A 57,671-nucleotide genomic window follows, 5' to 3' on the forward strand; every position below is an offset into this window, starting at 1 on the left:
ATGTTTGATAATGAAGTAGACTTTTTCATGAGGCCGCCTCGTTTCGGATGGTTTGTAGGGGTACAAACACTTTACCGAATGTGGGGCCTTTTTGCTACCCTTTTTTTGGTAAATCAACAGACGTACATTTTATACAGTTACTTATAGCCACCTTGAAGGTTAGGAAAAAGTAAATGCAAAAAGTGCATTTAAATGGGTTAGATAAGCCGATAGATACGAGATTGGCTGATATTAAATGTATTTTTTACAACTATTACGGAAAATTCGGGCAAAATGTGGAAAATAAATGCACTTTATGCATCTACATGTCGCTTCAGATAAAAACATACTGTTCTGATGAGAAAATACTTCAAAACAAACGACCGACTAGAAGGAATACACGATTATAGCCCCTCCAACTCCGCTGCAGCAAGCCCCTGCTTTCGGTACGCTTGCGGGCTGACCCCATATTTTTTCTTAAACGCTTTGCTAAAGTAATAGATATCGGCAAAACCGGATTGCTCCGCTACCTCCTTTATGAGCAGTGAAGGCTTTCGCAGCAATTCGCAAGCTTTAGTGAGCCGGATCCGGTTCATTTCCTCGACGATGGTGCGCCCCGTCTTTTGCTTGTACACGCGGGATAGATGGCCGTAGCTCATATGCATAGAGGCGGCGAGCTCCTCCACGTTAAGCTGTTCTCCCTGAAAATCCTCCAGGTAAATCTCAACCTTACGGACCAGAGCGTCCGTAGCCCCTGCGGATTTGGCAGCGGAAGGATGGTGGGAGGCGCGAACAGATGCCAATATTTCTAAAAATTGCACCAGCAGAAGCTGCAAATACAGTGTGGAACATCCGGCGCCGGCCTCTTCAAACAAACGCAGCAATAGGGGCTGAATCCCGTAATGATCGTGGTGCGCTCCGGGCGGCCAATCTTTGAGAAGACTTAGTCTATGAAATAGCGAGCTCGCTGCTTGCTCACCATCGGCATCAGACGAAGGCCGAAGCTCTCCATCATCCATACTCGCTCCGTCCGTTTGTTCCACGCTAGGACTGAACCTCCATCGCAAACAAACCCCTTCGAGCGGATTTTCCTTGAAGTACACGTGCGAATGGGTCATTCCCGGCGGAATGAGGAAGAACTCTCCTTTACGGATCATGATATCCTTATCCATAAATCTTGTCTGAATCTGACCAGATAGGACGTAATTAAACTCATACCAGGTATGAGCGTGCGGAGGGCATTTTCCCGAGCTTCCGGTTTGTTCAATTACGATGTCAACCCAATCAATGACGGCGTCGTTGATTCGAATTTCGCTGCATAACCCGTTTAGCACGGTAGATAGCTCATTTTTCCACTTCTTTAAGTCCATCGGTTCGCTCTCCTTTTTAGGCTCTTGCACCATCATATCATAATAGGACAAAAAGAGATGAGGATAAGTAATTTACTTCAAACGGCTAAAAACGCAAAATGAGGGTGAATGAATTAACGCAACCGGGGAGGAACTAAAGGATGTTTTGGACGAAAGAAAAATTAGAAGCCCGAATTCGGGACCTTGAAGCTTATCGCTACCGTGAGGCAATGCCGATTCCGGCATTTCGCTCGCAGGTGGATGAAGAAGGACGGATCGGCACCAAACCGCCAAAGGAAGGAAAATGGTCATGCACACAGTTGAATGATCGCTGGGAAGGCCGCGACTTGTATTTGTGGCTTGAAGCAGGCGTCAATATTCCGGAGGCTTGGAAAGATCGCCGAATTGTGGGCTTGTTCGATTTTGGAAAAACCGGGGGAGGCAACAACTCGGGTTTTGAATCGCTGCTTTATGTAAATGGTAAGCCCTTTCAAGGCGTCGACCAGAACCATCAGGAAGTATTTTTGCCCCAGGAAACCGCCGGAACGGAAGTACTGCTGCAATTTCGGCTCTGGTCCGGTTTAGAAGGCGGGGGCAGACCGCAAATTCAGGAGCACCGGGTTTATCGTGCGGAAATCGCCTGGTTGGATGAAGCTGTTGACAGTTTGTACTATACAGCGCGCGCGGCAATGCAAACCGTACATGTTTTGCCGGAAGAGTCGCCGGAACGTGTGGAACTGCTTAAAGGACTTGATCGTGCATTTATGCAGATCGATTGGTCCATGCCGGGCTCGGAGTCGTTTTACTCCTCGGTGTACGAGGCCGAAGCAAGTCTGACCGATGCCGTAGCTGCGATGAAAAAAACTTCCCCGGTGACGGTTCACTGCATCGGCCACACTCATATCGATGTAGCCTGGCTGTGGCGGCTGAAGCATACGCGGGAAAAGGCGGCACGCTCCTTCAGTACGGTCCTCCGCTTAATGGAGCTGTTTCCGGAGTACGTATTTTTGCAAACCCAACCTCAGCTTTATGAATATATCAAGAAGGATTATCCTGAAATTTATGCCCAAATCAAAGAGCGCGTGAAGGAAGGACGCTGGGAAGCGGCCGGGGGCATGTGGCTGGAGGCGGACTGCAATTTGACCAGCGGGGAATCGTTGGTGCGGCAGCTCCTTTATGGCACCCGCTTGTTCCGTGAGGAGTTCGGCAGAGAATGCACCTATTTGTGGCTGCCTGACGTATTCGGCTACAGTTGGGCGCTGCCGCAAATTTTGCGCAAATCGGGCATCGACACGTTTATGACGACCAAAATCAGCTGGAACCAATACAACCGGATGCCGCACGATACGTTCTGGTGGCGGGGCATTGACGGCAGCGAGGTGCTGACGCATTTCATCACGACGCCGCAGGACAGCAATTCCTGGTTGTATACCTACAACGGGCAGGTGGAAGCGTTCAGCGTAAAGGGAATCTGGGATACCTACATGGATAAGGAGATCAACAAGGATTTGCTTCTGTCCTACGGTTATGGAGACGGTGGCGGCGGCGTCAACCGGGAGCAACTGGAGCTGCGGCGGAGACTGGACGAAATGCCAGGTCTTCCTCAGGTCGTCACCGGACGGGCGGACGATTATTTTGCCAAGCTGCAGGAAACGGTGAAGAGCACGGATCGCTATGTCCACACTTGGGACGGTGAGCTATACCTGGAGTATCATCGCGGAACATATACAAGCCAGGCGCACAATAAAAAAATGAATCGCAAACTGGAGCTTCTGTCACGGGATGCTGAGTGGCTGCTGAGCTTACAGGGTCTGCTGAACGGAAGCTGGGCCGGTTATCCGAAGGCCAAGCTCGACGAAAGCTGGAAAACGATCCTGCGCAATCAGTTCCATGATATTATTCCGGGCTCGTCGATTTCAGAGGTTTATCAGGATTCCCGGGTGGAATACGAGGAAGCCGAAGGACTGCTGCAGGAGTGCCGGTCTGATGCGTTAAATGCCCTGACCACCGATGCGGAAGGCGCCTATACGGTTTGGAATCCTTCGCCATGGAGCTATAGCGGCCTCGTTGCCGTGGCGGACAAACATAAGGATGTATGCTGGAGCGATGCGGACGGCAATCTGCTCGTATCCGAATTTGACGGAAATCAGCACTTTGTGCGGGTTGAAAATGTTCCGCCGTTCGGGTTTAAGGCACTGCGCCGTGTTCACGAAGCTCATGCTAATGAGCAGCGGACAGCTCTCAAATCGGAATCTGTGAACGAGAGTACAGCCTTTACCGTGCAAACAAACGGAATCCAAACACCGTACTATAAGCTGGAATGGAATGAGAACGGTCAGCTTACCTCCATCTTCGATATTGCCGCCGGGCGCGAGGTGCTTGCTGCCGGGGCACGCGGGAACGTGCTTCAAGTATTTGAGGATAAGCCAAAAATGTTCGACGCGTGGGATATCGATATTTACTACCAGGAAAAAATGCGTGAAATTGCTGAGCTTACAGATTGCAAGGTCCAAACCGGTGAACTGCGCTCCGTCGTTTCCTTCACCTGGAAATATTTGAACTCGGTCGTTCGCCAGCAGATGATCGTTTATGCGGACAGCCGTCGGATCGATTTCCAAACGGAAGTGGACTGGCAGGAACGCCAGCAGCTGCTGAAAGTCGCTTTTCCGGTCAGCATCCGGGCCACGGAAGCCACCTACGACATTCAGTTTGGCAATGTGAAGCGTCCGACGCATTGGAATACCTCATGGGATCTGGCACGCTTCGAAACGGTAGGGCATGAGTGGGTCGATCTATCGGAGCATGGCTATGGCGTCAGTCTGTTGAACGATTGCAAATATGGGCATGACATTAAAGATAACGTCATCCGTCTATCTTTGCTCAAGTCGGCAACGTACCCTGACCCTGAAGCGGATCGCGGAACGCACTCCTTCACTTACTCCCTGTTCCCGCATGAGGGATCATGGGCCGAGGGAGGAACCGTACAGGCAGCTTCGCTGCTCAATTTGCCGGTTTACGCCACTAGCGGCATGGCGACCGCCCCATCCTTCTCCTTGCTAAGAGCTGTCGGTAGTAGCGATGTCGTTATCGACACCATCAAAAAAGCGGAGGATGATGACAGCATCATCGTTCGCTTCCACGAGTACAAAGGGGGACGGGGCACCGTTTCCTTGGAAAGCGACCTAAACTTTGCAGCTTGGCAGGAAACCGATTTGCTAGAGCGTCCGGTTGGAGAACTGAACCAAGGTCAGGCCACGCTTGACGTCTCGCCATATGAGATTAAAACGATTCGTTTACTCCTGCAAAAAAAAGCTGTCAATTGACATCTTCGGCAAGGATAGGTACAGTTATAGTGAAATAAATTGAATAGGAAATCCACTAGGGGCGCCGTGAACGGCTGAGACAAGAGATATCTTGGACCCTTTGAACCTGATCTAGTTCATACTAGCGTAGGAAAGTGGAGTCGGCCCCGATGATGGTTTACAAGTTCGCACGTTTATTCGTGATAACCTAAGTCGTATTAAACCTAAGCCGCTCCCCTACGGAGCGGCTTTTTTGCGCTGCTCTGCAGGTTCCCCTAGGTGTCATTTCCGGATGAATAATTTTGGAGGTGGAGAAGGGTGAGCTTTTCAAAAGAGCTTCGCCGGCAGGCGGACGATATTTTTCAGGCGATTTATGGACACCCGTTTGTCAGAGGGATCGCTGCAGGTGACCTGCAAAAGGAACAGCTAATTCATTACGTGAAACAGGATTTTGAGTACTTAAATGCGTTCGCGAGAATTTACGGGATTGCCGTATCCAAATGCGTAAGCCGCGAGGAGATGGCGATTTTTAGCGAGCAGATTTCTTTTATTCTTCATAGCGAAATTCATCCGCATCAAAATTTTTGCACGGTCGCGGGAGTGACTTACGAGGAATTACAGGGTTATCCCCTCTCACCAACGGCCCACCATTATACCCGGCACATGCTGACGGTTGCCTATGAAGGCAGTCTCGGAGAAATCCTGGCTGTGCTGCTGCCTTGTCCTTGGACATATATGGAGATCGGCCAAAAACTAGCGGAGGAGGTCAACCCGGCGCCGGAGCATCCTTTCTATGACTGGATCCAGTTCTACAAATTCCAGATGACAGACTTGACCGAAAAGTTCTGCAATATGCTGGATGAATGGGCTGAGCAAGCGCCTGAGGCGGATAAGCGGAAGGCGGCGGAGCATTTTCTAGTAAGCTGCCAGATGGAATATTTGTTCTGGGATATGGCTTATAAGCTGGAGAACTGGCCGGTGCCGGCTCAGGTGAAATAAAGGATGTTATTGTGGCTGATATGAATGAATTGATACCTTACCAATCCTTTTATTGAAAGAGGCTGAGAACGATGAGTTTGCAGGAAAAAGAACTTTCCGATCTTCTAACCAGAGTACAGCAAAAGAAACCGCTCGTTCACAATATGACGAACGTCGTGGTTACGAATTTCACGGCCAACGGCCTGTATGCGCTTGGCGCTTCTCCAGTCATGGCTTATGCCCCCGAGGAAGTGGCGGATATGGCGAAAATCGCCGGTGCGCTCGTCTTGAACATTGGGACGCTCACAAAAGAGTTGATCGACGCGATGATTCTTGCCGCTTCTTCAGCAAATGCTCATGGCGTTCCGGTGCTGCTCGACCCGGTGGGGACGGGAGCGACGAGCTTCCGCACAGAATCCGCGCTGCGGATTTTACGCGAGGTGAAGGTGTCGCTGGTGCGGGGCAACGCGGCGGAAATCGCCCATCTCGTAGGCGAAAGCCGTGAGATCAAGGGCGTGGACGCCGGCGACAGCACCGGCGACGGGAACGCCGACCTCGCGGTGCGGGCGGCGCGCAAGCTGAACACGGTCGTGGCCATCACCGGCCGTGAGGATGTGATCACCGACGGGCAGCTGTGCCGGGTCGTCAGCGGCGGGGACGCCTTGCTGACGCAGGTGACCGGTACGGGCTGCCTACTCACGTCGGTGCTTGGTGCATTTGCCGCGGTGGAGTCGGATTTGCTGCTGGCCGGCACCGCCGGGCTGGCCTTTTATGCCTCCGCCGCCTCCCGCGCCGCGGAGCGAGCTGGAGCTGCCGGTCCGGGCAGCTTCCAGATCGCTTTTCTGGATGAGCTGGCGAAGCTTCATCCGCATTCGCTGAAGGGACAGGCCGCAGTACGGGAGATTCAGGCAACCGGCGCTGGAGGGTGGTGGCTCGGATGAGCACGATTCCAAGGGCGCTGACAATCGCCGGTTCGGATAGCGGTGGCGGAGCCGGTATTCAGGCCGATCTCAAAACGTTTCAAGAGCTGAACGTGTATGGCATGTCTGCGATTACCGCGATTACAGTTCAGAATACGCTTGGCGTCGAAAATGTTTACCCGCTGCCGCCGAAGGCTGCGGCGGAGCAGATCGATGCGGTCGGCTCTGATCTTGGTGTCGACGCCTTGAAAACCGGGATGCTGTTCAGTGCAGAGATCATTCAGGCGGTAGCGGATCGCATCCGTGCCTTCGGCTGGACGAAGGTCGTCGTCGATCCGGTGATGATCGCCAAGGGCGGCGCCTCATTGCTTCTGCCGGAGGCGGTGCATGCCTTAAAGAAAAGCTTGCTGCCGCTGGCATATATCATAACGCCGAATATTCCGGAGGCTGAGACGCTCTCCGGGATGCATATCGGCAATATGGAGGATCGACGCAATGCGGCCAAGCGGATTTGCAGCCTCGGGGCGAAGCAAGTCGTAATCAAGGGCGGGCACGACGATAGCGGAGGGGATCGGGTCGTCGATTTACTTTATGACGGCAGCGATTTTACTGAGCTGCATGGCCAGCGAATCTTTACGAAGCATACGCATGGTACCGGCTGCACCTTCTCAGCAGCGATCACGGCCGAGCTGGCCAAGGGAGCCTCCTCTGCACAGGCGGTTCAAACCGCCAGAGACTTTATCCAGGCAGCCATTGAAAGCCATTTAGGACTGGGTCAAGGGCATGGCCCAACTAATCACTTTGCCTACCGGCGCCTGCAAGGGGGAGTTCTCTGATGAGTGGCCGGATTTCATCCTCTCGGATGCGCGGACTGCTTGAAACGTATTTGGTGATTGGAAGCCCCAATTGCAAAGCGGAGCCGATCCTGGTCTTAGAGGAAGCTATTGCTGGTGGTGTCACACTCGTCCAGTTCCGCGAGAAAGGAGAGGGTGCCTTACACGGCGAGCTAATGTTTCGGCTGGCAATGCAGCTTCACGAGGTTTGCCGAAAAGCTAATATACCTTTCATCATCAATGACGATGTAGAGCTTGCCCTACAAATTGGGGCTGACGGTGTGCATGTAGGTCAAACCGATGAAGTGGCCGACCTTGTCCGATCCCGAATCGGCAATATGATCCTGGGTGTATCTGCTTATACGGTTGTGGAGGCGGAGGCAGCGATTCATAGAGGGGCGGATTACCTAGGTGTCGGTCCGATTTTTCCAACCGCATCCAAATCCGACGCAAAAGCACCACAAGGCACCAATATCATTTGCGAAATGCGAAGAAAGGGCATCGATTTACCCCTGGTTGGCATCGGTGGAATCACCACAGATTCGGCCTGCGAAGTTATTCGCGCCGAGGCGGACGGCATCGCGGTCATTTCGGCGATTACGCAAGCAGATAATGTACGAGGTGCAGTAAAGAAACTCAAGCAAGCCGTTCGCGAAAATCGCTGACGTTCAGCAATACATTTATGGGAGAAACTGCTCTAATTGGAGGCAGGCTTTCTCCCTCTTTTTTTGACAAAATGAAGAAGCGGCTTATATTTACGGGCTTTACAGCTTGTCACTGGAGAGATTGTAGGTTTTTTTAATTCCTACTTCTATGGTATAATATGTTGGAACTTTGGCGTGAAACTTTTCCGTAGTCGATGAAATTTTTTATTTTTATTACATAATTAACCGCAACTTTTTGAATCCTGTTCGGTATTAAATGATGTAAGATTCGAACGGGAAGAAGCACATGGAAGCGCGAGGAGGATCGCACTCAAATGACGGATTCCCAAATGATTCGTGAAATTAAAGAAGGTAATACGGAGCTGTACTCGGAGTTGATGCGCAGATATCAGCGGAAAATATTGGCCTTCGTTTACCACATGTTGAAGAGCGCTCACCTGGAGCTGCTGGCTGAAGATTTATGCTCGGAAACGTTCTATAAAGCATTTCGGAGTTTGCATTCCTTTCGGGAATTGGATGCGTCTTTCTCTACCTGGTTATACACGATCGCGCGTAATACGGTGCTTAGTGAGCTTAGAAAACAGCGCAGCGGAAATGTTCCGCTCGATGAAAGCGGGTACGTTCCTTTGGCTCCTAGCGAAGTAGCTCCTGAGCAGGCTGTTCTACGCAGTGAGAAAGTGGGGATGGTACGCGAAGCCATCAACAATCTCCCGGAGAAACAAAGGTCTGCTCTGATTTTGCGCGAATACGATCAACTGGATTACCAGGAGATAGCGAGTATTTTGGGACAAAGCGTAAGCGCTGTGAAATCGCTGTTGTTCCGAGCGCGTAGTAGCGTAAAAAGTCAGCTTGAACCCTACTTTTATGAACCCATCTATGAGCAATATGAAGGGATGAAAAGCAGATGAATTGTCAAGAGGCCCAAGAATTGTTCGGATTGATGCGCGACCTGCCCGAACAACATCCTCAGCGTAAAATGCTGGAGTGGCACCTTTTGGGCTGCGAGTCTTGCGCGGCTGAATACCGTCAATGGGATGAAACCATGAATATGTTGCAGAACAATCCTATGGAGGTTACCGAGGAGCAGGCGGAAGCTGTAAACCGCAGGGTAATGGATCGTATTTATGCGGAATCACCTTGGCTGGCACCGGATGTAAAAGGTGGCGGCGTATCTAGACGTTTTCGGCGTCGGCTATCGATTTGGGCGGGTTGCTTCGTCATGGTATTCTTGTGCAGCTTTGTATTCCTGATTAATAGTCATTTCAATCAAAAACCAGCGGAACCCATGACCGGTGTTCTTCCGACGGTTGTAGCTGCTGCGGATTCGGACACGTCAGATGATTATAGTTTTGCACTTCCAACGGTATCACGCGGAATCGTGGAGCCTTTTGTAGCGCAAATGGGTCCAGCCTATCCGCAATATTGGATGGTTCTTTCGATGGCTGGTATGATACTTGCCCTGATTTCCTGGAAAGGTATTCGTCGTTCAAAGAGATAGCAGGTTGAGGGGGATGATTATGCTCGTCGGATTAATACGACATGGACTAACAGACTGGAATGCTGCGGGAAGAATCCAGGGGCAGAGCGATATTCCGTTAAACGAAGAGGGAAGAGCACAGGCAAGACGTCTTGCTGAGCGGCTCAAGCAAGATAACGATTACCACTGGGATTTTGTAATAACAAGCGGCCTATCAAGAGCGCAGGAGACCGGAACCATAATAGCCGAGGCATTAGATATTCCTTTATACGATCCGGATTCAAGATTAATGGAGCGTGCGTTCGGTGAGGTTGAGGGACTAACTGCGACGGAGAGAGAAACTCTTTGGGGCAAGGATTGGAACCAGCTGGAGTTAGGTCAGGAAAAGGATGAAGAAATTCGCAAAAGAGCGTTAGCCTTTATGGCGGACTTGGCGGATCAGCATCCGGAAAGCAATGTCCTCGTCGTATCGCACGGCGGCTTGCTTGCCCAGCTCTATATTGCGTTATACCACAATAAATACAACGAGCGGATTGGCAACTTATCGCTGACGATTCTTGAGAAGAAGGATAGCGAGTTTTGGAATATGCGGCTGTACAACTGTACTCGCCACTTGGAAGAAATCATAGAGGAAAGAAAGTAAACCGGCTTAGGCCGGGTTTTTTTGGGAAAAAATCGCCGTTCCATGGAATAAATGCTGTAAATCTTCCCATAATGGTATTAAAACGGCGAGGCGGTAATATATGAATCTGGCGGATATGCTCTCTTTTGCCGACATCGTACAGCTCAGTAGAATTGCAGATCATTATGGGTGCGAATGCAGCGGCCATTCGAAAAATGAACTGATCCAGTCCATTTTGCAGACGGTAAGTCGTCGAGATTTTATCGACCGACATGTCAGCGGGATGAGTATGGAAGATTTACGCTTTTTGAATACCTTGCTATTCGATGGGCGACACCAGTTCAGTTTGGAGGAGTTGGTAGCTTGCGCTGGAGCGTCCCGATTTACGCAGGATGCTAAGGAGCGGGAAAACCCGCGGGAAATGATCGCCAGATTCAGACAGCGGGGGTGGTTGTTTAACGGCTCAACCCAAAGCACACGTTACCTCTTTCAAGTGCCGGAGGATTTAAAGCTTCGTTTCCGTGAGGCGCTAGAGCATCGATTTAAGGCAGAGGTTATGTCAGCTAAGGCCGAACCGTCCATGTACCGAGAAGAACCGGAAATGCTTCCAACAGACCTGCTGATTTTTTTGGAATATGTGCAAAAGCACGAAATTCCATTGAACAGCGAAGGCGTGATGTACCGTAGAAGCCAGCTTCAGATTTTGGAGTCTCTACATGTATCGGAAGCTCTGGCTCCCAAAGGTTGGCGATTTGGCTATGGACGGCGTTTCAAAGACTACCCGAACCGGTTCGCTTTACTGTATGATTATGCCTACCATTCCCGTCTTATTCAAGAGAATAGCAGCCATCTTGAGTTAACGGAAGCTGGAAAATCTTTTTTGGCGGAGCAGCAGCGAGAACCGATGGTACATTTTGTCCGCTTTTGGTTAAGATTATATAAAGGGCCGATTCCTAACTTGCTTTCGCTAGTTTATTGGGTAGAACGCTGTTCGAAAGATTGGGTGACTGTGTCTTCGTTGTATGGAAGAGTGGAGTCGTTAATCAAACCGTTTTACTATGATTCCTCCAAATCCATTTTCGAAGAGCGTATTTTGCAGATGATGCTTCATTTAGGAATGGTTCGCATTGGGGAGGACGAGCATCAAGAACGCTATGTTCAGTCGACTCTCTTTGGTAATAAGGCAGTAGAATGGTTGCAGAAAAAGTAAACTTACATAACGGGCAAAAGAGGAACAAAACGGCAAAGCGTTGACAAAAGCTACGTAATGTTGTTACAATTTTCCCCAATTCATATCGGGGAGAGTGATGGCCGTGTTGCTAAGTTATCTAGGGAGAACACCTGCAGTAGACCCCAGTGTGTTTATTGCAGAAGGCGCCAAACTGATCGGAAACGTGACGGTTTTAAGCGAGGCCAGCATTTGGTACAATGCAGTGCTTCGCGGTGATTTAGCGGAAATTGTTATCGGTGAACGTTCCAACATTCAGGACGGCGTCATCGGTCATGTGAATACTTCTCAGCCGCTCATCGTAGAAAGTGACGTATCCGTGGGCCATGCAGCCATTATCCATGGATGCCGCATAGGTAAAGGCACATTAATCGGAATGGGGGCGATCGTCCTAAACGGCGCCGACATTGGTGAATATGCTTTAGTAGGAGCAGGTTCTTTAGTAACGGAAAATACTAAAATTCCACCCTATACTCTTTCTCTAGGTTCCCCTGCCAGAGTCGTACGCGAACTGACAGATGACGATTTACAGCGGATGAGGCTGACGACGGAAAGCTATGTGGTGAAGGGAAAAGAATATAGGATGATTTAAACCATGGTTTGGAGGTGCATCCTATGGATCAGATGAAGGTTACTTATGAAGCAATGCTCAGTTTGGCGGCGGAAATGATATGGGACGAAGCGCTTCGGAAACATCGTTCGGAGCAAATCTATAGTGAGATCGATACCGCTTTGGCGAATGGAGATGAGGTTGCCTTCCGGCTCCTGACGGATGAACTGAAGACACTGGAAGAATGATGTTCAGGTTGTTGTGATCTCAATGATCCTTGTAAGCGCAAACGGGCCTATAACTAGAAAAAGAAGCCAATCCCTATAGAAAATGGAGAAAGTTCTCTACTTGGGGTGGCTTCTTTGTTTATATTAATCAAATCTCCGGATTGCTGGAACTAACAAAGCACAGATGAGTGCTAATATGCCGATCGAAGCAAATAGGGCTATCGTTTGAGTACCGCCAATTACGTCAGCCAGCCACCCTATGACAACAAATCCTACTGGGAGCAGGGCAAAGGAACCGAGCATATCAAGGCTGGCTACACGTCCAAAAGCTTCCTGGGGCACAAGCTCCTGCATCGTTGTCTCCCAGATGAGTCCGAAGATCATAATGCCGAATCCCTCCAGAGCAAACAGGGCGCATAGCCCTACTGCATTTGGGGTTATGGACATGAGCAGAAGTGCGATGCCACTGGCAATGGCTCCACCGTAGGCGAAAATCCCGCGTCGATGCCACTGTTTTTTCATCCCGAAAACAAGTCCTGCAATGATCGCGCCCGCTCCCGAGCAGGTCACGGCAATTCCGTAGACATAAGGACTCATCTCCAAATGGATTTTGAACAACCAGGGAAGAAGTACAGTAACGAGTCCGCTGTAGCATATATTCACCAGGGAAAAGACAACGATCGTAATCCAAAGCCAAGCGTTGCCCTTTAAAACAGCAAAGCCTTCGGTAAAGTCATTACCGACTCCGGAGGATTTCGCGGTTTGGCTACGTTGAAAGGGAATAAGCTTACGGAGCAGTAATAAGCAGGCGAAAGACGCGACATAGGTGAGCGCATCGAGCGAAATGCCCCATCCTGCTGACATAAATGTGACCAAAATACCACCCAGTGAAGGACCGATTAAGCGGACGGCCTGGTTGCTAATTTGCGTCATAGCGTTAGCCGAATTACGGATTTCGGGAGTGAAGACTACCGCACGAACAGCCGCATAGGCAGGTTGAAAGAGCCCGTCCATTGCACCATATAGCGCAACAAGCACAAATAAGACGTGAACTGAAAGCGAACCCGCAAACAGCAATCCGGCAAGCACACTGATTATAACAAAACGGAGAAGATCGGTAGTAAGCATAACATGTATGCGATTATAGCGGTCGACGATCCACCCTGAAATAGGCAGCATGATGATGTTTGGCAGCATATATGCCGCCATAATGAAGCCCATTGTTGTCGTTGAGCCAGTAATCGAATAGACGATAACCGGCAATATAACCATCGTGACGGAGCTGCCAAGAAAGGAAATCAATTGCCCGAGCCACAAGTAAGGGAAGGGACGTGACAACAGAAACGGTTCAATAAATTGGCTTAGAAGCTTATTCTTCGTCTGTTCGACTTCATCAGCATTGGGCCGGGAAGTCTCGGCTTCCATCATGTTATTTTCCTCCTAATGCATTTGTGCATAATGAGTTTCTACTTATTAATAGTGTGATAAATTACTCTATCTTCGATCTGAGATCAATCTAAAAATTAGATTGATTGTAGTGGGAAAAGATGGATTTGTCAATGATTTCACGTTTATAATGGGATAGATATTAATTGGAAAAAAGGGGAGCAATTATGAAGTTTAGTGATATTGAAGTTTCGCAATGGGAGGAGCTGCAGCCCTATCTCGACACTTGTCTCATTCCGGTAGCGGGGTTAACGGGAAAAGAACTGCCATTTGAAGTGACGGATAGATTAGAAAAACTCAGAGATTTATTGGACTGGGTAGAGATTCCCTTCAAGGGCAGAGTTGTAACCTATCCGTCTGTTCAGTATGGCAAAGACGATATGCTTGACTTTGTCAATGAAATATGTGGAAACGTGAAACAATCTGGATTCCTATATACTATCGTTGTTTCGGCTGAGATGGAGTGGACGGTCGACCTGCTGCCAAATGCCGATATGATACTAACTCCACAGTGTTTGCATGGCTTAGCTGCAGGACAAGCAGGAGAAGTTATTAAGGAAGAAATCTTGCAATTATGGCAATCTCGGGTTAAATAGAGAATGTGACAAAATATCGACATTTTGTGAATATAACGGTTTTTGAGTGAGGAAAAAAATGTGTCAAATTCTTGACGCTCTCAAAACGCTAATATATTATTAATATGTCTTATAAGATGTTGGTTTTTGTGATTATTGTCATTGAATTCTAAAAGAATTGGCTGGCAAAGGGGGTTGAAGACAGTATGAGCAATCAGCACGACCATCAAGAATCATCGCATGAACCGCCTATTCATAAGGAGATGTCACGTCGGCAATTTCTTACGTACACATTAGGAGGCGCAACTGCGTTTATGGTGGGCGGTGTAACGCTTCCCATGGTTCGTTTTGCCGTAGATCCAATTCTGCATAAGAAAGGCGAAGGCACCTTTGTCAAAGTGGTCGAAACCAGCAAAATTACAAACGAACCGCAGGAGTTTCATTTTGAGCTGAAGCAGCAGGACGGGTGGTACCTGAGTACAGCGTCGCTTACGGCCTGGATTCGTAAAAACGAGAGCGGAAAAATTTATGCGCTTTCACCGATCTGCAAGCATTTGGGCTGCACTATCGGATGGAATAATGACAAGAATTTTCCAGATGAATATCATTGTCCATGTCACGGGGCGCATTATACAAAGGAAGGCAAGCAATTGGCTGTTGCTTCCAAGCCGCTTGATGAATACAAGGTCATGGAGAAAGATGGCTGGGTTTATTTGGGGGACATCATCCCGAATACGATCGTGAAATAAGGAGGCGTAGAATCAGATGTTTAAAAATGTGTACGACTGGATTGACGAACGTCTTGATATCACGCCGATTTGGCGAGATGTTGCTGACCACGAGGTTCCGGAGCACGTGAACCCGGCGCATCATTTTTCCGCCTTTGTGTATTGCTTCGGCGGGTTGACGTTTTTCATTACAGTCATCCAAATTTTGTCGGGGATGTTTCTTACGATGTATTATGTTCCCGATATTATTAATGCATACGCCAGTGTTGAGTATTTGCAAACGCAGGTCGCCTTTGGACAAATCGTGCGCGGCATGCATCACTGGGGAGCAAGCCTGGTTATCGTCATGATGTTCTTACATACCCTACGAGTTTTCTTTACCGGGTCCTACAAAGCCCCTCGCGAAATGAACTGGGTAGTCGGCATGCTTATCTTCTTTGTCATGATCGGCCTTGGTTTAACAGGCTATTTGTTGCCTTGGGATAACAAAGCCTATTTCGCTACGAAGGTAACGCTTGAAATTGCCAATTCTGTTCCTGGATTAGGACCTATCATTAAGGAACTGCTTCAAGGCGGTACCATAGTCGGCGCGGAAACGTTAACTCGTTTCTTTGCTATCCATGTGTTCTTCCTTCCGGCGGTTCTGTTAATCCTTCTGGTGGGACATTTCATAATGATCCGCAGACAAGGTATTTCCGGACCGCTGTAAATCGAACTATCTATATTTATGGAGAAGGGAGGCAAAAAGCTATGGCTCACGTGGACAAATCAAAGGAGAAGGTCGTATACGTTGGTGATTCGCGTGTTCGTAAAGGCAAAGGGTTTATCACTCCACCTGATTATACGGCTTATCCCGGCAAGTCCGAAGCGTTTATCCCTAACTTTTTGCTGAAAGAATGGATGGTCGGCGTTGTGGTGCTGGTCGGCTTTCTGGTACTCACTATTTCGGAACCGGCTCCGCTCGGTTTTCCGGCAAATCCGACCGCTTCGGTCATTCCGATGCCGGACTGGTATTTCTTGTTTTTGTACCAATATTTGAAGTATCCATATGCTTCCGGGGACTATGTTGTACTTGGTACGCTTGGCATTCCAGGTGTTGCATTCGGAGGTCTCTTGTTAGCGCCTTTCCTTGATCGGGGGAGGGAACGCCGCTTCTATAAACGTCCGATTGCTTCCTCGCTAATGTTGCTTTCGCTAGCCGCGATTATATACTTAACGAACTTTGCTTGGACTCACTATAAGCATGAGTTGGCGGCTACCGGTCAGGTGCCTGAACATATTCAACGGGAAGAGAAAGCTCGTGAGAATCATCAGAAGGGTTTGCCAACATCGAGTGCACCCAAACAAAACGATGTCGCTATTGTTGACAAGGAAGATCCGGCGATGGAGTTATATGCCAAAGCTACATGTATTGCCTGTCACGCTGCAGACTTGAAAGGGGCTGCTGGGCCTTCATTGCGCGGTGTAGGTGACAAGCATGACAAGGAAGCGATCTTGACGATCATTAAGGAAGGCTTCAATGGCAAGATGCCACCTATGTATGATACGGCAATCAATGCCGGCTTGACCGATAAGGATATTGACCACTTGGCCGAATGGCTTGCGAAACAAAAATCAGAACAGTAAAATAGGAAAAAGAATGAAAACCTGATCGTTAATGACGATCAGGTTTTTTTTGAAGCTCATCCGGAGCGGAATACATACAACAAGCTGTAGAAAGCAGGTAAGGAAGGGGATTTATCGTTGAAACTATCGCTTTTTTGGAGCCGCCGCTTTTTGTCATCCCGCTATTTCTTATGGCCATTATTCATCTGTAATTTGCTTGGAACCGTGTATGGGTATATATGGTACGGGGGGCAACTGCAATATACTTGGCTTAACCTACCTCACTGGTTAATCGTATTTGTCCCAGACAGCCCTACTGCAAGCCTGTTTTTCACGCTTACTTTGCTATTCCTCCTCTTTCCACCGAAAGGTGGTAGATTTTTTTGGCTGCGCACGCTGCTCGAAGGACTAGCGGTTGTGACGAATGTGAAATACGGAGTATGGGCAGTATCCATTATTTTTGCTGGTGCCTATCAAGGAAATGAACTGGTTTGGCAGGACTGGATGCTTGTGGCTTCCCATTTGGCAATGGCTGTCGAAGCATTGCTGTATGTACGCCTATATAAGTTTGGAACGATGATGCTGGCAGCTGCAGGGGCATGGACGTTTTTAAATGACATGGTGGATTATTCGTTTCAGGTTTATCCTTGGCTTCCAGAAACACTTTGGGATGACGTATCTCAGGTTATGGTCTTCACGGTAATACTTACAGGTGCAAGTATAGCCGTCGGATGGACGGCGCTCAAAGGGGCTAAAAGGGCTTGATGCAAGGTTCTAACGTGGGACAGCCTGCCATACCATGATGGTAAGGGGGGATGTCCGTGAAAATATTATTTAGCAAGCAAGTTTTGCCGGTTCTGTTACTCATTGTAACTTTGGTGTTATCCAATACAGCTGTTGCTGCACAATCGGATGGTGATAAAATGCTTTCATCTAACGGGCCAACACTGTCCCAAGAGGAGCAAAAGAGTCAATTACGGCAGCTTGAAGCGGCTGCAGAAAAGCTGTATACCGATATGCAGCAAGGAAACACGCAGCGATCACTTACCGATATGGAGCAGCTGATTGCTGCGCTAGAAGGTGTCTCTTTTAAGGGATTAACTTCAGTTGAGGGGATCCATGCGCTTGCTGAAAGTATTATGGATGCCCGCGAGACACTCGCTAAAGTCGAAATCGTCCCGGAGGAATGGGCGAAGGTCTCTGCTCGGTTGCGCCTTGCGGTCAACAGCCTGCTGCACCATGATAAGGCGCTGTGGCTTCAGTATTATAAGGTGATGGCGGACGATCTCCAACAAATGAACAAGGCGAGAGTTGGGGGCAACCCTGCTGAGCTAAGAGCTGCGTTTCAAGCTTTGAAGGAGCATTATGAATTGATACGTCCGGCTGCTGTAATCCGCCGTGATCCTTCTATCATCAACCAGTTTGAATCGTGGTTGTCATATGCCCAGCGCCTCAGCAACGATAGAACGATGGACGAGGCAGCCTTGAAAAATGCGATACCTCAAGGGGAAAGGATGCTGCGTGTGCTATTTGGCCGAAAGGGTGAAGAACCTGTGTTCCTTCCCATCACCGGTTATGATAATCCATGGTATTGGAGCGGTTTGATCGGCGCTTGGATTGTGCTGGCTTTATGCTACACGGGCATCCGCAAGTATCAGGCGACGCAGGTCGTCATGGCGGTGCAAAAAAAGGACGAAAAAACCGCTCGTTTCCGTTTATAGATAAGATAAATAAAAATTAGTTCTCATCTTCCTTGAAGCCTTCCCCGTGAACATCATGAACATCGCTAATAATAATAAACGCACGGGGATCCACTGATTTGGCGATTTGGTTGAGTCGCCGAATTTCCTGACGAGAGACGACGCAGTATGCCATATGCTTCGCTTGTTTGGAATAAGCCCCAATCGCCGGAATCAAAGTTACTCCCCGCTCCATATCCTTAGTGATGATATCGGCGATTTCCGGGGCATGGTCGCTAATAATCGTAAACGCTTTAGCGGAATATGCGCCTTCCTGAATGAAATCGATCACCTTAGAGGCGATAAATACGGCGACCAGGGTATACAAAATATTTTCCTTCTTAATATAGAAAAGAGATAATCCGATGATGATGATATCCAGAGATAAAATAACCTGGCCCATACTGAACCCATATTTGCGCCCCAAAATCCTCGCTATGATATCCGAACCACCTGTAGTTCCCCCAAAACGAAACACGATGCCAAGCCCGGCGCCAAGTGTAATCCCAGCGTATAAAGATACGAGTATGTAATCCCGCTCAGTCTCAAACGGAACAATCCAGCCGCTATGTATCATACGTTCAAACAACCAAAGAAAAAATGTTAGCGATCCGATGCCAATGCCGGTATAAAAAATCTGCCGCCCACCAAGAACCTTCCAACCGAGTAAGAACAAAGGTATGTTGAGCAATAAGTTGGAGATCGAAGGTGAAACACCTAATGCATATTTGAGAAGGATGGTGATTCCGGTAACGCCGCCTTCCATGAGATGGTTTGGTATAATAAAATAAAGAAGTCCAAAAGCGTATATTGCCGTTCCCAGTAGTATCGGCATGAGTGTCTTCATAAAACCCATCATTTTGTTCGAATTCATTTCTACCATCACCTGTCCTAAAGAAAAATGATATTTTTACACATTCTATATTAGTATACCTTTTTCCAGGGCGATTAAAAAATGATTTGTTTTCGTTTCGCCTTTACGTTAACATAGGGAAAAACGGGACAAATATCGGGGGGATACGCGTTGAAAGACAAATCTCTCGCAGAAATGCAGCGCGAAGTAGACCGTTACATATCGCAGTTTAAGGAGGGCTATTTCAGCCCTTTGTCAATGCTGGCCCGCATGAGCGAGGAAGTGGGAGAGCTGGCTCGGGAAGTGAACCATACCTACGGTGAAAAGCCGAAGAAACCGAGTGAAGCTGAAAATTCGATTGAGCTGGAGCTCGGCGATATTTTGTTTATCACGATCTGTTTTGCCAATTCGCTAGGCATTGATTTAGCAGACGCTCACGATAAGGTAATGCATAAATTTGCTACCCGAGACGCCAATAGGTGGACGAAAAAGGACACCGAATAAAGTGATCCTTCATATGCTGTTACTATGACATCCCTTAGATGAAAGGGGGCGGCAGATGAAGGCGGAACAATTTTTGCAAAAAGCTTACCGTAGCATATATGAGAATGATTTTGAGCAGGCGCAGTACTGGTTCGAGCAGGCGCTGGCCGTGCAGCCCGATCATGCAGATATGCATTACCGTTATTCGATTACTTGCGCTCGGAGCGGCAGGTTGGATAAAGCGCTGATGCATGCTCGGCTGGCATCGGCTCTGGAGCCCGAGCAGGATGAATACAAAATTCATTATGATCGGATGCAATCCAAAGAGCTAACCAACATGGCTAAGAAGCTTTTGGAAGATGACGGCGCTTTTGCTAGCCACGCTGAAACGGCCTCAAGGCTGCTAAAGCGTGCAGCCGAGCTTGATCCACTTTCCGTTGAGGCTCAAGTTTGGCTGGCTATTGCTTACGGTGAGCTGGAACAATACGAGCTGGCGTTACAAGCTGTCCGGGAAGCGTCAGCGCTGCCTTTGGACCAAAGTATGGCTTTGCAGCTGCAGGAATTGGAGCAACGTTTCAAAATTAATATCGATCACTCATCATGCTAGAGAATGCGAGGAGATTATTCATGTCGGAACCAATTAGAGTAGCCGTGGCTGGAGCGGCTGGCAGAATGGGCAAGGAAGTTGTTAAGATGGTGTTACAGGACCCAGAGCTCCAGCTCGTAGCGGCTGTAAATTTGAAGGATGTGGGCTTGGATGCCGCCGCAATGGTAGGTTTGCCGCCTTGCGGCGTTACATTAAGCGATGATCTGGAACTCACCTTGCTGGAAAGCAAACCTCAGGTCATGGTTGATTTCACCACCCCACAATCAGCTTATGCCAATACGGAGACGGCGATCAAACATGGGGTTTCACCGGTAGTCGGCACGACCGGATTTACCCCGGAGCAGATTGAACAATTGGACAAGCTGTGCCATAGCCGCGGAATTGGCGGCCTGATCGCTCCTAATTTTTCGATCGGCGCTATTTTGATGATGAAGTTTGCGGCACAAGCGGCAAAATATTTCCCGCACCTGGAAATAATCGAGTACCACGGCGATCAGAAGCTGGATGCTCCATCTGGAACTGCCGTCAAAACAGCCGAACTCATCGCTAAGAACCGTCAGGAGCTGCGCCAAGGAAATCCAAACGAGGAAGAAACGATTGAAGGCGCAAGAGGCGGTTACTACAACGGTTTTCGCATTCACAGCGTGCGTTTGCCGGGTGTTTTTGCACAGCAGGAAGTCATATTTGGAGGCTTCGGACAGACGCTGAAAATTCGTCATGATTCGTATGAACGTGCCGGATATATGCCGGGGGTTAATCTAGCGATCAAGAAAGTGCTAGGGTATGAAGGCATGATTTATGGATTCGACCATTTTGTGGATTAACAGGGGAGAGAAGACTTATGCTAAACATTGCATTTATTGCTCATGACCGCAAAAAAGATGACATCGTTAACTTTGTGATCGCCTACGAACATGTGTTTAAGGACAAAAAGCTATACTCCACAGGAACAACCGGTCTCAGAATTATGGAAAATACGGACCTGAAAATTCACCGTTACTTATCCGGTCCGCTTGGCGGGGATCAACAAATTGGTTCACTGATCGCCCAGAATGAAATGGACCTCGTGATTTTTCTCCGCGATCCATTGATGGCTCAGCCGCACGAACCGGACATTACTGCGCTGCTTCGTTTATGCGATGTACACGGGATTCCGGTGGCTACGAACGTAGCGACGGCGGAAATTCTCGTTCGCGCGCTGGATCGCGGTGATTTTGGCTGGCGCGAGCTGGTTGAGATGAACAAGCCGGGGCTGTCGAAATGAGTGAGCGGCTGGATATACTGATTTTCGGAGCGCATGCGGATGACGCCGAAATCGGGATGGCTGGCACCATTGCGAAGCATGTAGCGGCTGGTTTTCGTGTTGGAATATGCGATTTAACGCAAGCGGAGCTATCCTCCAACGGAAACCCTGAGCTGCGCAAGCAGGAGGCGGATGCCGCCGCTATTTCATTGGGGTTGACCATGCGCCTAAATTTGGGATTGCCGGATCGCGGATTGTTTGCCACGAGTGCGCAAATCGCAGAAGTGACGGAGGTCATTCGCCGTCATGAGCCGACGTTAATTTTTGCGCCTTATTGGGAAGACCGGCACCCCGACCATATTGCGTGCAGCAAAATCGTCGAGGAAGCGGCTTTCAACGCTAAGCTTCGCCGATATATGCCGGACAAGCCAGCGATCAATCAGCCTGAGCTGTATTTCTATTTCATTAACGATTGGAGATCACCGGATCTTCTCGTTGATGTTACCGATTATTATGAGGTCAAGGAGCAAGCGCTGGGCTGCTACCGCTCGCAATTTGGGCAAGGCACTTCAGGGGAGGATGTAGCTAAGACTCCTCTTAACCAAGGCTATGTAGAGCGGGTTAAAGCAAGGGACGCACTATTGGGACAACGCAACCTCATTCCGTATGCCGAAGGATTTGCGATAAAAACTCCGTATCAAGTAAATCTATTCGGCACTCCAAAGTCATAAACTGAAAAGAGAACAAGTTGAAGGAGGCCCCCACCATATGGATTCATTTTTAAAGATAGGAATCACCTGTTATCCTTCCTTAGGCGGTTCGGGGGTCGTGGCCACCGAGCTGGGGAAGCTTTTGGCGGAGAAGGGTCATGAAGTGCATTTCATTGCGCATAGCGTTCCTTTTCGATTAGGCAGTTATCATAAAAATATTTTTTATCATGAGGTGGAGGTTAGCGATTACTACGTTTTCAGATATCCTCCTTATGATTTATCGTTAGCGACCAAAATGGCCCAAGTGGCTAAAACGCAGGAATTGGACATTCTTCACGTACATTATGCTGTTCCCCACGCAGTATGCGCATTTCTCGCTAAGCACATGGTAGGGGACTCTCTCAAGGTCGTCACTACGCTGCACGGTACGGATATTACTGTTCTCGCGCAGGATGAGTCGCTGAAAGATTTGATTCGCCTAGCCATAAACGAGAGTGATGCCGTTACTTCGGTATCTCGCGACCTGATTCGTGAAACACGGGAAGTGTTGGACATATCACGGGATATCGACTTGACCTACAACTTTGTAGATGAGCGGGTGTATTATCCACGGGATGCGCGAAACTGTCGGCAGGATTTTGCCGGTGCGGATGAGAAGGTGTTAATGCATGTTTCCAATTTTAGACCGGTGAAAAGGGTCAGCGATGTGGTAGATATATTTCACCAGGTGAATGAGCAAATCCCAAGCCATCTCCTATTCGTCGGGGAAGGACCTGAGTTGCCAAAAATACAGTGTAAAATTAAAGAACTGGGCCTATGCGACCGAGTTCATTTTTTAGGAAAACAGGATGATATTGCCCATGTTATCTCAATGGCCGACGTTCTGCTACTTCCTTCGGAGAAAGAGAGCTTTGGTCTTGTGGCGCTCGAGGCAATGGCCTGCGGGGTGCCTACAGTCGGTACGGTGGCCGGAGGAATTCCCGAGCTGGTGAAGCATGGAGAAACCGGATTTCTGGCATCCATCGGGGATACGGATCAAATGGCTAAAGACTGTATCAATTTGCTCACAAATCCGGATTTGGCGGAGCGGATGCGGGCAGCCTGTTTGAAGAGAGCTAGATGCGATTTTAGTAGTGAGCAAACGATGGCGAATTACGAGGAAATATATTATCGAGTTTTGAATCGACCTTTACCGATACTGAAGCCGACCTGCAGCTGATGAAAAACACGGTAGCCGGAGGACACTTTGGAGGTTAACGAAAACATGAATCACTGGAGACAGGTAGACCCCCTGATGCAGGATCAGGGGGAAAAGGTGCTGCAAACTTTGCTTGAGCACGGGTTTCAGGCTTTTTTTGTGGGGGGATGTGTACGTGATGAGCTAATGGCTCGTCCTGTTCACGATATGGATATCGCTACGTCCGCCAAGCCGGACGACGTTATCGGACTTTTCGAGCACACCGTCCCAACAGGGATTCAGCATGGCACCGTTACTGTACTTATGGGCGGCGTCGCTTTTGAAGTAACGACGTTTCGCAAAGAATCGCAGTATGCCGATCATCGCAGGCCAACCTCGGTCGAGTTTGTGGATGCCGTCACTGAGGATCTGCAGCGCCGGGATTTTACAATGAATGCGATCGCCAGGGACATTGATGGACATCTGACGGATCCGTTTTGTGGACAAGCTGATATTGAGCGCGGTGTAATTCGCTGTGTAGGCGTGGCTGAGGAGCGTTTTGAAGAAGATGCTCTACGTATGGTGCGGGCTATTCGATTTGCATCTGTTTTTGGATTTCGGCCTGTGAAAAGCCTTTGGAAGGCATTGATGCATGGTAAAAATAAGCTTTCTTATATTGCCATAGAACGTATCAGAATTGAACTGGAAAAAACGATTCTTGGCCCTAAACCTCTACGCGGACTCGCTTTGCTTGAGCGCAGCGGGCTTCTTAAGCACGCCAAAGTTTCCTTACCACAGTACGAGAACTCAGAAGGATTTCTTCATGCGCAAAAAGTGCTGCTTTCTGCATTAGATCAGCTTCCGGCCACGCCCGAAGCTCTGCGCTGGTCACTGTTGTTTCAGACGCTTGGCGTACCTGGTGATGAGGTCGCCTCTTATATGAAGAGCTGGACCTTTCCCAATGCTACGGCTCAGGAGACAGCGGCGATCGTCCGGTTTGACGAGGCTTGGAGTAGGGCAAAGTCAGAGATGGATGCTGTAGGAAAAAGTGACAACGGCGAGGAACTGCTTCGCAGAGAGTGGATTAAGCTCGAGATTTTGTTTGGAAAATCCGTGGCAGCGCTTTGGCTTACTCGCCAGGGCCTGAGCATATCAAAGTTGGATTGTAATGAAGGCCGGCAAAAGGAACAGAATTTGCTTAGGCGGGCACAAATATGGCATGATGAGGTTCGTGTACATACTTTATCCGAACTGGCAGTGAACGGCGGGGAAGTGCAGCAGATGAAGGGGCGGAAGGGTGGCCCCTGGCTAGGCGAGTTGATGAAAGAGCTTTTGCTGGCGACTGCTTACGGCGACGTGCAAAATGAGAAGCAGGCACTGCTGGATCGAGCGAACACGGTGGTGAAAGAAACATGGGATCAAGCCGATTAATCGACATGCTTCAGGAGCATCCTGGGCAATATATATCAGGGGAAGAGATTAGCCGACGGCTTGCCATTAGCCGTACGGCGGTATGGAAGCAGATTGAGAAGCTCCGTGAGGAAGGCTATGAGTTTGAATCGGCTCCGCGGAGAGGCTACCGCTTGATCAGAAAACCGGAAAAGCTGCAGAATGTCGCTTTACTGTACGCGCTTCAAGGCTGTACGACATTCGGGCAGAGAATCAAGCTGCTTGAAACGACGGTGTCTACGCAAGAGGAGGCCCGAAGTCTCGCTGAATCGGGTAGCCCCTCAGGAACATTAGTCCTGGCAGAGGAGCAGACGGGAGGACGCGGACGGCAGGGGCGAAAGTGGTACTCGCCTCCCGGCAAAGGCATATGGATGAGCTTGCTGCTTCGCCCGGAGCAGCAGCCGCTCTCGTTTGCACCGCAGCTGACCTTGCTCACAGCGGTGGCGGTATGCCGAGCTATCCGAAGAGTATCTGAAGTAGACGCAGGGATTAAGTGGCCGAACGATATCTTGGTCGGCGGCCGAAAAGTGTGCGGCATTCTTGTCGAATCGGTCGGCGAAGATGAGTTGATTCGATACTGCATCGTAGGGATCGGGATGAACGTCAATTTGGAAGGCAGTGAGCTGCCGACTGAGGTGAGCTCCATTGCGACGTCGCTCCTCATTGAAGGAGGGCAGCGCATAGACCGGTCTGTACTGATCGGTGAGGTCGTTCGCGAAATGGAGCAGCTGTATGAGCTGTACAGAAGCGAAGGCTTTGCCCCGATTCGGATTCTATGGGAAGCCCTATCGGTGACTTTGGGGCAGCGCATTACCGTTAAGACGACCGGCGGCGACCTTACCGGGACCGCAATGGGGTTAGATTCGACCGGTGCATTGGCTCTTTTGGATGAGTCCGGGGAAAATCGTATTATTTTTTCTGGCGAAGTACAACTTGGTGGATGAAAAATGTAACGTAATTTGTTATACTGTGCTCAGAAGGCGGTATCGGCTTTTGCTCCGAGCTGCACTTCTTGAGCAAGTGAAATAGATCGTTTGGTTTTTATGAATTAGTTACGTTGGATTCTGCTCTGAGCCGAAGAGGACCGAGACAGAAGGGACGAGAATTGACTCTTCCTTGATTCGGACCTTTTTAGTGCCAAAACTAAAAGGTTTTTTTGTTGTGCGTAAGTTTTACGTGCAGTAGCTAAAACCGAAGGAGATGGAAGAACATTGGCAGGTAAACATGCTTTAAACATCGTGAAAATGAAAAAAATGAAGCAGGATGGCATTCCGCTGGCGATGATCACCGCTTACGACTATCCTTCCGCTCAACTTGCGGAGGAAGCGGAGGCAGATATGCTGCTTGTCGGCGATTCTCTTGGGAATGTTGTTCTTGGATACGATTCAACTATTCCTGTTACGCTTGACGATATGGTGTACCATACCCGTTCAGTGGCTAGGGGTGCACAGAATACGTTTATCGTTGCTGACATGCCGTTCATGACCTACCATGGAAGCATCGACGAGACGCTTCGAAACGTGCGCCGCTTAATGCAGGAGGGCCATGCTCAGGCCGTCAAAATGGAGGGCGGGGCTGAGATCGCGATGGCGGTTCAGGCGATTGTCCAAGCCGGAGTTCCAGTTCTTGGACATATCGGTTTGACACCTCAGTCAGTAAACCAAATTGGTGGTTATCGCGTTCAAGGGAAGGATGCCAAGGATGCCCGACGCTTGCTGGAAGATGCTAAGGCATTGGAAAGAGCCGGAGCGTTTGGTGTCGTTTTGGAGCTGGTTACAGAAGAAGTGGCAACGGCGATTACCAAGGAGCTATCGATCCCGACGATCGGTATTGGCGCTGGACGCGGATGTGACGGGCAAGTTCTCGTATACCATGATGTTTTAAAATATACTCCTGAATACCGGGAGAAACGATTTGTCAAAACCTATGCCGATATCGGAACGCAAATTCGAAAGGGCATTTCGGAATATGTAAAGGAAGTAAAAGGCCGCGCTTTCCCGGCTCAGGAGCACGTATTTGCAGCGGAAGAAGGCGTACTTGACAACTTATACGGCAAGGGAAAGGTGGAAACACGGTAATGAAGGTTTTTACGGAGATCCGCGCGATTCGGGAGCACATTCAGACTGAAAGATTTGCTGCGGCGGGAAAAGGGCAAAATCTAACGGTCGGGCTGGTTCCGACGATGGGATATCTGCATGATGGTCATGCTAGTCTGCTGCACAAAGCTCGCCAGATCAGCGATCTGGTCGTGCTTAGCATTTTTGTAAATCCGATTCAATTCGGACCTAATGAGGATTATGATCGTTATCCGCGCGATGCGGAGAAGGATCTTGCACTAGCGGAACGTGAAGGCGTTGATGTAGTATTCATGCCAAGCGCCCAGGAGATGTATCCTGAGCCGATCCGTACGAAGATCAAAGTCGAAGAGCTAACCGAACGCCTTTGCGGCGCATCCCGGCCTGGGCATTTCGACGGGGTTACCACTGTTGTGGGCAAGCTGTTCCACATCGTTCAGCCGGATCAGGCATTTTTTGGCCAAAAAGATGCGCAGCAAGTCGCCGTCATTAAGCAGATGGTCAAGGATCTCAATTTCGGCATCGACATTATTCCGTGTCCAATCGTTCGGGAGGCTGATGGCCTTGCACTAAGTTCCCGAAACGTATATTTAACCCCCGAGCAGCGTCAAGCAGCGCTGGTACTGTCTAAGAGCCTCCACTTCGTGGAGGAAAAAGCGAAAAGCGTAGGTGGAGTGATTGTAGGCGACATCCGGTCTGATTTGATCGATACGATCAGTAGCGAACCACTGGCGGAAATCGATTATGTGGAAATTACCAAGTTTCCCGATCTAACCGCGCTTGAGGATCCGGATCGGCTCGATTCAATTGGAAGTGATGTATTGATCGCTTTAGCCGTAAAATTTGGCTCCACGCGTTTGATCGACAATGTCATTTTGGAAAAGAAGGTGCTTACGTCATGTTAAGAACGATGATGAAATCTAAAATTCACCGGGCAACCGTAACGGAAGCAAATTTGAATTATGTTGGCAGTATCACGATTGACGAGAATTTGATGGAAGCTGCAGATATTCTTGAAAATGAAAAAGTACAAATCGTCAATAACAATAACGGGGCTCGCCTAGAAACCTACGTCATTCCGGGACCTCGTGGCAGTGGTGTTATCTGTTTGAATGGCGCGGCAGCAAGACTGGTTCAGCCGGGCGACAATGTAATAATTATATCGTACGCTCAAATGTCCGCAGAGGAACTGCGTAGCCATAAGCCAACCGTCGTTTTCGTGGACGAAAACAATCGGACCGTCGAAAAAGCCAATCAAGAGCTGCATGCGGTGATTCGTTAATTTAGCCGGCTTTTACCGCGGAACATGCAATTCCTGGTCAAGGGAATGAAAAGGCCGTCCAAAACAAAAAATGAAGTTAAGGCTCGGACTGATTTCATTTTCGTTAAGGGTGGGATGTGAATGATGTTTCAGCATGTTTTTGCGGAAATGAATGAGATGTTGGACGAAATTTCCCGTAAGTATCCGGTAGCCCAAGGTGATCAAAAGCAGGACCTTGTACACAAATGGCGTTTGCTCAAGCATATGAGCGACGGAATTATTGAGGAATGGCTTTGTTTTGAGGAGAAGATGGGTGTGCTGCGCCAAAACATTGGAAACATTGACATACAGGATATGCCAGTGCTACCCGAAATGGACTCAGTCCCATTCATCAAAGGCCAAGGGTATTATAAGCTGCTGATGTTTTCTGAGGCGTTGCCGCAGTTCCAGCAGTTGCTTGAGCAGTTTCCTGAAAGTATGGTTGGTCGGACTTATCTGGCGATGTGCCACATGCATCTGGAACAAAGCGATGAAGCGACCGAGCATTTCAAGCAGGTGCTTAGGGTTGCGACAAATAAGCGAATGCGTTCGGTAATTTACAATGCATTAGGCTGCATCGAAGCTCAAAAAGGAACTTTTACCAAGGCAAAAGAATTTTTTACGTTAGCTTATCACAGTGATCCTTCCCTTCCGGAGCCTTTAGCTAACTTAGAGGCATGTCTAAACAGTAAGGGGAAACTGATCTACAGCAACGAACTGACGTCATTATTGTAATTATATTGGAGTCGTAGATGTCAGCTGAGCGATGCGATCATCCGCAGGAAGTGCGGCGCATCGCTCGTTTTGTTTGTGATGTAATTTACATAGAGATATTGTATTAATTTTCAAATTGGCATTCTTCTGTTATGCTGTAATGTAGACTGGAATGAAAGGGACTTATATACGCAAATGAAATATGCAGTGCTCGATTTTGAAACTACAGGCAATCAGTCCTTTGATGAAATCATTCAAGTGGGACTTGCGATTATAGAACCGGATAGGACGATTTCTCAGGTGTATAACTCCTTCGTTAAGCCTAGTATCCCGATCCCTCCGTTTATTACCGGGCTCACCGGGATCACGGAAGAGCATGTGAAGGATGCTCCGGAGCTAGACGAAGTGATGATGGAGATGGTTCCGCTTCTGAATGATGTCGTACTTGTCGGGCACAATGTAGCCTTTGATTTCAACTATTTGCAAAGTGCATTGGACAAAACGGGTTATTTGCCCTTTACGGGCAGGATTCTTGATACGATGGATTTCTTGAAAATCATGTTTCCATCACTCATGTCTTATCAGCTTGGCATGGTGGCGGCGGAGTTTGATGTGCAGCACGATCGTCCACATCAGGCCGACAGTGATGCATTGGCAACGGCGCTCATTTTTTTGAAGTGCCTTGAAGAATGTGAAAGCCTACCGCTTCTGACCATACAGCGATTAGTGGATTTGTTTGCCGGCGAGGACAGCGACTTAGGTTGGTTCTTTGATGCGTTGCTTCAGGAAAAGGAACGCGAGGCAAATCCGAATGAAGGCGGATTTACGTACTATCGTCAATTTGCGCTGCAAGCTGAGGATTGGATGGATATCGAAACGCCTCGAAATGCGCTTTTGGACAATCCGCTGGAGGATATCACCTTCGAGCAGTTTATGGATCAGGTACGTGAACGTCTGCGTGAGCGCCTGCCGCAATATGAGGAACGGGAAGCGCAGAACATGATGCTTCATGAAGTGATGAAGGCCTTTGACGAGGACAAACATCTTTTGGTAGAAGCTGGAACAGGGACCGGAAAATCGTTAGGTTACTTACTTCCTGCAATATATCATAGCGTTAAACAGGATGAGAAGGTTATGGTAAGTACACATACGATTAACCTTCAGGAGCAGCTTAGAGAGCGAGATATCCCACTGCTGACCGAGGTCGTTCCGTTTCCTTTTCTGGCGGCTGTATTTAAGGGAAGACAACATTATTTGTGTCTGCGTAAATTTGAACATAAAATAAACAGAAGAGACTTCACAACGCCAAAAGAAGAGGTGATGACGGCTGCACAAATGATTGTGTGGCTGACACAAACGATAAACGGTGATGACGAGGAGCTTAACTTAGGAAATCGCGGAAATGATTTTTGGGAGACAGTCGCAAGCGAGTCCGATTCATGTTTAGGTCGTTCGTGTCCGTGGTTTCGAAAATGCTTCTACCACCGGGCGAAGCACGAAGCCGGTGTGGCGGATGTGGTCATCACGAATCATTCCAAATTGTTTACGGACATTCAGGCAGGTCATCAACTGCTTCCGGGCTATGAGCGTCTGGTCATCGATGAAGCACATCACCTGGAGGATGTGGCGGGCAAACATTTAGGGATTAATATGAAGTATTTTACAGTCATTCACACCTTAACCCGCCTATTCAAAGATAGTAAGACAGGCCAGTTTCCGAATTTGCGTATCCAGTTGCAAAGCTCGGTAAACGAAAAGTCGGCTGAGTGGTGCTCCGTTATTGACAGCTTTTATCCTACGCTTGTAGATGTGAAAGAGACCTGGGACAAGCTAAACGAGTTGCTGTTCACGCTTATGCCGGAACGCAGTGATGCTGCGCCTGGAGATCCTGGTCAATTCGTTTTTCGGCTGCTGCCGCATAAGAAGCCGAAGGATTGGGACACGCTGGCTGCGCTGGAGAACCAAATTTATGTCTCGCTTGGGGACGTGCTGCGCAAAGGAGAACGCCTGCTCAGTCAAATCAGGGAAGAGCAGGACGATATCGGATCGGAAAGCTTGCTGACCGACATCAGCGGTTTGCTTAAGGACTTGGGAACCGAACGCGAGGCGTTGCGCTTCTTCATGAAATTAGATGGCGAAGATACCGTCTATTGGATGGAGGGTAACGGAAACTATCGCAGCCGGTCTTTGCAAATGTATGCTGTTCCCATTGATGTGAGCGCCCAACTGAAGGAGTATTTTTTCGACAGTAAGAAAAGCGTGGTCATGACCTCGGCAACTTTATCGGTTGACAAATCGTTTCAGTACATGATCGAGCAATTGGGGCTGCAGGAAGCGGCCTCCGAGGATCGGTTGATCACCTCGATGCTGCCGTCACCGTTTAACTACCGGGATCAGGCATTGCTGGTCATTCCGAGGGATTTTCCTAGCGTCAAAGGAAGCGTTGGTGATGATCACTTCGTCACCACGCTGGTTCGGTCGTTGGCGGATACAGCCATCGCCACGAAGGGACGCATGCTCGTACTGTTTACGTCTTACCGCATGCTCCGCCAGGTTTACGACCCACTAAAGGAGCTGCTGTCCGCGGAAGGGATCACCGTCATAGGACAAGGCATGGACAGCGGCAGCCGTACGAAGCTGACCCGTCGGTTTCAGGGACAGGATGCTTCGGTATTGCTCGGAACGAGCAGCTTCTGGGAAGGAGTAGATATTCCCGGTGAGGCTTTAACGAGCTTAGCGATTGTACGTCTACCTTTTCAGCCGCCGAATCATCCACTTGTGGAGGCAAAGAGCGAACGGCTGCAGAAGGAGAAGAAAAATCCTTTTATGAAGCTGTCAGTGCCTCAGGCTGTCATTCGTTTTAAGCAAGGATTTGGACGACTCGTCCGTACCTCACAGGATCGGGGAATCGTGATCGTGTATGATACGCGCATCTTGGAATCATATTACGGAAAATATTTTCTATACTCTTTGCCAGGTCCGAAGATGGAGCATATGCCGCTTGGTCAAATGGTTCCACGCATATCGGAATGGTTGAATCCTGAGGAACAATCATAGTCCTCAATCTTGCGCCAGAATAGGGGGAAACAAAGTATGAAATCAGAAAAAATTTCGGATGCTGTCGTTCGCAGATTGCCGGTATACCTGCGTTTTCTGAATGAACTGAGCCGCCGCGAGGTACCTACGGTTTCTTCGCAAGAACTTGGCCAGAAGCTGGACCTCAATCCGGCGCAAATTCGTAAGGATCTCGCTTATTTCGGCGATTTCGGGCGAAAAGGCATTGGATACGATGTCGCTTATCTGATCGAGAAAATTCAAGAAATTTTGAATTTAGACCAGCAAATCAATGTTGCTTTGGTGGGTGCTGGTAATCTTGGTCAAGCACTATCTAACTATAATGCATACTTAAAAGATAACATGAAGATCGTGGCCGTTTTTGACGCTTCGCCTGAGAAGATCGGCAAGCAAATTAACAATATTACGATTCAGCCCATCGATGATCTAGGCGACATGGTCAAGGCTAATAACATCCGCATCGGAATTATTACAGTCCCGGATTTTGAGGCTCAACGCGTTGCTGATCAATTGGTTGAGGCTGGAATTAGAGCTATCTTGAATTTTGCACCGACGGTATTAAAGGTTCCGCCGGAAGTTCGAATCCATGCGGCTGACTTTACAACGGATTTGTTAAGCTTGGCTTATTATTTGGAGGATGGAAAGGAACCGGTAAGTTATGAGTCGTAAGTGGTTGATTAAGAATGGTACGTTTGCCGTGTTAAAGGAAGATTGTACCATCGTTCGCGGATATATGCTTGTGGAAGGGGATACGATCACTTACATTGGTGAACAGCGCCCGGAAGGCGTAGAAGGGGCCGAAACATTTGATGGCAAAGGATTGCTGTTCCTGCCTGGGCTCGTAAATACGCATGGCCATGCGGCGATGTCTCTTCTTCGTGGATACGGAGATGATATGGTGCTTCAAAATTGGCTGCAGGAAAAGATGTGGCCGATGGAAGCCAAGTTTACGGGGGCAGATGTTTATGCCGGAACAGCATTGTCCGTACTGGAAATGCTCAAAGGCGGAACAACGACGTTCCTCGACATGTATGACCATATGGACCAAGTGGCTAAGGTCGTTGAAGAATCGGGGATTCGCGCCGTATTGACGCGAGGGGTGATCGGCCTTTGTCCTCCTGAAGTTCAGGATCAGAAGCTGCAGGAGGCTATCCGTTTCGCCCGCGATTGGCACGGTAAAGCGGATGGACGGATCACGACTATGATCTCGCCGCACGCTCCTTACACCTGCCCGCCTGACTACATCGAGAAATTTGTTCAGGTGGCACATGATCTGGATCTTCCAATGCATACGCATATGTCGGAGACGCTTGCGGAAGTAGAGCAGAATGTCAAGGACTATGGGGCTCGGCCTGTAGAGCATCTGCGCAAACTTGGGATGTTCTCGCGTCCAACTTTGCTGGCGCACGCCGTGCATTTGACGGACGAGGAAATTTACGTGTTAGCTGCACATCATGTTGCCGTCTCGCATAATCCGGGTAGCAACCTGAAACTGGCCAGCGGTGTGGCTCGTGTTCCGGAGCTATTAAGCAAAGGGGTCGTTGTTTCACTGGGCACGGATGGCGCTGCGAGCAACAACAATCTCGACATGTTTGAGGAGATCAGGTTGGCTGCTCTGATTCATAAGGGTGTTTCCGGCGATCCTACCGCAGTTCCAGCATTAGAAGCTCTCAAAATGGGAACGGAGTATGGAGCGAAATCGCTCTTCATGCAAAACACAGGCAGGCTGGCTGCTGGGATGAAGGCGGATTTCATCGCGCTGAATACGGAGCAAGCTCATTTTCTGCCGAAAACGGACTACATTTCCCATGTCGTTTATTCCGCTGGTCCGAAGGATGTCGAGCATGTATGGATTAACGGCAAGCAGGTGGTTAAACACGGGGCCTGCCTCACGCTGGATGAAGAGAAGGTTCGCTTCGAGGCTCAGGCAGCATTTGAAGGTCTGCTAGCTCGCTAGATTACAGTTGGCAGTATCCGCAGCTTCAATCTGGCGGGTTCGACTGCCTACTTCGGAGAAAGGAAGAGAAGGTTGAGAAAGAGAACCAAATGGCTCCTGCTCTCCCTCCTGATCCTGCTGCTCGTGCTCTTTGGACTTCACCGCTTTTATATTTACGTTAATCAGGATTATTGGAATGGTGAGTCGGCAGCCATTCAGCAGGCAAAGCAGGAGTCGGGTCTGGTGGAAAGCGATCAAGTATGGAAGTCGGTATGGGATGAAGTGTGCTGGGTCGTCAAGGGCAAGGACGAATCTGGCCGAGATATGATGGTCTGGTTGAGAAAAGATCATGCACCGGAAGTACGGCTGTTATCGGAAGGCGTTTCGGAGGATCAGGTTCGGACCCTCATCAAGGATCGATTGCCTGGTATAAAGATCGTTCGACTGCTGCCGGGGGTCTATAACGATAAGCTCGTTTGGCAGCTATTCTATAAAGAGAAAGATCACCATTACTATCGCTTCTTCGATTTTAGTAAGGGGGAGCCGCTTGAGGAAGTGTTTACACTACCGAACCGGTAATGGCGATTTTACCAATTGTTAGCCTGGCCGTTATAAAGCGACTATTTGACAAAAGATGACTTCTGATATCCATCAGGAGTCATCTTTTTTTACGAAGATTACAAGGACGGCGCCCCCTACCAAGCTGCGGGCTCGTCGCCTGTTGCCCATCGCCCGTCGCCCAGTGTTGAGTAGATGTATTTAGTGCAGTTATTTCATCACGTTTGCAGGGTAGGAGAAAAGTAGATGCAAAAAATACAGCTAAATAGGGCTCGTAGGCTGATGAATGGGATTTAGGCCCGATTTAAATGTACATTTTGCAACTAAAGTGGGAAAAATGAACAGTTCGGACGGATTAGATGTACTTTTTACAACTACGTGCCGTACCTTTCGGTTGAATGCATATGGTCAAGAAGAAAAATTTACAGCAACAACGTTCAAAGGAGTCAATTGTTTTTTTACTTATAGGTTATTTTCAAAAGGTATGGACCCCATGCAGACTTTTATATTCCGAAGGAGTACATTTCTTCATGTTTTTAAAAACTCGATTGAAGGTGGGCAAACTCCCAAAGCCGGAGCTCATGGCCACTTCCATAATCGACAGATTCGGATCGATCAGCAGCTTTTCCGCATGCATGATGCGGTGTTGGCTTAAGTAGTGGTAATAGGACATGCCCATGTATTGCTTAAACAAACGCATGAAGTGAAATTTGCTGAAGCCGGAGAGCTCGGCGAGGTGCTCAACCTGAATATCCTCGGTGCAGTGCTCATTGATATACGTGCAGACTTGCATAAGCTTATCGATGTATTTGTGCTGCTGTTTCTGACCTTTTCGGTGAGAAAAACGGCGTTCCCGGTTCATAAAATGGCGTCCGAGCAAAACGAAGAACTGGATGAGCATCGCATAGGCAGAGGCCTCTTTAAGAAGTGCTTTGCCGAAATATTCACTTGTCAAATCGTGCAAGAGCGATTTCAAAGCCTCGTGCAGCTCAGGTTCCTGATCGGAAGTGATGACAAGGCAGGGGCGGAGTAAATGATACGTGGAATCTAAGCCGTTCAAATGATAGAGCAGGGCGCAATCAAATTGCAAAATGATCCGCTCTCCGGTATTAGGAGCAAAAAGCTGATGCAGTTCGCCGGGCGGGATAATCATAATGTCCCCGGGGTTTAGAACATGCTGGGTACCGTCCACAACTGCGGTGTAAATACTTTCGAGCGGCATGATTACTTCGGCGGCGGTATGCCAATGGATCGGGTAATCCTCGGCTTCTTTATTCAAGTAAATACGTATTCCAAAATGTTCTCGATAGGAGACGGTTTCCTTGGAGCCATCCAGCATTTCGATCAACTGCAACCCACCCTTTCTTTGGTCAGATTGATGAAGCACTCCGATCAAATCAAAGACATTCACTCCCAATCTATCACATCGCTGCGTGGCCAATTGAGCAATATTTGAGGAGCCGAAAGCTAAATTCACGAAGAAACCGCCAAATGTATGCCGATATAATAAAGTAGAGTGAAACCGTATTCAAAATGATATCATGCATTTGTCATATTTTACAATTCAAATCTTATATTCTCAAATGAAGGACAGGTGGGGTTTCCATGGTCGAACTAGTTCATGACGAAGAGAAGATCAATGAGTACAAACTACGCTCGAAGCAGCTTGTTTCACAAATGACCCTTGATGAAAAGATCCATCAAATGGTGCATACTGCCCCAGCCATCGAGCGGCTGAATGTGAAGGCATATAATTGGTGGAACGAGGCGCTTCACGGGGTGGCACGGGCCGGAGTGGCTACGGTGTTTCCTCAGGCGATCGGATTGGCGGCAACATTTGATGAGGACCTGCTCGAAGAAGTGGCCGATCATATCGCCACGGAAGCCAGAGCCAAGTTCAATGCCCAGCAGGATTTCAGCGATACGGATATTTACAAAGGCCTGACCTTCTGGGCCCCAAATGTCAACATTTTCAGAGATCCACGGTGGGGGCGGGGCCATGAAACCTACGGAGAGGATCCGTATCTGACCTCTCGGCTAGGTATACGCTTTATCCAGGGGCTTCAGGGCCATGATGATAACTACCTGAAAGTAGCTGCTTGCGCCAAGCATTTTGCGGTTCACTCCGGACCGGAGGATCTTCGCCATCGGTTTGATGCGGTCGTTTCAACTCAAGACTTGTATGAAACCTATTTACCGGCTTTCAGGGCCTGTGTGGAGGAAGCAAAAGTTGAGGCTGTGATGGGGGCATATAACCGGACCAATGGAGAACCCTGCTGCGGCAGTAAGCTGCTGCTTCGGGATATTTTGCGGGAGCAGTGGCATTTTGACGGTCATGTGGTGTCGGACTGCTGGGCGATCAAGGATTTCCACGAGCATCATAAGGTCACTTCAAACCCGGTTGAATCGGTTGCGCTCGCCGTGAATCAGGGGTGCGATCTGAACTGCGGGAGTATGTTCCTGTTTCTGAAGGATGCTGTAAAAGAAGGTCTCGTCACGGAGCAGCAAATTGATGAAGCGGTTACCCGGCTGTTTACGACAAGAATGAAGCTGGGGCTATTTGATGACGCTGAGCAGATTCCCTATTCCTCCATACCTTACGCAGAAGTCGATTCGGCCACCATGCGCGAGTTGAACAGAAGGGCTGCGCGGGAAAGCCTTGTGCTGTTGAAGAACGAAAACCAACTGCTGCCGCTCGACAAAACGAAGATCAAGACGATAGGCGTCATTGGTCCAAATGCGAATAATCGGCGGGCACTGGTAGGTAATTACGAGGGAACGGCTTCGCGCTATATCACGATACTCGAAGGTATTCAGGATTATGTAGGAGAAGAGATCCGCGTTTTGTATTCCGAGGGCTGTCATTTGTATCGGAACAAAATCAGCGGTTTGGGTGAAAGCAATGATCGTATTTCTGAGGTGAAGGCGGTGTGCAGGGAGAGCGATGTGGTCGTCGTCTGCCTGGGGCTGGATTCCGGGCTCGAAGGCGAGGAAGGGGACGCCGGAAACCAATTTGCGAGTGGAGATAAGCCTGACCTGAGGCTGCCTGGTATTCAGGAGGATGTACTTAAGACCGTTTACGACTGTGGAAAACCGGTTGTCCTTGTTGTTTTGTCCGGCAGTGCTCTAGCGCTCGATTGGGCTGACGAACATATTCCGGCTATCCTTCAGGGCTGGTATCCAGGGGCGCAGGGTGGACGGGTGATCGCCGAGGCGTTGTTTGGCGAATTCTCACCTGAGGGAAAGCTGCCCGTCACCTTCTATAGCGAGCGAGAGGAGCTGCCCGAGTTCACGGACTATTCGATGAAGAACCGGACATATCGGTACATGACAGGAGAAGCCTTGTATCCATTTGGCTATGGTTTATCCTATACTGATTTCACCCTGACCGCGCCAACGGTGGATACGGATCATATTACCGAACGAGGAATTCGAATCTCTATGACCCTCTGCAACGATGGAACTCTTTCTGGAGGAGAGGTTATTCAGGTGTATGTTAAAGCTGAACGGGAGGGAACGCCCAATCCTCAGCTCAAAGCTTTTCACAAAATCCATCTGCTGCCGCAGGAATCGAAAGAAATTACTGTACACTTACCCGTGACCGTCTTCGCCTTATATGATGAGGAAGGGAAGAGAAGACTGCACATAGGCGGCTATACGGTTTATGTCGGAACCTCTCAGCCTGACGAAAGAAGCTGCTCGCTGACCGGAAAGAGGGCAGCGGGAATTAAGCTCGTCTCAGCGCTTGAATTGGAAGTTTAATCATAGATCTTGTTAGGTTATTAATTGCAGGGAGTAAAGCCCGGTTCACCTAAGATGGTGAGCCGGGCTTTGTTTTTGTCAACAAGTTAGTAAAAATTTTCAGATTAGGATACAAAAAGTCTTTAAAATTTTAAATGTTTTCACACTTTATATAAAAAAAGATATACGAATATGATATACTCAAATACGTGATTGAGATATACAAAAATATAGCGAATATCGCATAGATAAGGGGGACATTTACGTGAAATTGCGTATTGGACCGATCTTGATGAGTGTTACTATTACCGCCGTAGTACTGTTTGGCGGATGGTTTATATACCGGGAGTGGGCCATTCAAAGTCCGCTAGAAAAAATCGTTAACAAGTATGAGGGAGTTAATCATGTTCAGCTTAATATCACGCCAGATGAGATGGGGCTGAAGCTGGAATTAAAGCCCGGAACCGACATTGGAGGCTTAGTCCGTCAAATTGAGAAGGACGGAGAGAAGCTCATCGGGGACCGGAAGCTGAAGCTGGAGGTAGAGGACCATTCGTCACCGCAGCTGGACAAGCTATGGCAGGAATCGATGTTCTCGATCGCTCAAGCGATGGAAAACAAGCAGTACACCGAGATTACGAACGCTCTGAAGCAAATGGAGCTTGCCCATAAGTCGGTAAAGGCTACTGCAGTGATGGATGACGACAATGTGTATGTGACGCTGACGGATGGCACGGCGAGCAAATACGTTATTTTGCCGCGGATTCCTGAACGAGTGGGGGCATGGCCAAATGCGTAAGTGGATGCTTGAAGTAGCGATCGGCGTTGTCCCAGTGTTGCTTATTTTTCTTGGTGTGATCGGTGTGGATGTTGTTCCGTTCATCATCGCCCTAATCATGTTTGGCGTATTGTTTGCGGCGATTAAGCTGCGCAGCGGTGGAATTACGATTGGAGCTGCACAGGACAAAAATCGTAAGAAGCAAGGACTGGCTAAGCTGACATTTGAACAAATTGGAGGTCAGGAGAGCGCCAAGCTGGAGCTGCGTGAAGCGCTTGACTTCATGGTCAGGCACGAGGAGATTTCTAAGTTTGGCATCAGGCCGATCAAAGGGATTTTGCTGACGGGTCCTCCCGGAACGGGGAAGACGCTCTTGGCAAAAGCGGCTGCCCATTACACCAATGCGGTGTTCGTAGCCGCTTCCGGCAGTGAATTTGTAGAAATGTATGTCGGTGTAGGTGCGAGCCGCATACGCGATCTGTTTAAAGAAGCACGAACCCGTGCTGCCAAAGAAAATAAAGAGAACGCAATTATTTTTATTGATGAGATCGAAGTTATCGGGGGCAAAAGAGAAGGCGGACAGCAGCGGGAATATGATCAAACGTTAAATCAGCTGCTGACGGAAATGGATGGCATTTACTCCTCCGAAACACCGCGGATTCTGTTGATCGCTGCAACAAACCGCAAGGAAATGCTGGATAGCGCCCTGCTTCGCCCGGGTCGATTTGACCGCCACATTCAGGTGGATCTCCCGGATAAAAAAGGCCGTATGCACATTCTCGAGCTTCATGCACAGAATAAACCGATTGAAACGAACGTCAACTTGGAAAAAATAGCTGAAGAGTCGTTCGGCTTCTCGGGAGCGCAGCTCGAAAGCGTCATGAATGAGGCGGCGATCTATGCAATGAGAGACGGGTTGGAACAGATCAGTCAAGCCCATCTGTCGATGGCGATCGATAAAGTTATGCTGGGTGAGAAAACGGATCGGCAGGCGACGGAAGAAGAGAAGCGTCGCGTTGCAATCCACGAGCTTGGTCACGCGATTGCCGCTGAAGTGGTCGCACCGGGAAGCGTGAGTCAGGTTGCTTTAAGCCCGCGGGGGAGAGCGCTCGGTTATGTTCGTCACAACCCGCAGGATGAGAAGTATTTATACACGAAAGCTTACCTGGAAGGCCAAATCATGATTGCTTTGGCCGGCGCAGCGGCCGAGGAAATTTACTATGGCGGACGCAGTACAGGTTCAAGCAATGATTTTGAGCAAGCCCTGAACATTGTCCACACGATGATGACCTCGGGACTAACCTCCCTTGGAATCGTCAATATGGATATGGTGACAACCGAAGTACTGATGCATGAAAATGCTCGAATTTTGGAGGAACTTGCCGAAAAAACCAAGCAAACACTTCTGCAACATTCGGCAGTGTTCGACAAATCTTTAGATATCCTATTTCAGGAAGAACGCCTTTCCGGCGATCAATTCCGTTGTCAATTTCGTGACAGCGTCCGTTTACCGGCATAAAATCATTATGCCGGTTATTTTTTTTTACTTTTTCTTCGTGCTAAGATATTATTATATGTTGGGTATAAGAAGATGTATTATTCGACATCAAGGGTACAATATTATGTAGAGAATACGAAAGGATGGAGCGAGAGGACCATGAACTTCAAAAGAATAGGTGTCATCGGCGGCGGCACGATGGGACAGGGCATCAGTGAGATGCTTGCAGCCAAAGGACTCGATGTGCTTCTAGTGGAAGAAACGCCCGAAAAATTGGAGCATGCGTATAGCATGATTGAGACAAGTCTGGATAAACAGCTTGAAAAATGGGCGATCACCAAGGCAGAAAAGAAACTGATCCTTGCTAAAATTCATAAAGTAACTCATTTTGCCGAACTCGGTACCTGCGATATGGTGATCGAGACCATTTCGGAGGATTTGGATGCCAAAAAAGAGGTATTCAAGCAGCTTGATCAAGTGTGCCCAAGCAACATTATCTTGGCAAGCAACACTTCAACGCTGAGCTTGACCGAAATCGCCGGTTCGACCATGTATCCGGAACGCGTAATCGGCATGCACTTCATTTATCCGGTAGCCAAGATTGAATTGGTGGAAATTATTCGCGGTTTGAAAACATCTGAAGCTACATACGAGGAAACAAAGCGTTTTGTAGAAGAGACCGTTGAAAAACGCGGCATTATGGTTTATGAATCTCCGGGCTTCGTAACCTCCCGGATTATTTGCGTGATGATTAACGAAGCGCTGCACGTGCTTGGAGAAGGCGTAGCATCTGCAGAAGAAATCGATGAAGCCATGCGTATGGGGTATCAATTCCAATACGGGCCTCTCGAGATGGCTGACCGCTTCGGCTTGGACTCCATTCTGGCCGCGCTGGAACGCATGTTCCGCGAATTTGGCGAACTGAAATACCGTCCTTCCTTCGTGCTTAAGAAAATGGTTCGCGCAGGTAATCTCGGCGTGAAAACTGGCGAAGGATTTTTCAAATACGACAAGGACGGTGACCGGCTATGAAAGTACTAGTCATTAACGCGGGGAGTTCTTCCCTTAAGTATCAACTATACGATATGACCGATGAATCCGTACTAGCGAAAGGCCTTGTAGAACGGATCGGTATGGATTCCTCTATTTTGACGCATAAACCAACCGGTAAAGAGGAAGTTACGGAAGTTAGTGAAATTTTAGAACATACGACGGCGATTCGTAAAGTGCTGGAAAAGTTGACTGACAAAGAGCATGGCGTATTGAACTCGGTTGAGGAAATTGATGCGGTAGGGCATCGCGTCGTTCATGGTGGCGAGTACTTTAAAGGCTCTGCGCTCGTAACACCTGAGGCGAAAGCTGAAATTCGTCGCCTATTCGACCTTGCTCCACTTCACAATCCGCCGGCAATTATGGGGATTACGGCTGCCGAAGTTAACATGCCTGGAGTTCCGCAAGTCGTTGCATTTGATACGGCTTTCCACCAAACTATGGAAGAGAAGGTATATTTGTACCCGATCCCGAAAGTATTATATAAGAAGCATCGCGTTCGCCGTTACGGCGCCCATGGCACCTCTCACCAATATGTGAGCAGAATTGCTGCTGAATATCTTAATCGTCCGATTGAGGATATGAAGATCATTACCTGCCACATCGGGAACGGCGCCAGCCTCACAGCGGTTAAAGGCGGAATTTCGGTAGACACCTCAATGGGTCTGACTCCGCTGGAAGGCCTAATGATGGGTACGCGCAGCGGCGATTTGGATCCAACCGTCGTTACGTTTGTCATGAACAAGGAAGATCTGTCGATCAGCGAAGTCAATTCCATGTTGAACAAACATAGTGGACTTCTCGCCATTTCCGGAAGCAGCAGCGATATGCGTGACATTACGGACGGCTGGGAAGCCGGTCAACCGAATGAAACGCTTGCTTTTGAAATGTACGAATATCGTCTGCGTAAATACATTGGTGCTTATGCTGCCGCGATGGACGGCGTCGATTGCATCGTATTTACCGCCGGTGTTGGCGAAAACTCCATCGTTGTACGTGAAAATGTATGTAAGCACCTGACTTACCTCGGCGTGGAAATTGACCCTGAGCTGAACAAGATTCGTTCCGGGGACCCTCGGCGTATTTCGACGCCAAATTCCAAAGTGGAAGTGCTGGTTATTCCGACAAACGAGGAATTGATGATTGCCCGCGATACGCTTCGGATTGTACAAGAAGCGAAGTAAGCTTCAAGGAAACACCAATATTGTGTCGTTAGAGGAGAGATAAAGACATGGCGATCAAAACTGTGATTCGTCAAGTGAATGAGCATGTCGGGGAAACTGTCGTCATCGGCAGTTGGCTGAACAACAAACGGTCCAGCGGTAAAATTCAATTTTTGCAGCTCCGCGACGGAACGGGCTACATCCAGGCGGTTGTCGTCAAAAGTGAAGTTTCTGAGGAGACATGGGACAACGCAAAGAGCTTGACCCAAGAATCCTCCATGTATGTAACGGGGGTGATTCGCGAGGAACCTCGCAGCCATTCCGGTTATGAAATGACAGTAACAGAGCTGGAAATCATTCATTTGACCGAGAACTATCCGATTACGCCGAAGGAACATGGCATCGATTTCTTGATGGACCATCGTCATTTATGGCTCCGTTCGTCCAAGCAGCGTGCGATTATGGTCATACGGGCCGAAATTATCCGCGCCGTGCAACAGTTCTTCGATCAAAACGGCTTTACCCTGGTCGATCCTCCAATTCTGACTCCTACGTCAGCAGAAGGCACGACTAACCTGTTCCATACGAAATATTTTGAAGAAGACGCTTATTTGACCCAGAGTGGACAGCTGTATATGGAAGCTGCGGCTATGGCGCTCGGTAAGGTGTATTCCTTCGGGCCTACTTTCCGTGCCGAAAAGTCAAAAACGCGCCGCCATCTGATCGAGTTCTGGATGATTGAACCGGAAATGGCGTTCACGGATCATGAAGAGAGCTTAAAGGTGCAGGAAAACTTTATTTCCCATGTCGTGCAATCGGTGCTTAAAAATTGCCGCGCTGAACTGGAAGCGGTAGGCCGCGATATCTCCAAGCTGGAAAATATTCAGGCTCCGTTCCCGCGGATCACGTACGATGAAGCAATCGAATACCTGCACACTCAAGATTTTGATATTCCTTGGGGCGAGGATTTCGGAGCTCCGCACGAAACGGCGATCGCCGAGAAGTATGACAAACCGGTATTTATTACGCATTATCCAGCAGGGATTAAGGCGTTCTACATGAAGCCGGATCCGAACCGTCCGGAAGTCGTATTGTGTGCTGACATGATCGCACCTGAAGGCTATGGCGAAATCATTGGGGGCTCCCAGCGGATTGATGATCCGGAATTGATGGAGGCCCGCTTTGAGGAGCATCATCTTAATCCAGAAACCTATCAATGGTATATGGATCTGCGGAAATACGGTTCCGTACCGCATTCCGGGTTTGGCTTGGGGTTAGAACGGACTGTAGCTTGGATCTGCGGGCTTGATCATGTTCGTGAGACAATTCCGTTCCCTAGAATGCTGTACCGTTTGTATCCTTAATCTTTGGGATGCGCACCGGGTCGAAAGATTTTTTTCAATGATGAAATGATGGATGACCGTGTCAGAGATGGAGAAGGTGAATATGAATGACGATGACCGATGGCAAGAAGGTTTGGGCGAAAGGAATCTCTTTCGGCATGGACGCGGGAACGGTCAACGTCCCTTATCCGCTGCTGGCTCATTACCGCGAGCTCCATTTAAGCGATACGGAAGCGATGTTTCTGATTCAGCTAATGACCTTTAGACAGGTGGAACACAATGAGTTTCCTTCCATCGAACAGCTTGAGGAGCGAATGGACTCGGCGCCTGGCGCCCTATCTCCCGTCATACGGCGGCTGCTCAAGGAAGGCTGGATCAGCATCGACGAAATCACGGATGAGTCAACGGGAATTCAATCGGAACGTTACAATTTGTCCGGAATGTATAGCCGGTTAGGTCAGTACCTTGCAGAGGTAGAGATTACTGCAAGGCAGAACGAGGCCGCAAGGGAAATGGAAACGGTCCAACAGGAAGAGCGCGAGCGGAATTTATTCGTCATTTTCGAGAAAGAATTCGGACGCCCCTTGTCTCCGATGGAATGCGAGACAATCTCGGTTTGGATGGATCAGGACAAGTACCCGGAAGAGTTGATCCGATTAGCTCTCAAAGAAGCGGTTTTCGCCGGAAAAGTACATTTTCGCTACATTAATCGGATTTTGTTCGAATGGAGTCGTAATCGCATAAAGACGGCGGATGACGCGAAAGCTTATACGCAGCGATTCCGCAGCGGTATGCGCTAAGTGCATATTCAAGAGATACTGCCAAAATACAGTCTGTTTTCCTACGGGAGCAGGCTGTATTTTTTTGGATTGTCACATTCTTGTTTCCAGCATGCTGTAGATGTGGTTTTAATCTTTATGAAATTTATAGTAGTCTAGAGGAGAGAGAGTAATGTCCAAGCAATGATGTAAGGGCTTTCGAAGGTTGATCATTTTGAAGAAGCAGGTGAGAGAGTTGGAAAGTATGAGCAGAGTGAAAATACTGGAAAATCTCCATTCCCAAATAGACAAGGGCAATCACATTATCGGTGTAGCTGCTGGCTCCGGAATGACGGCGAAGTTTGCCAAACAGGGCGGTGCGGATTTTATTTTAGTATTAAACTCGGGCCGGTTCCGACAGATGGGGAGAAGTTCGCTAGCTGGTTATTTGCCGTTTGAAAACAGCAATAACATGGTGATGGATTTTGCTTCGAAAGAGATCATTCCTTTGGTCAAAGACATTCCTATTATTTTCGGCATTAATGCTACAGATCCGACAAAGGATATGGATGCTTATATCGATAAAATTAAAGAGAAGGGCTTCTCGGGGATCAATAACTATCCCACTGTTGGATTGATAGACGGACAATTCAGAGATGCACTGGAAACGGAAGGAAGCACTTATCTTAATGAACTGGCCGCGATCCGCACCGCTCACCGGAAAGATATGTTCACTATTGCATTTGTATTTAATGAAATACAGGCCGAGCAGATGCTTGAGGCGGGTGCGGATGTCATCTGTGTTCATTTAGGCTTAACAGGTGGCGGTCTATTGGGAGCAAAGAAGGTTTTTTCCCTGGAAGCGGCTAAAGTGATGGCAAACCAGATCTTTAAAAAATGTAATGAAATACGGCCCGAGGTCATTAAGCTGATCTACGGCGGTCCTGTAAAAACGCCTATCGATGTCCAGTACATGTACGGCAACAATGCTAATTTAATGGGGTATATCGGAGGTTCTGCCTTTGAAAGAATCCCTACCGAAAAGTTCATCACTAATATAACAAAAGCGTTTAAAGTATCGGGAAAGCTCGACGAAGATGATTTACTCGTCAAAATGCTAGATGGCATTACTAAGCATTATGATTATGTTGAGTTTGTGAAAAAGTATGTCTCCGCGCACTATATGAACGAGATATTGTTCATGGACTTGGCAAAGGTAGCTCATGTGTCCAGAAGCTATTTGAGCAGCCTATTTAAAAAAGAGGTTGGCTGCAGCTTTCCCGAATATCTCGTAAAATTCCGGATGGATAAGGCTACGGAAATTCTTGACCGGGAAAACATTCAGTTATCGGAGCTCAGCTCTTTGGTTGGTTATCAGGACTATGCTCAGTTCAGCAAGATGTTTAAGAAATATAAGGGCTGCACACCAAAACAGTACAAGCAAAAAAAGCAGGGAAAGTGAACATAAACACAAAAACACAAGACGTGATAACGTTTTCATAATAGAGTGAGAGCAGTATGATTAGCTTGTAGTTAATCGTACTGCTTTCTTTTTGAGGGCGCGCTCAGAAGATTTATCCGGCATGTACAGGCTGGATAAACAACGAAAGCTAAGGAGGAGGGTGAACAAGTGCCAACGATTGCGATTGCCGGAACATTTGATACGAAGGGCGCAGAATTTTTTTATGTTAAGGAATTGCTGGAAAGCTTGGGACTCAAAACATTCACGATCCATACCGGTGCATATGAGCCGACATTTCAACCTGATGTATCCAATGACGAGGTAGCAAAGGCAGCTGGTACAGACATTCAAACGGTCGCGAATAGCGATCGGGCCTACGCCACCGAGATGCTGTGTAAAGGGATGAAAAAGCTGGTGCCCGAGCTGTTTAAACAGGGTAAATTTGATGGCATCATCTCGTTTGGCGGTTCGGGCGGAACTTCATTGGTAACCCCGGCGATGCAGGCGCTGCCGATCGGTGTACCAAAAGTAATGGTATCCACAGTCGCTTCAGGAAATACCGCTCCTTACGTGGGAACCAGCGACATCGTTATGATTCCGTCAATCGTCGATGTTTCGGGACTGAACAGCCTCTCGGTAAAAATTTTCTCAAATGCAGCGTTTGCCATTGCCGGGATGGTTAAGTTTGAAAACAAAAAAGTGCTGGAGAAAAAGCCGTTAGTGGCCGCAACGATGTTTGGTGTAACAACCCCTTGTGTAACGGCAGCCAGAAAGTATCTGGAGGATCGCGGGTACGAAGTACTAGTGTTCCATGCCACAGGTACCGGCGGCAAAACGATGGAAGCGCTTGTTGATGCCGGTTTTATTGAAGGCGTTCTTGACCTTACCACCACAGAATGGGTGGATGAACTGGTTGGCGGGGTGCTGAATGCAGGCCCACACCGGCTCGAAGCGGCTTCGAAGCACCGCATTCCGCAGGTCGTTTCCGTAGGTGCAATCGACATGTGCAACTTTGGCCCCTACGATACCGTGCCTAAGCAATTTGCGAACCGCAATTTGTATAAACACAACCCGATGGTAACGCTGATGAGAACCTCTGTTGAAGAAAATGAAATCATCGGTAAAAAGCTTGTGGAAAAACTTCAGTTGGCCAAGGAGAAAACCGCGCTCTATCTACCGCTGAAAGGTGTCTCTGCCATCGATGTGGAAGGCCAGCCCTTCTATGGACCGGAGGAAGACAAGAAGCTATTTGATGTTCTGAGAAATGGCGTAAATCGTGACATCGTCGAAGTCGTTGAAATGGATTGCGACATCAATGATGTGAAATTTGCCGAAGCGGCAGCTCAAAAATTGATTGATTTGATGAATCAAAAATAAGCTTGTATATGAAACGGAGGGGAAAAATGAAACTCACTAAGTTGGATTTTTCCGTCGCTATTTTAGCAGGCTTAACTTGCTTGACGATGTATTTCAATTTGCCGGTATGGGCCTTGTTCATTGGTTGGGCTTGGTACTTTGCATTAGGCGCTAAGCCTGGTGCTTTCAAAGAAGCTATTCCCGCCATGCTGCTTGGCTACGTATTAGCTGCGGTCGCCGTTGTTGTCTATGCGGCATCCGGGCACCAAATGATCGCCTTGGTTTTGACCGTAGCCGTAACGGTATTTCTGATTATGTTATCGCTAAAAACTTCGGTGTTCAGCTGTTCACTAGCTTCATTTAATGCTTACTCCTGCATGTTTGCAGGGTATTATGCCGGGAACTTCCCGAAAGTGGAGTCCATCTCTCTTGACCTCAACAATGTTCTGATTTGTGTGTTATGGCTTGTGCTGGCTAATGTTGTAGGACTTCTGTGCGGCTACATTAGCGTAACCGTTGGTAACTTGGGCAACAAAAGCAAGTAACGAGGATTTTTCAAAAAATTCAGATATGATATAGGAGGTTTTATCCATGCTTACAAAATCCAGAAAAGAAATTGTCGATGGCTTCCGGGAGCAAATTAAACAAGGCAAGATACTGGTAGGGGTTGGTGCCGGTACAGGGATTACGGCAAAAAGCAGTGAAGCCGGCGGCGCCGATATGCTTATCATCTACAACTCTGGTCGGTACAGAATGGCAGGACGCGGATCTTTGGCTGGCCTGCTCTCCTATGGCGATGCGAACCAAATTGTCGTAGAAATGGGCTCAGAAGTGCTGCCGGTCGTGAAGCATACTCCAGTACTCGCCGGGGTTTGTGGTACGGACCCATTCAGAGTGATGGATGTCTATTTGAAACAATTGAAGGATCAAGGCTTTAACGGGGTACAAAACTTCCCGACAGTCGGTTTAATCGATGGTACGTTCAGACAAAACCTTGAAGAAACCGGCATGGGATACGGCCTAGAAGTCGAAATGGTCCGGAAGGCACATGAATTAGACATGCTGACGACACCTTATGTATTTGATCCTGAACAAGCGAAAGCAATGGCTGAAGCCGGGGCCGACCTCCTCGTAGCTCATATGGGCCTGACGACTAAGGGGACAATCGGTGCTAAAACAGCGCTGACCCTGGATGATTGCGTGAAGAAAATTTCCGACATTGTGAAGGCAGGAAAATCCGTCAATCCGGACATTTTGGTCATTTGCCATGGCGGTCCTATTGCCGAACCAGAAGATGCTAAATACATCATTCAAAGAACAGAAGGCATCGTTGGATTCTTCGGGGCATCCAGTATTGAACGGCTTGCGGCGGAAAAAGGAATCAAAGCGCAAACGGAAGCCTTTAAATCGATTAAGAAATAAGATAGCAGGGCTGCCTCAGGTCTAGGAAAGACCCAAGGCAGCCCTGACCATTTGGTAGGAGCTGAATATTTGTGCTTTTTTCAGCTTTTTGAAGTGTCGATATTAACGGATCTGGCAGCTTGATCCCAGACGACACTAATACCAAGCAGCTTACCAAAGTCGCCGATCTTTACATAGGTGATTTGATTAATGGCTTCGCCTTCCGGGGCGTTCAAATTTTGATTTTTATAAACTATGGTTGTAGCGCCAGTAGCAGCATCGTGCTGAACCTTAGCGCCGAGCGCTTCTGCTACGGCCTGAAGGGGCACATAGATCTGATTTTGAATCATAATCGGGTTGAGCTTTAGAGTTTGAACCTTGCCGTTGATCGTAATTTTTGCGTCCGTATTCACATAGTCGACGTTTGCGATCGGCGTTGTCGGAAGCGGCTGCAATAGTTGAGCCGGAATTTTGAAGGCGTACAGGCTGTCGTCTGCCTGAGCTATCAAAACGCCGTCCTCGATATGAAATGCTTCAAAGCTTCGCGCTTGTGTCTGGTAGCGGAACAAAGCTTTGCCCGTGATAACGTTAAGCGCATAAATTTCACCATCGGTCTGACCCACGAACATTCCGGAATTGTAGAAATCCAGCCGGCTTACAGGGTTATCTAGTCCTTCATAATCCACCCGCTCGTCATTGAGCACCTTAATCGCCTGAATGCCGCCGCCATATTCTTTTTCAAAGAATAACTTGTTATTGTATGGGCCGGCAATCCACTTCCCGTTGTATTGGTACGTTTTTGGCTGCTGTTCATCGCCCGGTTTTCGATAATCGTACCGAAAAATGGCATTATTCGCTTGAATGAACAGAAACTGCCCGTCCGTGGCAGATGTATATACCTGGGTCGATAACGCATCCTGACCCTCTGGAATTTTAATATACTGCCGTTCTTCTACCGCTTTTCCGGTTGACAGCTCAATCACGCTTAACGGGTATTGGTAGGTATTTGAATCGTTTGGTGGCCAGGTGTCTCGACTGTAAAGATATCCGTCTTTAATGAGCAGCGGACTTGGGATACTGCCAGCTCGCCACAACGTTTTGCCCGTTTGTTTGTTTATCGCATATGTCACATCCACCGTGAGGGCCCCCGACTCCCAGGTGCTGGCAAGCAGTTTGTCATCCACAACCATCATGCTGCCGCTGTTAAGCACAGAACCGTTCGACCATTTCAATTTTCCGGTCGCTTTGTCATAAGCGAGTATTCCTTTATTTGTATTCGCGTAAACCGTATCCTTGTCAAATGCGAAGCTGAACACCGACTGTCCCTTTACGGAAGCGGACTTCCATTTGGTCGTTCCTGTTTTAGCCGAAACCATATAGACTCTTCCGTTCGTATCGGATACCAGGATTGTTCCGTTTTGATAGATAACCTGTGTCAGAAGCTTCTCCCCGTAGGTCCATATCGTCTTCCCCGTTTTGGCATTAGCTGCGACTAACTTTCCGTTCTTCAGGTAGAAAATCGTACCTTCACCTACAGCTACACGATCTGCACCATATCTATACGATTCGGAGGGATGTCCCAAATTTGTACTCCAAATCGGTTTTGCTACAGGTACTTTATTTAGGTAGCTTGGCAATGAATAACCGCTATAGCTGTGGTTCGGCTGCACATAATCTGCTGCGCTTGCGGTTGAAGCCGCCAAGGTCAGTGATAACCCCGCAATAATCGTCCATTTTAACCCGTTTCTTAACATAACTGACCTCCCTTTCTACATAACATTAAGATAGACGCACCGATCCTTAAGAAAGTTGTAGCTATAGTAACGCATGTAGGTTTGAATATCATAAATATGAAAAGGTGGAATGATTATGGAGTGGTACTTGAAAGTGCTTAAAAATTACGTAGGTTTTCAAGGAAGGGCGAGACGTAAGGAATACTGGATGTTTATTCTTTTTAATTGGATTATTGCCTTGGCCTTATCCCTTGTCTTGGGACTGTTTAATCAATCATTAGGTGCTACATTGAGCTATATTTATAGTTTGGCCGTTTTACTGCCGGGTCTAGCAGTTGCAGTTCGCAGGTTACACGATACGGGCAGAAGTGGATGGATGATCTTGCTGAGTTTGATTCCTTTAGTTGGTGTGATTATTTTAATTGTATTTATGTGCCAGGATAGTCAAGAGGGCTCAAACCAATATGGACCCAATCCTAAAACGTTTGGATAATGCCTGATACATAGCTTACCGGATCACCAGAAAACTTGAGAAGAAAGGCGGATGACTCTGTCTTTCTTTTTTCATGGTAATGAAATTTTACAAACTATCAATCTATCATTGATATTAGTAAGGAATAGCTATTGTATGTTAATAATATGTAAGAATAGTAAACTTTTTTGGAGGTTGATACGATTGATAGGTTGGATTATATATAAAAGTTCCATAAATGACGTTAAGCCTGAAACGTTTGAAATAAAACGCCTGATGGAGGAAGCTGAGAAACAGGATATCGAAATCCGTGTTCTGGCGCCGGAGCAGTTTGAGTTGATCGTAACGCGGGATGACCGCAAGAGCGTTATGGTTGACGGGGAGGTGCAACAGCTTCCCGATTTTGTGCTGCCTCGTATGGGGGCAGGTACGAATTATTTCGGACTCGCGCTTATCCGGCATTTGGAGCGGCTTGGGGTGCGAACTTTCAACTCGTCCCAAAGTATTGATACGGTGAAAGACAAGCTGTACACCCAGCAGATTTTGGCAGAGTATAATCTGCCTGTGCCTAAGACGATGCTGATTCGCTCAAAAGTGGATGTTAACCTGGTGGAGAAGCACCTGGGCTTTCCTGTTGTCGTCAAGACAATTTCCGGGTCGCAGGGTAGCGGCGTATTTCTGGCCGAAACGAAATCAAAGTTTATCGATTTGCTGGAGATGATTAATGCTTATAAGGAAAATGCCACGATGATTTTGCAGGAGTTCGTGGAATCAAGCCGAGGCATGGATTTAAGGGTGCTGACGATCGGAGGCCGCGCGGTGGCGGCGATGAAGCGATACTCTGGCAATGACAGCTTTAAGGCCAATTATTCCCGTGGAGGTAAAGTCGAGCCGTTCGAGATTAATCCGGAAATTGAGTGGCTGGCACTGGAAACGTCGCGGCTGCTGAATTTGGACATCGCCGGTATCGACTTGTTGTTCGACGGGGATCACTACAAAATATGCGAGGCGAATTCATCCCCGGGATTTGAAGGGCTTGAATCGTGCTGTCAGGTCAATATTGCAGAAGAAATATACAATTTTTTGCGAGTGCGGCTGAACCGGTTTGAGCTGAAAATATAGAGTGCGGAGGCTAGGACGCTCGTAAAAGGCCAGCCCTCCCAAACATCGGGAGGGGTTATCCTTGTAAAATAGCTATAAGCAGGATCGCCCAGCCAGTGAGGAAGCAAATTCCGCCGAGCGGCGTTATGGCGCCAAGCTTACGAATGCCTGTTAAGCTTAGAGCGTATAAACTCCCAGAGAACAAAATGATCCCGGCCAACAGGAACCAGCCGGCTGTAACGACCAGTGAAGCATGAGCGGATTGATCGGCGATGATACCGAGCAGAATTAAGCCTAATCCATGAGCGATGTGGTACTGGATGCCGGTCTGATACGTCTTTAGTTTTTCCCCGACAAGTATATTTTTCAGGGCATGCGCGCCGAAGGCTCCCAGCGCAACGGCAAGAAACATCATGATGGCGCCAAGCGCTACCAATGTTTGCATAATTAATCACCTCTCTTCTATATTAATGTTTCTATGATGTAGAGGGCAAGGCGATCAATTGATATAAATCGTGATAGGTTCAAAGAAACGAATGGTTGGGGTTAAGCTGTTAGAATGATGTGTAAAAAAAGCAAGGCTGCCCTGAAGGCAACCTTGCTTTTTGCTTCGAGAAAGAGAATAACGAATCGTAGAAAGTTGTTGTTACTTTTTTATTTTGTAGGCAGCTCGATTTGCCCATACCCATAGGTCGTAAACCAATTTTTAACCGTGTTAATATCTTTGGAGTAGGACAGGCAAAGTAGCAGAAGCATCCGGGCATGGGCTGCGTTCAAATTGTCGCCAGCGATGATGCCGTCTCCGGTGGAGTAGTTGCTGCCAGATCCGGTACGGGTCGTCATAACGAAGACAACACCTTTATCAATCGCAGCCTTCCGTTCTTCGCTCATCGCCTTGGAGATGCCGCCCGCGCCGGTTCCGGCGGTGACGATCCCTTTGGCACCGTTCGCCACAAATCCGCTAATGGCGCCAGCTCCGGCATCTTGGTAAGAGTAGGCAATTTCGACTTTGGCAAGATCAGTTTTGGAGATTTTGGTCAGGTCAAACGGAGTAGCCCATTCGCTAGCGGGCTTCAGCGCGCGAAATGGAGCGCGGTAGACGCGAATCATTTTCTCATCAATAAACCCAAGTGCACCGACCTCTGGCGTTACGAAAGTATCTGTACGGTAGGAGTTGGTTTTAGTCACTTCGCGGGCGGCATGGAATTCGTCATTTAGCATCAGAACGGTGCCGAAATATTTCGTTTTCCCGCTCGCCGCGAGTTTGATGGCGTTATACAGATTCGCCGGTGCGTCCGTTCCTATGACGGTCCATGGTCTCATTGAGCCGGTAACTATTACAGGTTTCGGGCTGCGTACCGTCAGGTCGAGGAAGTAAGCGATCTCCTCCATCGTATCGGTACCGCTGGTAACAACGACGCCATCTTGCGTTTTTAAAGCTTCGTCTACCTTTAGGGACAAGTCGTATAATTGTTGAATGGTATATGCGCTGGATCCCGAATTGCCGAATTGATATGTACTTACCTCAGCGATCTGGTCCTTGTTGGGTAGTGCCTCTACCAGGTCTGCGATAGGAAGTGAACCTGCTTTATAGGTAGTAAAGCTTGTTTCATCTGTAGATTTACCGGCTAAAGTTCCGCCTGTGGCGATGACCTCAACCTTCGGCAGCTTCTTAACAGTTTCCGAAACGATGCTTGTGCTATCGACCGAGGCTGCGGCTGCGGAAGACGGTGAGAGATACATAGTGGGAAGTAGAGCGGAGACGGCTAGCCCAGTGGCGAGCACCCATTTTAAACTATAAGATTTCCATGACTTCATTCTATCGACCTCCATGATGTTAGTTTGTTAACGATATGTTAGATAAAATAACATAATCATCGTTAACTTGAATGAATTATAGATTGATGTTAAGTATATTTACAAATCGAAAATATAGTAAGGTAAGCGGTTAAATCACGCTATTTCTTAATATATTGGGATTTTTCGCTATAAAAGACCTTTAGTAAGAAAAATCTTGAATTAATAATTGTGTAATAATACATTACATCAAGTAGAAAGTTCATATTTTTTTCGAAATAGATGCAGGGGCAGGGTGTACGGTGAACGTCTATTGTATTGGGAGGAGGGGAGAGTCATTGATGAAGCGTCATTTCTTATAAAGTTCAAACAAGGGGATCCTAGCGCATTTCGCTGGTTGGTTCAGGAGTATGGAACCTACATATATCGTGTAGCTTACTCGGTCCTGCATGATGCGAAGGAAGCAGAAGATGCTGCCCAGGAAATCTATCTACAAATCTACAAATCTCTCCCTGAATATCGTTCCCGCGGCTTAAAAACATGGATGACCCGCATTGCTGTCAACAAAGCGATAGATTTGAAACGTAAACGGGATCGCCGTAAAGAAGAGCAGTGGGATCCATCCAACCTTGCCCTTAAGATTCCTGTTCAGGAAGACGAAATATTAGCAGGCATGATGGATCAAGAGCGGAATCAGGAGCTTAAACGTAAAATTTTCGAGCTGCCTGAGAGTCATCGTCAGATTGTGACTGAGTTTTATTTGAACGGCAAGAGTCATGAGCAGATCGCCGCTGATCTCAGCGTGAGTGTAAAAACGGTAGAATCCAAGCTATATCGGGCTAGAACTTATATTCGTGAGCATTGGAAGATGGGGGAATGGGGATGAACCGGATGAAGGCAAACGAACGGGATCTCTGGGAGAAATACATACGAGGGGAGACTCCTCCGGATACAGCCAAGCGACTGGATGCGCTGTTAGCCGAAAATCCCGAAGCTTTTGACGCCTATTTAGAGGTTTTTGCTTCCTTGGAGCAGGAGCTTCCGATTCCAGAGAATGAGCAGCATTTTATACAGAACGTTCTGGGTGCGCTGCCGCAGGAGAAGCAAAACATCAAGGGCGTTCACGAGTCTGACAAACAGGCGAAATCTTGGATTTATAACCCTCTGTTCCATTATGCTATTGCCGCTTCCATCACGGTATTGCTGTTAACAAGCGGATTTTTCGACCTGCTGTCCGCAGAAGCGAACAAGGTCATTAGCCGCCCTCCGGATGCTTCGATGAGTAAGCACGTCGTTGATCAAGCATCGGCTTGGATCGATAAATTTCAAAGTAAGAGATAACTTGAAACGAGGAAAGGAAGGATAAACATGCCATACAACCGAAACCGGATGCTGGCTTTTCTATTAAACTTTATCCCGGGTTTAGGACACTTATATTGGGGGAAAAGAGGACGCGGCATTTTCTACCCGATGTTCTTCTTTGGCGGTCTGCTGAGCGGGGTGCTGCTCTCCATCGCCAGCAACGATGGATTTTTCTTTATGCTTGCTGGTGTACTGGCTCTCATTCTCTGGGGGATCTCAATGATCGACCTGTTCGTAGTTATGCTTCGTGAGCCTGCTTCCATCCACTCGCCGTATGGGGATATTCACGACCCGATGCAGCCGATTTCCGGGGCCGGGCGGGAATCGGAAAAGTTCTACACCATTTTGCTGTCCTTTGTTCCTGGCTTAGGCCATTTTCAACTAGGGCTCATGCAGCGGGGGTTGTCATTTCTGATCGCCTTCTTCGGCTTGATCACGATGATGTTCTTTGCTACAGGAATCACTCATGAGGATGGATTCCTGCTGTTTCTCGGCCTGTTGCCGATTATATGGCTGTACAGCATGTTTGATGCGGTTCAGCTTGTTCACCGCAAGCAGGCTGGAGAACCGCTGCTTGACCGCACGCTGTTCGATGAATGGGAGAACGGCAGAATTGAGGGGCGCCGCAGCAAGGTGCTGGCAACGCTGCTCTCCGCATTTCCTGGTGCGGGACAAATGTATTTGGGCCTTCAAAAACGCGGTCTGCAGATGATGGTACTGTTTATGGCCAGCTTCTACATTATCGACGTTCTAAGATTGTCGCTATTCCTGTTCCTCATTCCAATCATTTGGTTCTACTGCTTCTTCGACGGCCTGCAGCAAACGAGTCGGTACGGTATTTTGCCGATGGAGGATCAGCCGCTCATTGAAATCCGAGGCAACCACCAGCATTGGCTGGGGTGGGTGTTGATCGCTTTGGGTGTTTACTATGTTGGCATGGAGTTAATTGTACCTGTGCTTGACAACTATTTTCCTTGGTTTCGGTTTGATTACCTGATACATCAATACTTGCGGCCCTTCTTCGTTTCGCTGATCTTGATCGGAGGCGGTCTGAAGCTGCTTTGGAAGCCGAAACGCCGTGATGTGTTCTGGGAAGACGGGGAAATCTAAGTATATCCTATATGTTATCAAGCTAAATACAATCGTTAAGAAGTAGAGAGATTATTGCCCTTTGGACAGAATCTCTCTATTTTCTTTTAGCGGCTTGAATTTGATACAATTCAGAAAGTGGATCAACATAAAGGAGAATATTCGGATGTTCAAAATATTTATCGTCGAAGATGACAATCAACTCGTCGCCCTTCTGGATGAATACCTGCAGCGTTTTGGTTACAGCACGTATGCGGTGACAGATTTTGGCGCCGTAAAGACGGATTTTGAGCAATATGCTCCGCATCTCGTCCTGCTCGATGTCAATCTGCCGAAATATGACGGTTATTATTGGTGCCGTCAGATTCGCAATTTGTCCACCTGTCCTATTATCTTTCTATCAGCACGTGAAGGTAAGATGGATCAGGTCATGGCGCTGGAAAATGGGGCGGACGACTACATCACGAAGCCGTTCGATTATGATATCGTTATCGCGAAAATTATGAGTCAGCTCCGCCGGGCGTATGGGACTTATGCCGGGAATGCGGATGAGCGCACGTTGACCGTATCGGGCCTTCGGCTAGACCGGGATCGCCTGCATCTTAGCTTATACGAAACGCGAGTGGAGCTAAGCTTAACGGAAGTTAAAATATTGGACGAGCTCATGAGCAAGTGCGAACAGGTCGTCAGCCGGGAACGGTTACTGGAAAAAATATGGGATGATCAGGCCTTTGTCGATGATAACACGCTAAACGTGTATGTGACCCGGGTTAGAAAGAAGCTGTCGGCGTTAGGCATTGATGATGCGCTGCAAACCGTGCGCGGACAAGGCTATCGCCTGGTTCCGCAATGGGAGGGGTAGAGAGTGAGGCTTTTTCTTAGGGAGCAGCGCCCGTTGATTTTGATTTATGCTTTACAGCTGGTGTTGACTTCCGTGGTCTATTGGCTGGACGGTTACCGTAATCTGGCGAACAGCTTATACGCCGCGTTACTAAGCGGATGCTTGCTGCTGGCCTACCTGGTTTATCGTTATATCACAAATCGGACGTTTTACCGTCGTCTTGAGGAGCCGTCAACCTCGCTGCAAGATTTTACTGATGTGAAACCAGGTTCGCCATTGTCGGAAGGCCTGCATCATCTGCTGAAAGCGCAATATCGCTATTA

58 protein-coding genes and 1 riboswitch (1 of these 59 running past the window's edge) are annotated in these 57,671 nt (G+C 48.2%); of the genes, 51 read left to right on the top strand and 7 right to left on the bottom strand.

Annotated elements, in window-relative coordinates:
* Positions 1-383: 383 nt before the first annotated feature.
* On the bottom strand, positions 384-1,349 hold the full coding sequence (locus ACFQ3W_RS20875; RefSeq protein ID WP_379321173.1) for a helix-turn-helix domain-containing protein: 966 nt from the start codon (positions 1,347-1,349) through the stop codon (positions 384-386).
* Between the two features lie 140 nt (positions 1,350-1,489).
* Here ACFQ3W_RS20875 and ACFQ3W_RS20880 point away from each other — a divergent pair, with 140 nt between their 5' ends.
* The 11 genes from ACFQ3W_RS20880 to ACFQ3W_RS20930 all read left to right on the top strand — a co-directional run bounded on the left by ACFQ3W_RS20880 (position 1,490) and on the right by ACFQ3W_RS20930 (position 12,151).
* Complete coding sequence (locus ACFQ3W_RS20880) at positions 1,490-4,651, top strand: alpha-mannosidase (protein ID WP_379321174.1); 3,162 nt, start codon at positions 1,490-1,492, stop codon at positions 4,649-4,651.
* Between the two features lie 47 nt (positions 4,652-4,698).
* A riboswitch (TPP riboswitch) is annotated at positions 4,699-4,801 on the top strand.
* Positions 4,802-4,948: 147 nt separating this feature from the next.
* A complete protein-coding gene (tenA, locus tag ACFQ3W_RS20885) occupies positions 4,949-5,629 on the top strand; it encodes a thiaminase II (RefSeq protein WP_379321175.1) in 681 nt (226 codons plus the stop codon).
* Between the two features lie 71 nt (positions 5,630-5,700).
* Positions 5,701-6,549, top strand: a complete 849-nt coding sequence (gene thiM / locus ACFQ3W_RS20890) for a hydroxyethylthiazole kinase (protein WP_379321176.1) — start codon at positions 5,701-5,703, stop codon at positions 6,547-6,549.
* Complete coding sequence (gene thiD / locus ACFQ3W_RS20895) at positions 6,546-7,364, top strand: bifunctional hydroxymethylpyrimidine kinase/phosphomethylpyrimidine kinase (protein WP_379321177.1); 819 nt, start codon at positions 6,546-6,548, stop codon at positions 7,362-7,364. Before thiM ends, thiD begins: the two co-directional genes overlap by 4 nt.
* Positions 7,364-8,026 (top strand): thiamine phosphate synthase, encoded by a 663-nt coding sequence (gene thiE, locus ACFQ3W_RS20900; RefSeq protein WP_379321178.1) that lies wholly within the window; start codon positions 7,364-7,366, stop codon positions 8,024-8,026. The genes thiD and thiE overlap by 1 nt, the downstream gene beginning before the upstream one ends.
* Positions 8,027-8,340: 314 nt before the next feature.
* Entirely contained in the window at positions 8,341-8,934 is a 594-nt protein-coding gene (locus ACFQ3W_RS20905; RefSeq protein ID WP_379321179.1) for an RNA polymerase sigma factor, read from the top strand.
* On the top strand, positions 8,931-9,524 hold the full coding sequence (locus tag ACFQ3W_RS20910; protein WP_379321180.1) for a zf-HC2 domain-containing protein: 594 nt from the start codon (positions 8,931-8,933) through the stop codon (positions 9,522-9,524). The genes ACFQ3W_RS20905 and ACFQ3W_RS20910 overlap by 4 nt, the downstream gene beginning before the upstream one ends.
* Before the next feature lie 19 nt (positions 9,525-9,543).
* On the top strand, positions 9,544-10,146 hold the full coding sequence (locus tag ACFQ3W_RS20915; protein ID WP_379321181.1) for a histidine phosphatase family protein: 603 nt from the start codon (positions 9,544-9,546) through the stop codon (positions 10,144-10,146).
* Between the two features lie 100 nt (positions 10,147-10,246).
* Positions 10,247-11,335 (top strand): hypothetical protein, encoded by a 1,089-nt coding sequence (locus ACFQ3W_RS20920; protein WP_379321182.1) that lies wholly within the window; start codon positions 10,247-10,249, stop codon positions 11,333-11,335.
* A 103-nt stretch (positions 11,336-11,438) separates the two neighbouring features.
* Positions 11,439-11,945: a gamma carbonic anhydrase family protein gene (locus tag ACFQ3W_RS20925; RefSeq protein ID WP_379321183.1), complete on the top strand. Its 507-nt coding sequence runs from the start codon at positions 11,439-11,441 to the stop codon at positions 11,943-11,945.
* 23 nt (positions 11,946-11,968) lie between these two features.
* Positions 11,969-12,151 (top strand): IDEAL domain-containing protein, encoded by a 183-nt coding sequence (locus tag ACFQ3W_RS20930; RefSeq protein ID WP_379321184.1) that lies wholly within the window; start codon positions 11,969-11,971, stop codon positions 12,149-12,151.
* A 123-nt stretch (positions 12,152-12,274) separates the two neighbouring features.
* On the opposite strand, the gene ACFQ3W_RS20935 is transcribed toward ACFQ3W_RS20930, so the two are convergent.
* The gene (locus ACFQ3W_RS20935) at positions 12,275-13,555 is read right to left on the bottom strand and encodes an MFS transporter (RefSeq protein WP_379321255.1); all 1,281 of its coding nucleotides are present in this window, start codon (positions 13,553-13,555) and stop codon (positions 12,275-12,277) included.
* Positions 13,556-13,743: 188 nt separating this feature from the next.
* On the opposite strand from ACFQ3W_RS20935, the gene ACFQ3W_RS20940 reads away from it, so the two are divergent.
* The 6 genes from ACFQ3W_RS20940 (at position 13,744) to ACFQ3W_RS20965 (ending at position 18,205) form a co-directional block, all read left to right on the top strand.
* Complete coding sequence (locus tag ACFQ3W_RS20940; protein WP_379321185.1) at positions 13,744-14,172, top strand: DUF2487 family protein; 429 nt, start codon at positions 13,744-13,746, stop codon at positions 14,170-14,172.
* Positions 14,173-14,357: 185 nt separating this feature from the next.
* Positions 14,358-14,900: a ubiquinol-cytochrome c reductase iron-sulfur subunit gene (locus ACFQ3W_RS20945; RefSeq protein ID WP_379321186.1), complete on the top strand. Its 543-nt coding sequence runs from the start codon at positions 14,358-14,360 to the stop codon at positions 14,898-14,900.
* A 16-nt stretch (positions 14,901-14,916) separates the two neighbouring features.
* Complete coding sequence (gene qcrB, locus ACFQ3W_RS20950; RefSeq protein ID WP_379321187.1) at positions 14,917-15,588, top strand: menaquinol-cytochrome c reductase cytochrome b subunit; 672 nt, start codon at positions 14,917-14,919, stop codon at positions 15,586-15,588.
* Positions 15,589-15,629: 41 nt separating this feature from the next.
* Positions 15,630-16,505, top strand: a complete 876-nt coding sequence (locus ACFQ3W_RS20955; RefSeq protein WP_379321188.1) for a menaquinol-cytochrome c reductase cytochrome b/c subunit — start codon at positions 15,630-15,632, stop codon at positions 16,503-16,505.
* 117 nt (positions 16,506-16,622) lie between these two features.
* Positions 16,623-17,249 carry a DUF1405 domain-containing protein gene (locus tag ACFQ3W_RS20960; protein WP_379321189.1) on the top strand — a complete coding sequence of 209 codons (627 nt, stop codon included), beginning with the start codon at positions 16,623-16,625 and terminating at the stop codon, positions 17,247-17,249.
* 56 nt (positions 17,250-17,305) lie between these two features.
* Positions 17,306-18,205, top strand: a complete 900-nt coding sequence (locus ACFQ3W_RS20965) for a sporulation protein YpjB (protein WP_379321190.1) — start codon at positions 17,306-17,308, stop codon at positions 18,203-18,205.
* Positions 18,206-18,221: 16 nt separating this feature from the next.
* On the opposite strand, the gene ACFQ3W_RS20970 is transcribed toward ACFQ3W_RS20965, so the two are convergent.
* Positions 18,222-19,097 carry a YitT family protein gene (locus ACFQ3W_RS20970; protein WP_379321191.1) on the bottom strand — a complete coding sequence of 292 codons (876 nt, stop codon included), beginning with the start codon at positions 19,095-19,097 and terminating at the stop codon, positions 18,222-18,224.
* Between the two features lie 174 nt (positions 19,098-19,271).
* On the opposite strand from ACFQ3W_RS20970, the gene ACFQ3W_RS20975 reads away from it, so the two are divergent.
* The 16 genes from ACFQ3W_RS20975 to ACFQ3W_RS21050 all read left to right on the top strand — a co-directional run bounded on the left by ACFQ3W_RS20975 (position 19,272) and on the right by ACFQ3W_RS21050 (position 34,424).
* Complete coding sequence (locus ACFQ3W_RS20975; protein ID WP_379321256.1) at positions 19,272-19,580, top strand: nucleotide pyrophosphohydrolase; 309 nt, start codon at positions 19,272-19,274, stop codon at positions 19,578-19,580.
* A gap of 55 nt (positions 19,581-19,635) precedes the next feature.
* Positions 19,636-20,166 (top strand): tetratricopeptide repeat protein, encoded by a 531-nt coding sequence (locus ACFQ3W_RS20980; RefSeq protein WP_379321192.1) that lies wholly within the window; start codon positions 19,636-19,638, stop codon positions 20,164-20,166.
* Positions 20,167-20,186: 20 nt separating this feature from the next.
* Positions 20,187-20,990, top strand: coding sequence for a 4-hydroxy-tetrahydrodipicolinate reductase (gene dapB, locus ACFQ3W_RS20985; RefSeq protein WP_379321193.1), 804 nt, complete (start codon positions 20,187-20,189; stop codon positions 20,988-20,990).
* A gap of 17 nt (positions 20,991-21,007) precedes the next feature.
* Positions 21,008-21,430 carry a methylglyoxal synthase gene (mgsA, locus tag ACFQ3W_RS20990; RefSeq protein ID WP_379321194.1) on the top strand — a complete coding sequence of 141 codons (423 nt, stop codon included), beginning with the start codon at positions 21,008-21,010 and terminating at the stop codon, positions 21,428-21,430.
* Positions 21,427-22,140 (top strand): bacillithiol biosynthesis deacetylase BshB1, encoded by a 714-nt coding sequence (bshB1, locus tag ACFQ3W_RS20995; protein WP_379321195.1) that lies wholly within the window; start codon positions 21,427-21,429, stop codon positions 22,138-22,140. Before mgsA ends, bshB1 begins: the two co-directional genes overlap by 4 nt.
* 37 nt (positions 22,141-22,177) lie before the next feature.
* Positions 22,178-23,338, top strand: a complete 1,161-nt coding sequence (bshA, locus tag ACFQ3W_RS21000) for an N-acetyl-alpha-D-glucosaminyl L-malate synthase BshA (RefSeq protein WP_379321196.1) — start codon at positions 22,178-22,180, stop codon at positions 23,336-23,338.
* Between the two features lie 45 nt (positions 23,339-23,383).
* Complete coding sequence (locus ACFQ3W_RS21005; RefSeq protein WP_379321197.1) at positions 23,384-24,727, top strand: CCA tRNA nucleotidyltransferase; 1,344 nt, start codon at positions 23,384-23,386, stop codon at positions 24,725-24,727.
* The gene (locus ACFQ3W_RS21010; RefSeq protein WP_379321198.1) at positions 24,709-25,689 is read left to right on the top strand and encodes a biotin--[acetyl-CoA-carboxylase] ligase; all 981 of its coding nucleotides are present in this window, start codon (positions 24,709-24,711) and stop codon (positions 25,687-25,689) included. Before ACFQ3W_RS21005 ends, ACFQ3W_RS21010 begins: the two co-directional genes overlap by 19 nt.
* 267 nt (positions 25,690-25,956) lie before the next feature.
* Positions 25,957-26,823, top strand: coding sequence for a 3-methyl-2-oxobutanoate hydroxymethyltransferase (panB, locus tag ACFQ3W_RS21015; RefSeq protein WP_379321199.1), 867 nt, complete (start codon positions 25,957-25,959; stop codon positions 26,821-26,823).
* On the top strand, positions 26,823-27,725 hold the full coding sequence (gene panC / locus ACFQ3W_RS21020; protein WP_379321200.1) for a pantoate--beta-alanine ligase: 903 nt from the start codon (positions 26,823-26,825) through the stop codon (positions 27,723-27,725). Before panB ends, panC begins: the two co-directional genes overlap by 1 nt.
* The gene (gene panD, locus ACFQ3W_RS21025; protein WP_379321201.1) at positions 27,719-28,102 is read left to right on the top strand and encodes an aspartate 1-decarboxylase; all 384 of its coding nucleotides are present in this window, start codon (positions 27,719-27,721) and stop codon (positions 28,100-28,102) included. Before panC ends, panD begins: the two co-directional genes overlap by 7 nt.
* 120 nt (positions 28,103-28,222) lie before the next feature.
* Positions 28,223-28,855 (top strand): tetratricopeptide repeat protein, encoded by a 633-nt coding sequence (locus ACFQ3W_RS21030; RefSeq protein WP_379321202.1) that lies wholly within the window; start codon positions 28,223-28,225, stop codon positions 28,853-28,855.
* A gap of 174 nt (positions 28,856-29,029) precedes the next feature.
* On the top strand, positions 29,030-31,891 hold the full coding sequence (gene dinG / locus ACFQ3W_RS21035; RefSeq protein ID WP_379321203.1) for an ATP-dependent DNA helicase DinG: 2,862 nt from the start codon (positions 29,030-29,032) through the stop codon (positions 31,889-31,891).
* 9 nt (positions 31,892-31,900) lie between these two features.
* Positions 31,901-32,578, top strand: a complete 678-nt coding sequence (locus ACFQ3W_RS21040; protein WP_379321204.1) for a redox-sensing transcriptional repressor Rex — start codon at positions 31,901-31,903, stop codon at positions 32,576-32,578.
* Positions 32,568-33,866: an amidohydrolase gene (locus ACFQ3W_RS21045; RefSeq protein WP_379321205.1), complete on the top strand. Its 1,299-nt coding sequence runs from the start codon at positions 32,568-32,570 to the stop codon at positions 33,864-33,866. The genes ACFQ3W_RS21040 and ACFQ3W_RS21045 overlap by 11 nt, the downstream gene beginning before the upstream one ends.
* A 72-nt stretch (positions 33,867-33,938) precedes the next feature.
* Entirely contained in the window at positions 33,939-34,424 is a 486-nt protein-coding gene (locus ACFQ3W_RS21050; RefSeq protein WP_379321206.1) for a cell wall elongation regulator TseB-like domain-containing protein, read from the top strand.
* A gap of 454 nt (positions 34,425-34,878) precedes the next feature.
* Here the strand turns inward: ACFQ3W_RS21050 and ACFQ3W_RS21055 are convergent, their stop codons facing one another.
* The gene (locus tag ACFQ3W_RS21055) at positions 34,879-35,880 is read right to left on the bottom strand and encodes an AraC family transcriptional regulator (protein WP_379321207.1); all 1,002 of its coding nucleotides are present in this window, start codon (positions 35,878-35,880) and stop codon (positions 34,879-34,881) included.
* A 128-nt stretch (positions 35,881-36,008) separates the two neighbouring features.
* On the opposite strand from ACFQ3W_RS21055, the gene ACFQ3W_RS21060 reads away from it, so the two are divergent.
* From ACFQ3W_RS21060 to ACFQ3W_RS21110, 11 genes are all read left to right on the top strand, one after another.
* Complete coding sequence (locus ACFQ3W_RS21060) at positions 36,009-38,165, top strand: glycoside hydrolase family 3 C-terminal domain-containing protein (protein ID WP_379321208.1); 2,157 nt, start codon at positions 36,009-36,011, stop codon at positions 38,163-38,165.
* A gap of 244 nt (positions 38,166-38,409) precedes the next feature.
* Positions 38,410-38,943 carry a hypothetical protein gene (locus tag ACFQ3W_RS21065; protein ID WP_379321209.1) on the top strand — a complete coding sequence of 178 codons (534 nt, stop codon included), beginning with the start codon at positions 38,410-38,412 and terminating at the stop codon, positions 38,941-38,943.
* Positions 38,936-40,441 (top strand): AAA family ATPase, encoded by a 1,506-nt coding sequence (locus ACFQ3W_RS21070; RefSeq protein WP_379321210.1) that lies wholly within the window; start codon positions 38,936-38,938, stop codon positions 40,439-40,441. The genes ACFQ3W_RS21065 and ACFQ3W_RS21070 overlap by 8 nt, the downstream gene beginning before the upstream one ends.
* A gap of 138 nt (positions 40,442-40,579) precedes the next feature.
* Complete coding sequence (locus ACFQ3W_RS21075; protein ID WP_379321211.1) at positions 40,580-41,452, top strand: 3-hydroxyacyl-CoA dehydrogenase family protein; 873 nt, start codon at positions 40,580-40,582, stop codon at positions 41,450-41,452.
* Positions 41,449-42,654, top strand: coding sequence for an acetate/propionate family kinase (locus ACFQ3W_RS21080; RefSeq protein ID WP_379321212.1), 1,206 nt, complete (start codon positions 41,449-41,451; stop codon positions 42,652-42,654). Before ACFQ3W_RS21075 ends, ACFQ3W_RS21080 begins: the two co-directional genes overlap by 4 nt.
* Before the next feature lie 47 nt (positions 42,655-42,701).
* A complete protein-coding gene (gene asnS, locus ACFQ3W_RS21085) occupies positions 42,702-43,997 on the top strand; it encodes an asparagine--tRNA ligase (RefSeq protein WP_379321213.1) in 1,296 nt (431 codons plus the stop codon).
* Positions 43,998-44,083: 86 nt separating this feature from the next.
* Positions 44,084-44,776, top strand: a complete 693-nt coding sequence (locus ACFQ3W_RS21090; RefSeq protein ID WP_379321214.1) for a DnaD domain-containing protein — start codon at positions 44,084-44,086, stop codon at positions 44,774-44,776.
* Between the two features lie 223 nt (positions 44,777-44,999).
* Complete coding sequence (locus ACFQ3W_RS21095) at positions 45,000-46,196, top strand: phosphoenolpyruvate hydrolase family protein (RefSeq protein ID WP_379321215.1); 1,197 nt, start codon at positions 45,000-45,002, stop codon at positions 46,194-46,196.
* Between the two features lie 168 nt (positions 46,197-46,364).
* Positions 46,365-47,573 carry a Tm-1-like ATP-binding domain-containing protein gene (locus ACFQ3W_RS21100; protein WP_379321216.1) on the top strand — a complete coding sequence of 403 codons (1,209 nt, stop codon included), beginning with the start codon at positions 46,365-46,367 and terminating at the stop codon, positions 47,571-47,573.
* A gap of 26 nt (positions 47,574-47,599) precedes the next feature.
* Entirely contained in the window at positions 47,600-48,097 is a 498-nt protein-coding gene (locus ACFQ3W_RS21105; protein WP_379321217.1) for a DUF1097 domain-containing protein, read from the top strand.
* Between the two features lie 46 nt (positions 48,098-48,143).
* Positions 48,144-48,974 (top strand): phosphoenolpyruvate hydrolase family protein, encoded by an 831-nt coding sequence (locus ACFQ3W_RS21110; RefSeq protein ID WP_379321218.1) that lies wholly within the window; start codon positions 48,144-48,146, stop codon positions 48,972-48,974.
* Positions 48,975-49,054: 80 nt separating this feature from the next.
* Here ACFQ3W_RS21110 and ACFQ3W_RS21115 read toward each other — a convergent pair whose 3' ends face one another.
* Positions 49,055-50,707 (bottom strand): outer membrane protein assembly factor BamB family protein, encoded by a 1,653-nt coding sequence (locus ACFQ3W_RS21115; RefSeq protein ID WP_379321219.1) that lies wholly within the window; start codon positions 50,705-50,707, stop codon positions 49,055-49,057.
* A gap of 115 nt (positions 50,708-50,822) precedes the next feature.
* Here ACFQ3W_RS21115 and ACFQ3W_RS21120 point away from each other — a divergent pair, with 115 nt between their 5' ends.
* Positions 50,823-51,179 (top strand): DUF805 domain-containing protein, encoded by a 357-nt coding sequence (locus ACFQ3W_RS21120; protein ID WP_379321220.1) that lies wholly within the window; start codon positions 50,823-50,825, stop codon positions 51,177-51,179.
* Between the two features lie 183 nt (positions 51,180-51,362).
* Positions 51,363-52,280, top strand: a complete 918-nt coding sequence (locus ACFQ3W_RS21125) for an ATP-grasp domain-containing protein (RefSeq protein ID WP_379321221.1) — start codon at positions 51,363-51,365, stop codon at positions 52,278-52,280.
* A gap of 55 nt (positions 52,281-52,335) precedes the next feature.
* Here ACFQ3W_RS21125 and ACFQ3W_RS21130 read toward each other — a convergent pair whose 3' ends face one another.
* The gene (locus tag ACFQ3W_RS21130) at positions 52,336-52,704 is read right to left on the bottom strand and encodes a DUF423 domain-containing protein (RefSeq protein ID WP_379321222.1); all 369 of its coding nucleotides are present in this window, start codon (positions 52,702-52,704) and stop codon (positions 52,336-52,338) included.
* Positions 52,705-52,913: 209 nt separating this feature from the next.
* Entirely contained in the window at positions 52,914-54,077 is a 1,164-nt protein-coding gene (locus ACFQ3W_RS21135; RefSeq protein ID WP_379321223.1) for an asparaginase, read from the bottom strand.
* A gap of 292 nt (positions 54,078-54,369) precedes the next feature.
* Between ACFQ3W_RS21135 and ACFQ3W_RS21140 the strand changes: the two genes are divergently transcribed.
* The 5 genes from ACFQ3W_RS21140 to ACFQ3W_RS21160 all read left to right on the top strand — a co-directional run.
* On the top strand, positions 54,370-54,942 hold the full coding sequence (locus tag ACFQ3W_RS21140; protein ID WP_379321224.1) for an RNA polymerase sigma factor: 573 nt from the start codon (positions 54,370-54,372) through the stop codon (positions 54,940-54,942).
* On the top strand, positions 54,939-55,397 hold the full coding sequence (locus ACFQ3W_RS21145) for a hypothetical protein (RefSeq protein ID WP_379321225.1): 459 nt from the start codon (positions 54,939-54,941) through the stop codon (positions 55,395-55,397). The genes ACFQ3W_RS21140 and ACFQ3W_RS21145 overlap by 4 nt, the downstream gene beginning before the upstream one ends.
* Positions 55,398-55,424: 27 nt before the next feature.
* On the top strand, positions 55,425-56,528 hold the full coding sequence (locus tag ACFQ3W_RS21150; RefSeq protein WP_379321226.1) for a hypothetical protein: 1,104 nt from the start codon (positions 55,425-55,427) through the stop codon (positions 56,526-56,528).
* A gap of 145 nt (positions 56,529-56,673) precedes the next feature.
* The gene (locus tag ACFQ3W_RS21155) at positions 56,674-57,369 is read left to right on the top strand and encodes a response regulator (RefSeq protein ID WP_379321227.1); all 696 of its coding nucleotides are present in this window, start codon (positions 56,674-56,676) and stop codon (positions 57,367-57,369) included.
* Positions 57,370-57,372: 3 nt separating this feature from the next.
* On the top strand, positions 57,373-57,671 hold the 5' end (the start) of the coding sequence (locus tag ACFQ3W_RS21160) for a HAMP domain-containing histidine kinase (protein ID WP_379321228.1). 676 nt of this gene lie beyond the right edge of the window; 299 of the gene's 975 nt are visible here — the first part of the coding sequence; its start codon is at positions 57,373-57,375; its stop codon lies beyond the right edge, outside the window.

Source organism: Paenibacillus puldeungensis, from assembly GCF_042678945.1.
In the GTDB taxonomy this organism is placed as follows: Bacteria; Bacillota; Bacilli; order Paenibacillales; family Paenibacillaceae; genus Fontibacillus; species Fontibacillus puldeungensis.

Excerpts from the sequence above, each read along its gene's own strand:
- ACFQ3W_RS20875 (WP_379321173.1), bottom strand. The coding sequence starts at position 1,349 with ATGGACTTAAAGAAGTGGAAAAATGAGCTATCTACCGTGCTAAACGGG.
- ACFQ3W_RS20880 (WP_379321174.1), top strand. The coding sequence starts at position 1,490 with ATGTTTTGGACGAAAGAAAAATTAGAAGCCCGAATTCGGGACCTTGAA.
- thiM (WP_379321176.1), top strand. The coding sequence starts at position 5,701 with ATGAGTTTGCAGGAAAAAGAACTTTCCGATCTTCTAACCAGAGTACAG.
- thiD (WP_379321177.1), top strand. The coding sequence starts at position 6,546 with ATGAGCACGATTCCAAGGGCGCTGACAATCGCCGGTTCGGATAGCGGT.
- thiE (WP_379321178.1), top strand. The coding sequence starts at position 7,364 with ATGAGTGGCCGGATTTCATCCTCTCGGATGCGCGGACTGCTTGAAACG.
- ACFQ3W_RS20905 (WP_379321179.1), top strand. The coding sequence starts at position 8,341 with ATGACGGATTCCCAAATGATTCGTGAAATTAAAGAAGGTAATACGGAG.
- ACFQ3W_RS20910 (WP_379321180.1), top strand. The coding sequence starts at position 8,931 with ATGAATTGTCAAGAGGCCCAAGAATTGTTCGGATTGATGCGCGACCTG.
- ACFQ3W_RS20915 (WP_379321181.1), top strand. The coding sequence starts at position 9,544 with ATGCTCGTCGGATTAATACGACATGGACTAACAGACTGGAATGCTGCG.
- ACFQ3W_RS20920 (WP_379321182.1), top strand. The coding sequence starts at position 10,247 with ATGAATCTGGCGGATATGCTCTCTTTTGCCGACATCGTACAGCTCAGT.
- ACFQ3W_RS20930 (WP_379321184.1), top strand. The coding sequence starts at position 11,969 with ATGGATCAGATGAAGGTTACTTATGAAGCAATGCTCAGTTTGGCGGCG.
- ACFQ3W_RS20935 (WP_379321255.1), bottom strand. The coding sequence starts at position 13,555 with ATGGAAGCCGAGACTTCCCGGCCCAATGCTGATGAAGTCGAACAGACG.
- ACFQ3W_RS20940 (WP_379321185.1), top strand. The coding sequence starts at position 13,744 with ATGAAGTTTAGTGATATTGAAGTTTCGCAATGGGAGGAGCTGCAGCCC.
- ACFQ3W_RS20945 (WP_379321186.1), top strand. The coding sequence starts at position 14,358 with ATGAGCAATCAGCACGACCATCAAGAATCATCGCATGAACCGCCTATT.
- qcrB (WP_379321187.1), top strand. The coding sequence starts at position 14,917 with ATGTTTAAAAATGTGTACGACTGGATTGACGAACGTCTTGATATCACG.
- ACFQ3W_RS20955 (WP_379321188.1), top strand. The coding sequence starts at position 15,630 with ATGGCTCACGTGGACAAATCAAAGGAGAAGGTCGTATACGTTGGTGAT.
- ACFQ3W_RS20970 (WP_379321191.1), bottom strand. The coding sequence starts at position 19,097 with ATGAATTCGAACAAAATGATGGGTTTTATGAAGACACTCATGCCGATA.
- ACFQ3W_RS20975 (WP_379321256.1), top strand. The coding sequence starts at position 19,272 with ATGCAGCGCGAAGTAGACCGTTACATATCGCAGTTTAAGGAGGGCTAT.
- ACFQ3W_RS20980 (WP_379321192.1), top strand. The coding sequence starts at position 19,636 with ATGAAGGCGGAACAATTTTTGCAAAAAGCTTACCGTAGCATATATGAG.
- dapB (WP_379321193.1), top strand. The coding sequence starts at position 20,187 with ATGTCGGAACCAATTAGAGTAGCCGTGGCTGGAGCGGCTGGCAGAATG.
- mgsA (WP_379321194.1), top strand. The coding sequence starts at position 21,008 with ATGCTAAACATTGCATTTATTGCTCATGACCGCAAAAAAGATGACATC.
- bshB1 (WP_379321195.1), top strand. The coding sequence starts at position 21,427 with ATGAGTGAGCGGCTGGATATACTGATTTTCGGAGCGCATGCGGATGAC.
- bshA (WP_379321196.1), top strand. The coding sequence starts at position 22,178 with ATGGATTCATTTTTAAAGATAGGAATCACCTGTTATCCTTCCTTAGGC.
- ACFQ3W_RS21005 (WP_379321197.1), top strand. The coding sequence starts at position 23,384 with ATGAATCACTGGAGACAGGTAGACCCCCTGATGCAGGATCAGGGGGAA.
- ACFQ3W_RS21010 (WP_379321198.1), top strand. The coding sequence starts at position 24,709 with ATGGGATCAAGCCGATTAATCGACATGCTTCAGGAGCATCCTGGGCAA.
- panC (WP_379321200.1), top strand. The coding sequence starts at position 26,823 with ATGAAGGTTTTTACGGAGATCCGCGCGATTCGGGAGCACATTCAGACT.
- panD (WP_379321201.1), top strand. The coding sequence starts at position 27,719 with ATGTTAAGAACGATGATGAAATCTAAAATTCACCGGGCAACCGTAACG.
- ACFQ3W_RS21030 (WP_379321202.1), top strand. The coding sequence starts at position 28,223 with ATGATGTTTCAGCATGTTTTTGCGGAAATGAATGAGATGTTGGACGAA.
- dinG (WP_379321203.1), top strand. The coding sequence starts at position 29,030 with ATGAAATATGCAGTGCTCGATTTTGAAACTACAGGCAATCAGTCCTTT.
- ACFQ3W_RS21045 (WP_379321205.1), top strand. The coding sequence starts at position 32,568 with ATGAGTCGTAAGTGGTTGATTAAGAATGGTACGTTTGCCGTGTTAAAG.
- ACFQ3W_RS21060 (WP_379321208.1), top strand. The coding sequence starts at position 36,009 with ATGGTCGAACTAGTTCATGACGAAGAGAAGATCAATGAGTACAAACTA.
- ACFQ3W_RS21070 (WP_379321210.1), top strand. The coding sequence starts at position 38,936 with ATGCGTAAGTGGATGCTTGAAGTAGCGATCGGCGTTGTCCCAGTGTTG.
- ACFQ3W_RS21075 (WP_379321211.1), top strand. The coding sequence starts at position 40,580 with ATGAACTTCAAAAGAATAGGTGTCATCGGCGGCGGCACGATGGGACAG.
- ACFQ3W_RS21080 (WP_379321212.1), top strand. The coding sequence starts at position 41,449 with ATGAAAGTACTAGTCATTAACGCGGGGAGTTCTTCCCTTAAGTATCAA.
- asnS (WP_379321213.1), top strand. The coding sequence starts at position 42,702 with ATGGCGATCAAAACTGTGATTCGTCAAGTGAATGAGCATGTCGGGGAA.
- ACFQ3W_RS21090 (WP_379321214.1), top strand. The coding sequence starts at position 44,084 with ATGACGATGACCGATGGCAAGAAGGTTTGGGCGAAAGGAATCTCTTTC.
- ACFQ3W_RS21095 (WP_379321215.1), top strand. The coding sequence starts at position 45,000 with ATGAGCAGAGTGAAAATACTGGAAAATCTCCATTCCCAAATAGACAAG.
- ACFQ3W_RS21105 (WP_379321217.1), top strand. The coding sequence starts at position 47,600 with ATGAAACTCACTAAGTTGGATTTTTCCGTCGCTATTTTAGCAGGCTTA.
- ACFQ3W_RS21110 (WP_379321218.1), top strand. The coding sequence starts at position 48,144 with ATGCTTACAAAATCCAGAAAAGAAATTGTCGATGGCTTCCGGGAGCAA.
- ACFQ3W_RS21115 (WP_379321219.1), bottom strand. The coding sequence starts at position 50,707 with ATGTTAAGAAACGGGTTAAAATGGACGATTATTGCGGGGTTATCACTG.
- ACFQ3W_RS21120 (WP_379321220.1), top strand. The coding sequence starts at position 50,823 with ATGGAGTGGTACTTGAAAGTGCTTAAAAATTACGTAGGTTTTCAAGGA.
- ACFQ3W_RS21130 (WP_379321222.1), bottom strand. The coding sequence starts at position 52,704 with ATGCAAACATTGGTAGCGCTTGGCGCCATCATGATGTTTCTTGCCGTT.
- ACFQ3W_RS21135 (WP_379321223.1), bottom strand. The coding sequence starts at position 54,077 with ATGAAGTCATGGAAATCTTATAGTTTAAAATGGGTGCTCGCCACTGGG.
- ACFQ3W_RS21145 (WP_379321225.1), top strand. The coding sequence starts at position 54,939 with ATGAACCGGATGAAGGCAAACGAACGGGATCTCTGGGAGAAATACATA.
- ACFQ3W_RS21150 (WP_379321226.1), top strand. The coding sequence starts at position 55,425 with ATGCCATACAACCGAAACCGGATGCTGGCTTTTCTATTAAACTTTATC.
- ACFQ3W_RS21155 (WP_379321227.1), top strand. The coding sequence starts at position 56,674 with ATGTTCAAAATATTTATCGTCGAAGATGACAATCAACTCGTCGCCCTT.